Genomic DNA, 57228 nt, shown 5'->3' with positions numbered 1-57228 from the left:
TCCCGTAGGCATTCGGCTCGCGCTGCATCCCGCGGATGCTGCGTTGGAACTCCTTGCCGTAGCTACGGCTACGGCGCGTCGTTCCGCCTTGCCCCGCGGCCGCATCACGCGCCTCGGTGCACACGGGACTTCCGCGCCGGCACACTAGCGGTCGGCGGCCTGGAGCTTGACGAAGGGGGTGGGCGGGGTGAGCTCGTGCTCGGCCCTCAACTGGCCGCACGCCGCAGCGATATCCAGGCCGCGCGGCTCGCGCACGGTCACGTTGGTCTCCCGCCTCCGCAGCGCCTCCGCGAATCCGTGGACACGACGCGTCGGCGTCGGCCGCCAGTCCGGGCCGGGGATGGGGTTGTAGGGGATCAGGTTCACGTGCGCCGACACCTGGGCCGCCAGAGCGGCGAGATCCGCCACCAACTCCAGCGCGTCGTTCACGCCATCGATCATGACGTACTCGAAGGTGATGCGACGCTTACCGGCGGCGTTGAAGCGCAACAGAGCATCCATCAACACGGGTAGAGGGTACTTCCGCTCCAGCGGGACGATGCGGCCCCGAAGCTCCGGCCGCGGCGCGTGCAGCGAGAGCGCCAGGCGGAACTGCTCGGGGCGCTCGGCGAGCGCGAGGATGCCGGGGACCACTCCCACCGTGGACACCGTTATGCGGCGCGCGCCGACGCCGTAGGGGCCGTTGAGCAGATCCAGCGCGGCGAACACGGCGCGCTGGTTCATGAGGGGCTCCCCCATGCCCATGAACACGATGTTGGAGATGCCACCCGCGCCGTGCTCCAAGGCCCAGCGCCGCGCCCCGCGAAACTGTCCCACGATCTCGCCCGCCGTGAGCTGGCGCCGATAGCCGGACCACCCGGTCGCGCAGAACACGCACGCCATCGCGCAGCCGGCCTGCGAAGACAAGCACAGCGTCAGGCGGCGGTCGGCGGGTATCAGCACCGATTCCACCAACTCGCCGTCGGCCATGCGCCAAAGGTGCTTGACGGTGCCATCGAGTGATCGTTCGGCGCGCTCGAGCGCCGGCGCGTCGAACGCGAACGCTTCGGCGAGCGCCGCGCGCTCGGCCGCGGGCAGATCCGTCATCTCGGCGAACGCCGCGGCGTCCCTCTCGTACAGCCAACCGTGTGCCTGACGCGCCCGGAAGTCCGGCGCCCCGCGGCCGCGGAAGTGATCCGCCAGCAGATCGCGGGCAGCCGCCTCGGGCTGAGAAAGAAGGTCGATCGGAGTGGCGGAGTCGGGCACGTACTCAGAGCTCCAGGTGTCTCGAACAAACGCTCCGCCACGGGCCTCGCGGAGCGCGTCGCTGCATACGCCCTTGGCCCGGGGAGGGTCCACGGGCGTATCGAATTCCTTGATGGCTTTCGACGGCGCCTCTAACTTGAGCGGTCCTTGCGTCGGCCGCGCAGCGCGTCGTCGGCGCTTCGATCACCTGCGCACCGCATCCGTGCTGCTTTCCGACCTGCTGACCCCGGACCGGATAAAGGTCCCCCTGGAGGCCTCCGACAAGGAAGGCCTCCTGCGCGAACTCGTCGATCTGGTCGCGGTCGACAGCGACGAGCATCGGCGCCAATCGGTCCTGCGCGCGGTGCGCGACCGCGAGGCCGTCCTATCGACCGGAATCGGCAACGGCGTGGCGATTCCGCACGGCAAGTGCGGCGCGCTCAAGGAGCTGCGGCTGGCCGCGGGTGTCACGGAGGACCCCGTCGACTTCGACGCGCTGGACGGTGCCCCGGTAAGCCTCTTCTTCCTTCTCGTCGGGCCCGAGCAGGTGGCGGGTACGCACGTCAAGGTGCTGAGCCGGATCTCGCGGTTGCTGCGCAAGGACGAGCTGCGCCGCCGGCTCGCATCGGCGCGCAGCGCGGATGAGTTTCTCGAGACCCTGCGCGACCTCGAGGGGGCGTGAGTCCGGACCCCGAGGCCTCTCGACAGCGCGCGGGCAACGGTGGCAGCGCCGCCGCCATAGCATCCGGAGCCACCTCCATGCGCAGCCAGCGCGCTGGGGATCTGCGCGCGAAGCACGTGAGCGCGCAGGTGCGACTCGCCGGCTGGGTACACCGGCGCCGCGACCTGGGTGGGTTGGTCTTCATAGACCTGAGAGACCGATCGGGGCTCGTTCAGCTCTCTTTCGGACCCGCCTGGACTCCGCCGTCGGTGCTGGAGCGCGCTTCGGCGCTGGGCCAGGAAGTGGTGATCGGCGTGGAAGGGGTGGTGGAGCCGCGGCCCGAGGGCTTGGCGAATCCTGATCTGGCCACGGGAGAGGTCGAGGTGCGCGTGCAGGCGCTGGATGTCCTCGCGCCCGCGGACACGCCTCCGGTTCCGGTTTCCATAGGACCCGAAGACGAGCCGCCTGGCGAGGATCTGCGGCTTCGACACCGCTTCCTCGACCTGCGCCGCGCCGAGATGCAGCGCGCCCTGCGCGTTCGCCACTACGCCCTGCAGTCGGTCCGCCGTTATCTGACCGAGGCCGGCTTCTGGGAGATCGAGACCCCTCTGCTGGGGCGACCCACCCCCGAAGGCGCGCGCGACTTCCTGGTCCCCAGCCGCGTCCACCCCGGGTCTTTCTACGCGCTCCCCCAGTCGCCCCAGCTCTACAAGCAGCTGCTCATGGTGGGGGGCTGCGATCGCTACTTCCAGATCGCGCGCTGCCTGCGCGATGAGGCTCTGCGCGCGGATCGCCAGTTGGAGTTCACGCAGATCGACGCCGAGATGTCGTTCGTGGACGAGGACGACGTGTTCGCCGTGGGTGAAGCGATGCTGGCGAAATTGTGGCTCGACGTGCTGGGTGAGCGCCTGGACACGCCGTTCCCACGCATCTCCTACGACGAGGCGCTGGACCGATACGGGACCGACAAGCCCGACCTGCGCATCCCGCTCGAGATCGTGGACGTGACCGACGCGCTGGCCTCGGCCGACTTCCGCATCTTCCAGGCGGCCTTGGCCGAGGGCGGCCGCATTCGCGGATTGCCGGTGCCGGGCGGCGCGGCTCTCTCCCGCAAGCACTTGGATGGCCTGACCGAGGTGGCGCAGGCGGCCGGCGGGGCCGGGGCGCTCTGGGTCAAACGCACCGCCAACGGATTCTCCGGCCAGTTCGCCAAGGCGCTCGACGAGGACATCGGGTCGGCGTTCGCGGCGGCGTCCGGGGTAAAGGATGGGGACCTGTTCGTGGCCGTGGTCGGGCAGCTTACCCGCGACGCGGGAGCGTCCGGCGAGGCGGGCATCGAGGGCGCGCTCGACGCGCTGCGTCGCCACTTGGCGGATCTCCTCGACCTGCGGGAGCCAGGTCACAGCTGGGTGTGGGTGACGGACTTCCCGCTGTTCTCGTGGAGCGACGACGGGTCCCGCCTGGACGCGGAGCACCATCCGTTCACCATGCCCGCTGCGTCCGGCCTGGCCGCTCTGGCTCGGTGCCTGCCCGACGAGGGCCAGCCGGACGCGGCGGCCCTCGAGGCCCTCATGGCGGCGGGCCCCAAGTCGCGAGCATACGACGCGGTGTACAACGGCCACGAGCTGGCGAGCGGGTCCATCCGCGTGCACGATCCGGCGGTGCAGGAGGCGATCCTGCGCGTGCTTGGCATCGCGCCGGCGGAGGCTCAGGAGCGCTTCGGCTTCCTGCTGGAGGCGCTGCGCTACGGGGCGCCGCCGCACGGCGGGTTCGCGTTCGGCTTCGACCGTCTCGTGATGCTCATGTGTGGGCTCACGAGCATTCGTGATGTCATCGCGTTCCCCAAGACGGCCGCGGCGCGCGCGCTGCTCGAGGGCTCCCCCGCCGTAGTGTCGGAAGACGACCTCGCCGAGTTGGGCATTGCGGTAACCGGCAACACGCCTTCTGGGGAGGGGTAACAAGCGGCTTGGCCCGAGCGGAACCCGTGCGCGGGCCAGGACCCGAGAGGGGATGGCCGTGGAAGCAACGACGGTACAGCATAGGATCCCGACGGAGGGAGCGGACTTCCTCCTCCTGTCTGGGGTCAACGACCAACACCTTCAGGAACTCGCGCGGCTGACCGGCTGCCGGGTCGTCCTGCGGGGCGAGTATCTCATCCTGTCCGGAGCGCTGCCCGAGGTCGAGGCGGCGGCTCCGGCGGCGCAGAAACTGGTCGACAAGGCCCGACTGGGAATCCCGTTCGACGTGGGGGATATCCACCGAGCCGTGGACGCCGCCCCTGCGCAGGACTTCGCGCTCGGCGAGCGCGTGTCGGAGCTCCGCATCCTGCTTCCGGGGTCGCGCAAGATCATCTCGCCGCGCACCCCCGGCCAGCGCACGTACGTGGAAGCCATCGAGGCCCACGACATCGTCGTCTCCATCGGCCCCGCCGGTACCGGCAAGACCTACTTGGCGGTGGCGATGGCCGTGGACGCGCTGCTCAAGAACCGGGTGCGGCGCATCGTGCTGGCGCGTCCCGCGGTGGAGGCCGGGGAAAGCCTCGGGTTCCTGCCGGGCGATCTGCAGGAAAAGGTCGATCCGTATCTCCGGCCCCTGTACGACGCGCTGCACGACATGCTGCCCGCCGATCGCGTGCGGCGGGCGATCGACGATCGCACGATAGAGATCGCGCCACTCGCGTACATGCGCGGGCGCACGCTGGCGGACGCGTTCGTCATCCTCGACGAGGCCCAGAACGCCACCCAGGCGCAGATGAAGATGTTTCTGACTCGCCTGGGCGTGAACTCGCGCACCGTCATCACGGGCGACACGACGCAGATCGACCTGCAGAGCCGGGAGGAATCGGGTCTCCTGGAGGTGGAGCGCATCCTTACCGGCATCGAGGGCATCGAGTTCGTATACCTGGACGCCGTCGATGTCGTGCGCCACCGCCTGGTGCGCGACATCATCGACGCGTACGCCGCGGCCGACGACGCGGAGGTCGAGGATGACTGAGGCCCGCGCCGGGTGGCGCCTGCTCAGGAGGGCCATGAGCGAGCCACAGGAGTCGATCTGGCCGTGGGGGCTGGTGCACCACGGAGGCCGGCTCGCCCTGCTGGCGCTTACGGCGCTTCTTTTCCAGAACCTCTTCCCGGTCGCCCCGGCTCCGGACTTCCCGGTCCTGGAGCGCGGCATGGTCGCCGACGAGGACGTCATCGCCGAGGTCGCGTTCGACGTCCCCAAGTCGGGCCAGGAGTTGGCCGCCGACCAGGCGGAGGCCGCTGCGTCGGCCACCCCGGTGTTCGACGTGGTCCCCTCGTCGGTGGACTCGCTCACCATGGGGGTAGACCGCTTCTTCTCCTCCGTGGACTCGATCGTCGATGCGGCGGTCGACCCCGCGGCCCGCGACCGTGCGCTGGCGGCGCTGCTGTCCTCGTACCAGTTCGCGGCGACGGACCAGGTGGTGGCGCTGCTGGTCGCGCGCAATCGCCGCGACGGCGTACGGAGCGCCATAGACACCGCCGCCCGTCAGGATTTGCCGCGCGGCTACGCGGCCGCGGCGGAACTCAGCAGCCGCGCCAACAGGCCGCGCGTCCTCCTGCGAGACGGAGCCGATGAGCGCCTGGTGCCGCCCGACTCCGTCCGCACCGGCTCGGACTTCTTCGACGCCATTCCGCGATACATGCGCGCCCGCGGCGACGGCACCGCGGTGGCGTTCGCCCGGGAGGTCACGGTTCGGTTCTTCCAGCCGAGCATCCGCTTCAACGCCATCGCCACGGAGAACCAGCAGCAGCGCCTGCGGGCGGCGGTCCCCACCACCAAGGACCAGGTCCTGGCCGGCGAGCGCATCGTGGCGGCCCACGAACAGGTCGACGCGGCCGTGGTCGACAAGCTCGCGGCCTACCGTGGTCGCCTGGACGAGCTGGACCGGCTGGAGGGAAGCGGGAGCTGGTCCCGCCAGACGGGTCGCTTCCTGTTCGACGTGCTGCTGCTGGGGATGTTCGGCGTGTTGCTGTACTTCTTCCGGACGGCGGTATACACGGACCTGCGTCACGTCCTGGTGATCGCGCTCCTGACGCTGATTCTGGGCTCCGCGGCGTCCATAGTCGCGTCGGCCGGCTGGTCCATGATTCTGGTGCCGATCGCGCTGCCGGTGCTGATCATCGCGGCGCTGTGGGATGGCCGGCTGGCCCTCAGCTTCGCGCTGATCATGGCGATTCTGCTGTCCACGCAGGCGCCCTTCGTGGGGGTGTCGCCGCTATTCACCATGGTGCTGGCGGGCGCCGCGGCGGCGATGACGGTTCGGGTGGTCCTGCGTCGCTCGCAGACCTGGGTGTTCTTCTCGGTGATCGCCGCGGCCTATGCGGTCGCCGGCATCGTGCTGACGATGCTGCGCGGATTGCCCCTCGCGTCGGTGCTGGATGCGGTGGGCTGGGGCGCCGCGAACGCCGCGGGCAGCGCCGTCCTGGCGATGGCCTTGCTGCCCCTTTTTGAAAGTTACACGCGCATCACGACAGATCAGACACTACTTGAACTGAGCGATCTCAATCGACCGCTACTAAAGCGTTTGGCCCTTGAAGCACCGGGAACGTATGCGCATTCGGTCAACGTGGCGCACCTGGCGGAGACCGCGGCGCGGGCGATCGACGCCAACCCACTGCTGGCGCGGGTCGGGGCCTACTACCACGACGTGGGCAAGGTGGTCAAGCCGCAGTACTTCATCGAGAACCAGCCGCCGGGACGCAACCCGCACGACAGGCTGAAGCCGGCCACCTCCGCGTCGATGGTGCGCAACCACGTGCTGGAGGGAATCCGACTGGGAGGCGAGGGCAAGCTGCCGGATTCCGTGAAGGCGTTCATCAAGGAGCACCACGGTACGCAACTGATCAGCTTCTTCTACGATCAGGCGAAGGCGTCCGAGCCCGGGCTCGAGCCCGACCCGCGCGTGTTCCGCTATCCGGGTCCCACGCCGCAATCGCGCGAGACCGCGATCCTCATGCTCGCCGACTCGGTGGAATCGGCCACGCGCGTGCTGTCGGACCCGACGCCCGAGCGCATCCGGGGCGTCGTGGATCAGATCGTGGACGCCAAGATGAGCCAGCATCAACTGGACGAGTCCCCGCTCACGCTGGGGGATCTGCGCGCCGTGCGCGAGGTGCTCGTGACCGCGCTCAGCAACATGCATCACCAGCGCATCGACTACCCGAACGGCGTCCGCGCCGACGGGGCGGCCGCCAGGGAGGAGGACGACGGCGAGGCCGCGTCCGGCCCGGACTCGGAGGCCGCGAGCGCGGCGGGCGCGAAGGGCGGCGCGTCCGCCCCCGTGAGCGGGTAGGCTCGGTTGGCGCTCGAGGTGTCGGTGCAGCTCGGGGGCGTCCCCGCGCCGAACCTCGACCCGCGGCCCCACTTCGAGCTCATGCGCAGGGCGGCCCTGCGGGCGCTGCGCTCCGCTGGCCACGAGGAGGGATTCCTCTCAGTAACGCTCCTCGGGGACGACGCCATCGCCGCACTGAATCTGACTCACCTGGGCCACTCCGACCCGACCGACAGCCTGTCGTTCCGCCTCGCGGGTCCCACCGGAGAGCTGGAGGCCGATGTCTACGTCGGCCACGAGTTCGCCGCGCGGGTGGCCGCCGAAGAGGGCATCGCTTGGGAAGAGGAGCTCGTGCGCCTCACCGTCCACGGCACCCTCCACGCGCTCGGCCGGGACCACCCGCCCGGGCCCGACCGCGTCTCCAGCCCCATGTGGAGCGAGCAGGAGTCCATCGTGCGGGAGGTCCTGACCTCGTGACGGCTCCCCGGACGACCGTAGGCGGCGAACGCCCGCCGGCACCCGACCAGCAGGAGCCGCGCGAGACGGCCCACGCCGAGCGCCTGGAGCACGTCCGGTCGTTGCTGGAGCGCGGGGACGACGCGACGCTGATCGCGGCCTTGCAGGAGCTCCACCCCAGCGACGTCGCGGACGTGGTCGAGGAGCTCACCGACGAGCAACGGCTGCACGTGATGGAGGTCGTGCCCGCGGATCTGGGCTCGGAGACCCTCGCCGAGATGCACCCGGAGGGCCGACCCGAGGATCTGCTGGTCGCGCTGGAGCCCGGGCGCAGCGTGGAGCTCCTGGGCGAGCTTCCCGACGACGACGCGGCGGACCTGCTGGGCGAGCTGGACCCGCAGGAGCGGGCGCGTCTGCTCGGCTTGCTGCCGCGGCGCGAGGCGGTGGAGCTGAGCCGTCTCCTCGAGCACGACGAGGAGTCGGCCGGCGGCATCATGACCACCGAGTTGGTCGCCGTGTCGGTGCACGCTACGGCCGCCGAAGCGCTCGTCGAGGTCCGCAGGCAGGCGCGCGGGCTCGAGGACGACTTCTTCACGGTTTTCGTGGTGGATCTCCTGCAGCGGCTGGTCGGCACGGCCCGCCTCCAGGATCTGGTGATCGCCGATCCCGACTCGCGCATCGAGGAGGTCCTGGACGAGCCGCGCGTCACGGTCCCTCCCGAGATGGATCAGGAGGAGGTCGCCCGCATCATCGCCCGCTACAACTTGCCGGCCGTGCCCGTCGTGGACCCCGCCGGGGCCCTGCTGGGACGTATCACGTTCGACGACGTGATCGACGTGATCGAAGCCGAGCAGACCGAGGACATCCTGCGACTCGCCGGCGCCAGCGAGGACGAGGAGGTGCGCGGCGGCTGGCTGGAAGCGGTGCGCAGCCGCTTGCCGTGGCTTACGCTGAACATCCTGACCATCGGACTCAGCTCGGTGGCGATCTGGCTGTTCGACAGCGTGGTGGTGGCGTTCACCGTGCTGGTCGCGCTCATGCCCATCGTGATGGCCCTTGGAGGCAACGCCGGAACGCAGGCGCTGGCGGTGACCATACGCCGCATCGCGCTGGGCGAGGAAACCGCGTCGCGGCGCTGGAAGGTGGCCGGCAAGGAGTTGATGGTGGGGCTCGTGAACGGCATGGTGCTCGGCGCCATCACGGCGGTGATCGTGTTTCTCTGGCAGGGCAGCCCGGCGCTCGCCGCGGTGATCCTGATCGCCCTGTGGGGCAACCTGATCGTAGCTTCCTTCGCGGGCGCGTTCGTGCCGATCGTGCTCGAGCGGTTGGGCGTCGACCCCGCGGTCGCTTCGTCCGTCTTCGTCACCGCGCTCACCGACCTGTGCGGCGTGGTGCTGCTGCTCGGCCTCGGCGCGCTGCTGCTCCTGTGAACGCGCCGCTGCCGGCTGAGCGGGAGACCGCGAGCCCCCCCGACCGTCCACCCACTCCGCCCAGGGCGAGCCGGATCGCGCGGGCGTGGACGATCATGAGGCGCCTCACGCCGTTCGTGTTCGCCTTTCTGCGCGACAAGCGGCGCTGGCTGCTCTTCGGCACCCCGGCTCGGCGCAGCCGCGACGCCCACGAGCGGCGCGCCACGCGTTTGATGAACGCCATCGCCGCCCTGGGCCCGACCTTCATCAAGCTGGCGCAGGTGTTCAGCGCGCGCGCCGACATCCTGCCCGAGCCGTACCTCTCGATCATAGGCCAGTTGCAGGACCGCGTCCCCGCCGTCGGCCCCGACGCCATCGAGGCCGTGGTCGCGGCCGAGCTCGGCCAGCCGGTGAGCGAGCTGTTCGACGCGTTCGAGCGCGAGCCGGTGGCGGCGGCGAGCCTGGGCCAGGTCCACAAGGCTCGCGTCGGGGAAGAGAACGTGGCGATCAAGGTGCTGCGGCCCGGCGTGGAAGACCTGGTCGCGCTGGACCTGGACATCTCGTTCCGCCTGCTCTTCCTGCTGAACATCATGTTTCCCAACCACCACGTGCGTGCCCTGACGACCGTGGTGAGGGAGTTCAGCGTGCGCGTGCGCGAGGAGATGGATTTCCGCGAGGAAGCCGCCCACATGGCCACCTTCCACAAGCATTTCGCGGACCTGCCCGGCGTGCGCGCGCCGGCCGTGCTGGACGCCTTCACGCGGCGCCGCGTGCTGGTGATGGAGTGGATCGACGGCGACAAGATCGACCGCCTGCACAAGCGCTTCGCCAGCCGCGAGCTGGATCACGGCGACCTGATGGAGACGCTGACCGAGGTGTACGTGCGCATGCTCCTGGTCGAGGGCTTCCTGCACGCGGATCCGCACCCCGGCAACATCATAGTCGAGGCGGACGGGACGCTGGTCTTCCTGGACTGGGGCATGGTGGTCAACCTCGGGGCGGCCACCCGCGAGCGCATACTGAAGCTGTCCCTCGCGGTCTCCCGCGAAGACATCGACGGGATGATCAGCGGCATGTACGAGCTGGGGATGATCGATCCGCAGATCGCCCGCGCCGAGATCCGCGACGCGGCGAGCGAGCTGCTCGGCATCATGAACCGGGCGCGGGAGCTCGGTCAGAAGCGCGTGCAGGAGGCCGTCCAGGAGATCCTCGACACCTTCTATACCTGGCCGCTGATCCTGCCCAGGGAGCTCGTCTACCTGTTCCGCGCGGCGGCGCTCCTGGAGGGGATCGGTATCGGCTACGACCCTGCGTTCAACGGGATCGAGCCGATCAAGCGCGTGATCCGTCGCATGAAGGGCGAGATTCTCAGGGAGACTGCGCGCGAACCGGCCCGCGTGCTGGGCAACATCGCTGGCGAGGCGCGCTCCGCGCTGGTGGCCGTGCAGGACCTGCTCAAACGCGCCGAGCGGGAGGAGTTTCGCGTGCGCATGCATCCCCGAGATCAGCGCTCGGGCGAGCGCTTCCTGCAGTTGCAGGTACGCCGCGTGTTGCTCAGCATCTTCGCCCTGACCATCTCGCTGATAACGTCCATCACGTTCATCGTGCTACGCAATCCGTGGGTCCTGGCCGCGGGCCTACTGCTGGCGCTGGTGTTCTTCGTGACCGTCCTCTTCATCCCCGTCCACCTGCTGGAGAACCCGCTGCGCCACGCGCGCTCCATCCAGCGCGACCGCTAGTCCAGCCTGGCCTCGACGGCCTTCCCCGCGCGGCGGCCGGGGTGAAGATTGTCGCCAATCCCCGCGTACAGTCAGCGAGGTCGGTAGCGGCCTCGTACGCCATGAATTCAAGGGAAAGGAGCGCGTAATGATGCGCGTGATCCGGACGCTGGTCGTAGCCTTCGTCGTCCTCGCCACGGGTGCGTGCACCATCGTCGACGAGACCGAAATCGCGGTGAAGAAGAGCTTCGGCGGCGACGTGAGTGAAGAGGCCGTCCGTCAGGGCATTCAGTCGTACATCGCGCCGTGGAACTGGGGCGCGAGCTTCACCAAGTATCCGCTGCGTGAGGTGCAGTTCCCGGCCGAGGGGCGTGCCGAGGTGATCGAGATCCTCACGAGCGATCAGCTCAAGGTGGCCATCGAGGGTGCGCTCCGATACCGGATCGAGCCGGAGGCCGCGGTGAGCTTGTACCTGACCGTGGGTGGGCCGCGGGACGTGCACTCCTACGTCTACAACGCCTACCGTAGCGCCGCGCGCGACGCGGTCGCCGGGTTCACCGCCACGGAGCTCCTCAGCCAGGGCCGCGACGCGGTCGGCGAGCGCATCCGCGAATTGGTCGGCGCGCGCATCGTCGACAAGGGGATCATCCTCACCGACTACTTCGTGCGCGATATCGACCCGCCGGAGAAGATCCGGGTGGCGATCGAGGAGAAGCTCGCGGCTGAGCAGGAGATCGAGCGAGAGCGCCACAGGATCCAGATCGAGCAGGCCAAGGCGGAGCAGCGCCGGGCCGAGGCCGAGGGCATCCGCGACGCGCAGCGCATCATCGCCGAGTCGTTGAGCCCCTCCTACCTGGCCTACGAACGCATCAAGGCGCTGCACGCGGCGGCGATCGGGGAGAACAACACGATCATCGACGTGGAGGGCAACGTCAGCCCGATCGTTGGCGGACTGCGCTAGGGACGGGAGCCCGGCGCTGCGATGCTGCGGCTGATTTCGAACCCCGGGGGGCGGCGACCTCCCGGGGTTCTTCTTTGCCAAACCCGGTGGTGTGGCGAGCGCCCGTTGTCCGACGCGCGGCCGGGCGTCACTGTGAGCCGTTCGTCGACAAGGAGCTCCGTCCGTCTTGGAGGCCCCGTGCGCCGCCGCCGCCTTACCCTTTGCATCGCCGCCACCTCTCTCCTCGCCTGTTCGGCGGCCCCGCCGCCGGCCCCGTTCGACGTCGTGGAGACCACTATCGCGGAAATCCAGCGCGCGGTGAGGGCCGGAGGGACTACCTGCGTGGAGGTCGCGCAGGCGTACCTGGACCGCATCGAGGCGTACGACGTCGCGCGCGGGATCCACGCCATCACCGACGTGAACCCGGCGGCCCTGGAGCGCGCCGCGGAGTTGGACGCGGGCCTGGCGTCGGGTGAGGAGGCGGGGCCGCTCTTCTGCGCCCCGGTGCTGGTCAAGGACAACTTCGACACGCACGATCTGCCCACCACAGGCGGCTCGATCGCGCTGCGCGGCAGCGTCCCCCCGGACGACGCGTTCATGGTCCGACGCCTGCGCGAGGCCGACGCCATCGTGATCGCCAAGACCAACATGGCGGAGTGGGCGTTCAGCCCGCGCGAGACCGTGAGCTCCTCCTACGGGACGACGGCCAACGCGTACGCGCCCGACCGGGTGCCGGCGGGGTCCAGCGGCGGCACGGCGTCGGGGGTAGCGGCGAGCTTCGGGGTGGTGGGAATGGGCAGCGACACGGGCAACTCCATCCGCGGCCCGGCCTCGCACCTGGCGCTCTTCGGCATCCGCTCCACCATCGGCCTGACCAGCCGGGACGGCGTGATTCCGTTGGCCTTCGATCGGGACATCGCGGGCCCCCTGGCGCGCACCGTCGAGGACGCCGCGCGCGTGTTCAACGTGGTCGCCGGCTACGATCCGGCGGATCCCTACACCGAGCTGGGCCGCGGCCGCCGCGAGGACGACTACACCGCGTTCCTGGACGCCGACGGCCTGCGCGGCGCCCGCATCGGGGTGCTGCGCGCGCTGGTCGATACCGAGGACGCGGACAGCGCCGTGCTGCGGGTCTTCGCTCAGGCGCTCGTGGACCTGGAACGGCTGGGCGCGGCATTGGTGGACCCGTTCGAGGTGCCCACCCTGGACCAGCACCTCGGCGCCCAGGGGCTCTTCTGCCGCGCGTTCCGCTACGACGTCGGCCGGTACTTCGCTTCGCTCGGAGACGACGCCCCGATCCGCGACGTGCTGGAGGTGATGGAGGACGACCGCTACCACGAGCGCTCGCTGCGCGCGCTCGAGTTCTTCGCCGGGGGCCCGCTGGACGTCGCGCCGCCCGACGAGGATCCGCCTTGTCCCGCGTACGCGGACCACCCGGGCCGCCAGGCCTTCCTCGCGGACCTCGTCGCGGCGATGGACGAGGCCCGCGTGGACGCCATCGCCTACCCGACCTGGACCAACCCGCCGGCGCACCTGGACCGCGCCACCGAGGAGTACCGCGGCGACAACAGCCAGCTCATCGCGCCCGCCACGGGCACGCCGGCGGTGTCCGTGCCCATGGGCTACACGTACGGGAGCTTGCCCGCCGGCCTGCAGTTGCTGGCGCGCCCGTACGACGAGGGGCTGCTCTTCCGGCTGTCCTACGCGTACGAGCGGGGCACCGCGCACCGCGTACCTCCCGCGGGGTTCCCGGCGCTCCGGCAGCCGGCCGCGCCGTGACGTGTGCCGCGAGGCGCCGTCGCCTTTGACAGCCCTCGTAGAGGCCGGGCATCTTCGGTTATGCCGTCTGCCCCCGCGGATCCGGCCCCGCGGGGCCGGCCGGACAAGCTCATCGAGGCGTTTCGCGCCGGCCGGCGCGCGGCGCTGGCCCGGGCCATCTCCATCGTCGAGGACGAACGCGAGGGCGCCGACGGGCTGCTGGACGCCATTCACGCCGATCTGGGGCGTGCGCACCGGCTGGGCGTCACGGGCCCCCCCGGCGGCGGCAAGTCCACGCTCACGGCCGCGCTGATCGAGCGCCTGCTGGCCCGCGACGAGTCCGTGGGGGTCGTCGCCGTGGATCCCACCTCGCCCTTCACCGGGGGAGCGCTGCTGGGCGACAGGATCCGCATGAACGACGTCGCCCAGGGCCCGGGCGTGTTCATCCGCTCGATGGCCACACGCGGCTCGCTGGGCGGACTCGCGCTGGCGTCCAAGGAGGTCGCCGACGTGATGGACGCCTTCGGCTTCGACCGTGTGATCGTGGAGACCGTAGGGGTCGGCCAGTCCGAGCTCGACATAGCCGCCGCCGCCGACACCACGGTGGTCGTCCTGGTGCCCGAGTCGGGCGACTCGGTCCAGGCGATGAAGGCGGGCCTCATGGAGATCGCGGACTTGTTCGTGATCAACAAGGCGGATCGCCCGGGCGCCGAGAAGCTCACCAGGGAAGTCGAGCTGATGCTGCACCTCAGGGCGGGCCAGGCCCTGCGCCAGGTGCCGGCGCACCACGGCGTGGACCTCGGCAAGGTGCGCAGGCGTTGGTCCGATCGCGCGCGCGCACGTGCCGCGGCGGACGCGACGGGCGCCCGCGAGGCGGGCGTGATCGACGCCCCCGAGGCCCCGGCCGCCGAAGAGGAGTGGACCCCTCCGGTCCTGCAGACCGTCGCGCGCGACGGCACAGGGGTAGACGAGGTGCTCGCGACCATCGAGAAGCACCGCGAGTGGCTCGCCGCCTCGGGTGAGCTGGAGCGCAGGCGGCGCGAGCGAATCAAGGAGCGCGTGCGCCAGACGGTGGACCGGAAGCTCCGCTTCATGGCCTGGCGGGACGGGCAAGGGGAGCGCCTGCTGGAGGAATCGATGCCCGCTCTGGTGGCGGGGAACGAGACCCCGTCCGCGGTCGCGGCCCGGATCGCGGCGGCCGTGCGGGGGTAGGGGCCAGGTTGAGCGGACGCTGAGCGAGGAGTAGGAATGGGAGTCATGGAGCGCGACGTGCCGGCGGGGACCGAGGCGGTCACGGCGGAGGAGGCCGAGCGGCTGACCCGTCGGATCGAGGCGCAGGCCGCGGAGCTACGGCGTCTCGAGACCGAGCTGGCCGAGTGGCGTAGCGCGTTCGAGGCCACGCCGGCGCGCGACGAGCCGTTCACCACCATCTCCGGGGCGGCGGTCGCCCCGCTGTACACGCCGGCCGACCAGGCGGACTCGGACTACTCCGCGGACCTGGGGCTGCCGGGCGTCTTCCCGTTCACCCGCGGGCCGTACGCGACCATGTACCGGACGCGGCTCTGGACGATGCGGCAGTTCGCGGGTTTCGGCACCAGCGAGGAGACCAACGAGCGCTATCACTATCTGCTGGATCATGGGCAGACGGGGCTTTCCGTGGCGTTCGATTTCCCGACCCTCATGGGCTACGACTCGGATCACCCGCGGTCGCTGGGTGAGGTGGGGAAGTGCGGCGTGGCGATATCCAGCGTCGCGGACATGGAGACGCTGTTCGACGGGATCCCGCTGGACCAGGTGTCGGTGTCCATGACGATCAACGGCCCCGCGATCATCCTGTTCTGCTTCTACGTGGTCGCCGCCGAGCGCCAAGGCGTCTCCGCGGACGAGCTGCGCGGCACGGTCCAGAACGACATCCTGAAGGAGTATCAGGCGCAGCACGCGTGGGTGTATCCGCCCGAGCCCGCGCTGAAGCTCATCGTGGACATGTTCGAGTGGTGCGCCCAGAACGCGCCCAAGTACAACCCGATCAGCATCAGCGGCTACCACATCCGCGAGGCGGGCGCCACCGCCGCGCAGGAGTTGGCCTACACCCTGCGCAACGGCTTCGAGTACGTGGAGCGTGGGGTCGAGCGCGGCCTGGACGTCGATTCCTTCGCGCCTCGCCTCAGCTTCTTCTTCGACGTCCACAACGACTTCTTCGAGGAGGTCGCGAAGTTCCGGGCGGCCCGGCGGATCTGGGCGCGCCGGCTGCGCGATCAGTACGGGGCGAAGAATCCGGAGTCCTGGAGACTGCGCACGCACGCGCAGACGGCGGGCGTGTCCCTCGTCGCGCAGCAGCCGGAGAACAACGTCGTACGGGTGGCCTACCAGGCCCTCGCGGCGGTGCTGGGCGGCACCCAGTCGCTACACACCAACTCGCTGGATGAGACGCTGGCGCTGCCTACCGAAAAGTCGGCGCGCATCGCGCTGCGCACCCAGCAGATCCTGGCCTACGAGACCGGCGTCCCGAACACGATCGATCCGCTGGCGGGCTCGTACTACGTGGAGGCGACCACCGACAGGCTGGAGCGCGAGGCGGAAACGATCTTCGATGAGATCGACGGTACTGGGGGTGTGGTCGCGGGCATCGAGCGTGGCTACTTCCAGAGCGCAATCGCGCGCAGCGCCCGGCGCCAGCAGCGCGAGATCGAGGAAGGGGAGCGGCTGGTCGTGGGCGTGAACGAGTTCATGGGCGGAAACGAGGAACTGCACATCGACACCCTGCGCATCGGCGAGGAGGCCGCGCTCAGCCAGGCCGAGCGGCTGGGGGCCCTGCGCGAGGGGCGTGACCAGGCCGCTCTGGACGCCCAGTTGGAGCGGCTGCAGGATACGGCTCGCGCGGGCGGCAACGTCCTCGAGCCGATGCTGGACTGCGTGCGCGCCCACGGCACCCTGTACGAGATCAGGCACGCCCTGGAGCAGGTATACGGAGCCTTCAAGGAGCCCGTATTCTTTTGAGCGATGTTCCAGCGGGGACGGAGGAGCCTCCCTCCGGACGTTCCCATTCCCCCCTCGCGCCGTTCGCGCGAAGGCGTACGAAGAACTCGCTGACCGGCCGCCGTGCAAGGCGCTGAGACCGCCCTGGAAGCGCTGACCGTCGGTCAGGTGGCCTGGCGCATCGCGCTCGCGCTCCTGCTGGTCGCCGCCAACGGCTTCTTCGTAGCTGCCGAGTTCGGCCTGGTGGGCGCCCGGCGCACCAAGATCGAGTCGCTGGCGCGAGACGGGCACCGCCTGGCGATCGTCGCGCGCCGCGCGCTCAGGCGGCTGGACCACTACCTCTCGGCGACCCAACTGGGCATCACGCTGGCCTCCATCGGCCTCGGCTTCGTGGCCGAGTCCACGGTGGCGGCGGTGCTGATCCAAGCGTTCGGCGGCCTGGCCGGGCCCTGGGACGTGCTCGCCTCGCACACCGTCGCGGGAGCCATCGCGTTCGCCGTGATCACGGTCCTGCACATCGTTCTCGGCGAGCTGGCGCCCAAGTCGCTGGCGATCGCCAAGCCGGAAACGGTGAGCATGTGGACCGTCGTTCCGTTGATGGCCTTCGCGTGGATCCTCGCCCCCTTCATCTACGTTCTGAACGGGCTGGCCAACCGACTGCTGCACATGGTGGGGCAGCGGCCCGTCTCCGAGATGCACCACGTCCACGAGCCGGACGAGATAGAGATCCTGGCCATTCAAAGCGCCGCCGCCGGTCGGCTGGGGGAGGAGCCCGTCGACATGATCCGCGGCGTGTTCGACCTGTCGGAGACGACGGCGGAAGAGGTCATGACGCCGCGCACGGAGGTGGTCGCCGTGCCGCGCGAGGGGGGAGTGGCGGAAGCCGCGCGGCTGATCATCGAGGAGGGCCACTCGCGCCTGCCCGTGTACGAGGAGTCGCTGGATCACGTGGTGGGCGTCGTCGTCGCACGCGACGTCTGGCGCGCCGAGCGCGAGGGCGCGCACGACCTCGATGCCATCATGAGGCCGCCCAACTTCGTGCCCGACTCGAAGTCGGTGGAGGATCTGCTGCGCGAGATGCAACTCGAGCGGGTGCACCTGGCGATCGTCGTCGACGAGTTCGGCGGCACCGCGGGCGTCGTGACGATGGAGGACCTGGTCGAGGAAATCGTCGGCGAGATCCAGGACGAGTTCGACAGCGAGCGCCCCGACATCGTCCACGGCCGCGACGGGCAGGTCTTCCTGGAGGCGTCGCTGTCGCTGGCGGACGTGAACGATCGCCTGGAGTTGGACCTGCCCGAGGACGAGTACACTACGCTGGGCGGATACGTCATGGGGCTCCTGGGCCGCATCGCCCGCCAGGGCGACGTGATAGAGTCTCCGGTGGGCCGCCTGTCGGTCCTGGCGATGGACGGCCGGCGCATCGAACGGGTACGCCTGGAGCTGCCTCCCGCCCAGTCCGACCCGACGCCCGAGTGAGCGGCTGGTGGCGTCGCCACTTCGACGAGACGTGGTTCAGGCTGCACCGCGACCTCTTCGGAGAGGAGCGCTCCCGCCAGGAGGTGTCCGCCCTGCGCGAGCTGCTGGGCCTTCCCGCCGGTGCCAGCGTGCTGGACGCGCCCTGCGGCTGGGGCCGCCACGCTGCGCTCCTCGAAGCCGGCGGCTACCGGACCTTCGGCGCCGACCTGTCCCGCCCGCTTCTGGGCCACGCCGTCGCCGCGAACCGCAGGCTGGGCGTGCCCGCCCGCTACTCGTGCGCCGACCTGCGCGCGTTGCCCTTCGGCTCGGCGAGCTTCGACGCGGTGGTTGACGTCTTCACGAGCGTGGGGCTGTTCGATGACGACGCGCAGGAACTCGCCGCGCTGGAGGAACTCGCCAGGGTCACCCGCCCCGGGGGCGTGCTGATCCTGGAGACGACGCACAGAGACGACATCGCGCGGCACTTCGCCCCCCGCGACCGCTGGCGCGCGTCGGACGGCACCGAAGTGCAGGTCCGCAGAAGGTTCGACCCCGTCTCTGGAGTGGCGCGTGAGCGGTGGCGGTGGCGCGGGCCGGAGGGCGACGAAGGTCGCTCCGAGCACAGGCTCCGCATCTACACCGCGGGGGAGGCGGTGGGGTTGATCGAGGCGGCGGGCTTCGCCCAGCTCGACCTGTTCGGCGACTGGGACGGCCGCGCCTTCGCCCACGACTCACCTAGACTCATCGTCCGGGCCCGGCGGATCTAGTGTGCCGGCGCCGAATGCCTACGGGACTTCTGCAACGGTACACTAGCCCTCGGTTTGGCGCCCAGCGACCACGGGGTGCCGGTTGGCTGCCGCGTAGCGACTGCGCCAGGTGCGCAGCGACTCCTCGGACAGCCCGTCGACCAGCAGGGTGAGGTTGTCCACGGCCCCGAGCACTTCGCTCTGTAGCCGACTCTGCTCGGTGGTCGCGTCGTCGCCGGCGGTGGCCGCCATGGTGATGCGCGACAACTGGCCCTTCACCTGGTCCTGGAGCATCCTCCTTACCTCCTGCACGCCGGCCGCGCGGTCCTTGCGTCTGCGCGCGCGCGCCGCCGCGAGCAGGAGGCCTTGCAGCAGGGCTACGATTATCGCCGTCAATACGATCGTCTCCGAACCCATCCTGACTTCCGACAGCAGGGGGATCAGGGAGACGGCGAGCACGGTCATGCTGGCGAGGAGGAGTTCGAAGTTGTTCGACGTCATGGGCAACGGGGGGTGCCGAGCCAGGCGCTGGGACGAAGCGGGTCGGGCGACCGTCGGCGGGCCACGGCCGGGACCTCGGGTGCCTTTCTATCTTGCTCCTGCGGCCCGCGTTGCGCTAGAGTGCCGCTCGCATCCACTTGCTGCGAGCCCGACATGAGCGATCGCAAAATTCGAGTTTTGGTGGCCAAGCCCGGTCTGGATGGCCACGACAGGGGCGCCAAGGTCATCGCCAGCGCGTTTCGCGACGCGGGCTTCGAGGTGATCTACACGGGGCTCCATCAGACGCCCGAGATGGTGGTGAACGCGGCGGTTCAGGAAGACGTGGATGTGGTGGCCCTGTCGATCCTCTCGGGCGCTCACATGACGCTCTTTCCACGCGTCAAGGAGCTGCTCGACGAGGAGGGCGTCGACCACGTGCTGCTCACCGGCGGGGGGATCATCCCCGAGGAGGACGCCGAGGAGTTGCACCGCCTGGGGGTCGGGCGCGTGTTCGGCCCGGGGACGCCGACGGCCGAGCCGATCGCCTACATCCGCGACTGGTTCGACGAGCACGCGCGCGATGCCCCCTAGCGCACCCGTCGCCGAGCCGGCCGAGGAGGGGTCGGGGCGCCTGCGCGGGCTCGTGGCGGAGCTGCGCGAGCTGGAGGACCGACTCCGCCAGGGCGGCGGCCCCGCCCGCATCGAGCGGCAGCACGAGCAGGGCAAGCTGACCGCGCGCGAGCGCATCGCGCTGCTGCTGGACCCGGACACCGCCTTCCTGGAGATAGGCCTCCTGGTGGCGCATGACCTCTACGAGGGCGGCGCCCCCGGAGCCGGGGTCGTGACGGGCGTCGGCGTGGTGGAGGGCAGGCCGGTGGTGGTCGTCGCGAACGACGCGACGGTCAAGGCCGGGTCGTGGTGGCCCGAGACCATCACCAAGATGCTGCGCGCTCAGGAGATCGCCATGCGATCCCGGGTGCCCATCGTGTACCTGGTCGATTCAGCCGGCGTCAACCTGCCCTACCAGGGAGGGGTGTTCCCCGGCCAGTACGGCGCCAGCCGCCTGTTCTACTACAACTCCATCATGCGCCACTATCTGCGCGTGCCGCAGATCGCAGCCGTCATGGGACCGTGCATAGCCGGCGGCGCGTACCTGCCCGCGCTGTCCGACGTCATCCTGATGGTGGAAGGCACGAGCTTCATGGGTCTGGGTGGACCCAACCTGGTGAAGGGGGCCACCGGGCAGTCGGTGGGGAGCGAAGAGCTGGGCGGCGCGTGGACGCACACCGCGCTCAGCGGCGTCGCGCACTACCGCGTAGCCGACGACGAGAGGTGCCTGGAGAAAATCCGCGGAATCATCGCGGACCTCCCGGGCGAGGGCGGGCCCGCGCCTCCCGACCCGAGCGCGGCCCCCGGGCGCGCGGCCGCCGACCTCTACCAGCTCCTGCCCGACGATCACCGGCAGCCCTACGACGTCCGGGAGGTGCTGGCGTGCCTGCTGGACGGGGGGGAGTTCGACGAGTTCCAGGCGGACTTCGCCCCGGAGATGATCTGCGGCACGGCGCGCCTGGCCGGCACGCCGGTCGGCGTGATAGCGAACGCGCGCGGCATGCTCAAGGATCCGCACGGCGGCCCGCCCAAGTTCGGCGGCATCGTGTACGCGGATTCGGCCGAGAAGGTGGCCTACTTCATCGACACCGCCAGCCGGCACCGGCACCCGCTGCTGTTCGTGCAGGACGTGAGCGGGTTCATGGTCGGTCCGGACGCGGAGCACGCGGGCATCATCCGGGCCGGCGCCCGCTTCGTGGAAGCCATGGCCACCGCCACCGTCCCCAAGATCGTGCTGACCATCAACCACGCCTCGGGGGCGGGTTATTACGCGATGGCAGGACAGGGGTTCGACCCCGACTTCATCCTGACCTGGCCCACGGGCCGGATGGGCGTGATGGAAGGGGAGAGCGCGGTCATGGCTCTGTTCGGCGCCAGGCTGGAGGAGCTGCGCGCCGCCGGCGCCGAGCCCGACGAGGAGTTGCGGTCCAGGATGGACGCCGTGCGCGCCGACTACGACCGCCAGTTGGACGCGCGGTACGCGGGCGCACGGGGCTTCGTGGATGCGGTCTTGGCGCCCGAGGAAACCCGCTCCGCGCTGGCGCTCGCGCTGTGGGCGGCCGGCCACAACAGCGGACCACACCTGGGGCCCTGGGGCGAGCTGACGGCAGAACGCGCGAGGCTTCCCGACTCGCCGCCGGCCCCGCGGGAGGATTAGTGGACTGTTACAGTCCACTAGCCGGCGCCCCAGCCGGCGTTACGCCGAGGCTTCGCGCGGGTGCGTCAGCGCCCGCACCCGCTCGCGGATTTCCTCCGCCGTTCCGTCCAGCCGGTAGGCCTGCACGATCGGTCGATCCTCGTCCTCGTGGTCTTCGACCCGGAAGAGCAGGATGGAGTGATCGTTCGGCGAGCGATGCACCTCCAGGTAGGCGTAGTCCCGCCCTGGGTGCGCGCCCGCTCCGACGCCGTAGTCGGCGTCCGAGCGGACCAGCGCCGCAAAGTCCTCGAGCCAGCCCTTGATCGTCTCGGCACCGTGCGCGTCAGCCATGGAGCTCTCTCCGTGCCGGGGAAGTCGCGTCGCGCGCCGTCGCGCTCCAGCCATGAGCATGGGCGCCGGTGCTGGTCGATGCAAACACCCGCGGGCCCCGACTGGATGGTTTGTCGAGCGCCGGGGCGCCGCATATCTTCGGGGCGCCGCGTTCGCTCCGGGCATGCAGGGAGCGGAGCCCCCATCAACAGATCGGCCAGATGCCGCCAGCGTCCATCCGCATCGCCTCGGGGCAGGGGTTCTGGGGTGACAGGCTCGATGCGCCCGTAGAGCAGGTGCGCAGGGGCCCCATCGACTACCTCGTCCTGGATTACCTGGCCGAGGTGACCATGTCCATCCTGGAGAAGCAGCGCAGCCGGGACCCCAGCCAGGGCTACGCGCGGGACTTCGTGCCGCTCACCGGAAAGATCTTCCCGGACCTGGTCGAGCGCGGCATTCGCGTGGTGGCCAACGCGGGTGGGGTCAACATCGAAGGGTGCCGCGACGCGGTGCTCGAGCAGGCCCGCGCCGCGGGCCTCGGCGGGCGCGCTCGCGTGGGCGCGGTGAGGGGCGACGACATCCTGGAGCGGCTGCCGGACCTGATCGAGCAGGGACACGAGCTCGCCAACATGGAGACAGGCGAGCCGCTGGCGTCGGTGCTGGACCGGGTCGAGGCGGCGAACGCCTACATCGGCGCCGCGCCCATCGTCGAAGCGTTGCGCCGGGACGCGCACGTTGTCGTCACGGGCCGCTCCACGGACACCGCGCTCACCTACGGGCCCATGATGCACGCGTTCGGCTGGAGCCCGGACGAGTACGACAAGATCGCGTCCGGCATCGTAGCCGGGCACATCAACGAATGCGGCGCGCAGGCTTCGGGGGGCAACTGCCTGGTGCGCTGGCGGGAGGTGCCGGATCTGGTCGACGTGGGCTATCCCATCATCGAGGCGGCCGCCGACGGCTCGTTCGTCGTGACCAAGCACGCCGGCACGGGAGGGATCATCTCGCCGGCGGTGATCAAGGAGCAGCTCCTCTACGAGATGGGCGACCCGCGCTCCTACATCACGCCGGACGCGGTGGCCGACTTCACGACCATCGAGCTCGCCGCCGCCGGCCCCGACCGGGTGCGCGTCAGCGGCGTGCGCGGCGCGCCGCCGACGCCCACCTTGAAGGTGTCGATATCCTATCACGCGGGCTGGAAGGCGGCGGGCACGCTCGTGTATGCATGGCCCGACGCGGTGGACAAGGCGCGCGCGGCGGACCGCTTGCTGCGGGAGCGACTCGACCGGCTGGGCATCGCGCTGGACGCGGTGCGAACCGAGTTCGTGGGTTGGAATTCGGCGCACGGCCATCTCGCCGGCCCGCCCCCCGAAGACCTTCCCGAGGTCCAGTTGAGGGTGGCCGTGCGTAGCAGCCAGCGTCGTCCGGTGGAGGAATTCGGCCGGGAGATCGCGCCGCTCATTCTGAGCGGACCCCCGACCGTGACGGGATTCGCCGGGGGGCGGCCGCGGCCGCAGCAGATCGTCGCCTACTGGCCGGCGCTGATCGACCGCGACGCGATCGAGTCGCAGTTGCGCGTAGACGTGACGGAGGCCTGATGACGACCATGCAGTTGCGACGATTGGCCCACGCCCGATCGGGGGACAAGGGAGACACCGTCAACGTAGGGGTGATCGCCTATGACGAGACTCATTATTCCCTTTTGCAAGAGCTACTTACCACCTCTCGTGTGAAGCAACACTTTGGTGACATGGTGGGCCAGGTCGAGCGCTTCGAGTTGCCGAACCTGGGGGCGCTCAACTTCCTGCTTCACGGCGCCCTAGATGGCGGGGGCACGGTGTCCTTGATGACGGACGCGCAGGGCAAGACGTTCTCTACGGCGATGCTGCGCATGGAGATCGAGGTCCCCGACGCTGTGGTGGAGGCGGGACTACCGGAGGAAGGCGCGTCATGAGGAACCTGACCCGGCTCAAGTACGACGAGCACGAGGGCGTGGCGCTGATCTCGCTGGATCGCCCGCGCAAGCGCAACGCCCTGGACGCGGCCACCGTGCACGAGTTGGGCGGCGCGATCGGCGCCGCGGAGGGGTCGGACCGGATCCGCGTGATCCTGCTGCGGGGAGAGGGGCCGGACTTCTGTGCCGGCGCGGACCTGTCGGAGATGGAAAAGCTCGTGTCCGCGGCGGGGCCCCTGGAGAACCTGCAGGACGCAGCGCAGCTCGGCGCGCTGCTGGTGCGCATGCGGCGCCTGCGCAAGCCGATCATCGCGGCGGTGCACGGCCACGCGCTGGCGGGCGGAGCGGGCCTCGCCACGGCGTGCGATCTGGTCGTGGCGGCGGACGACGCGGTCTTCGGCTATCCGGAGGTGAGGCTCGGCTTCGTGCCGGCCATGGTGATGGCCCTTCTGCGGCGGTCAGTGGGCGAGAAAAGGGCCTTCGAGCTGGTGGCCACGGGGGAGCCCATCTCCTCCGAGCGGGCCGTGGCGATAGGCCTCGCCAACCGCGTCTTCGCCGCCGACGGCTTCCAGGACTCGGCGCTGGAGTTCGCGGTCGAGCTCGCCAGACGGCCGGCTTCCGCGCTCGAGTTGAACAAGCGGCTGCTGTACGGCATGGACGGCGCCTCCTTCGAGGAATCGATCGCGCGCGGCGCGGAGATCAACGCGCTCGCCCGTCTCTCCGAGGAGACCCGCGCGGGAGTGCGGCGCTTCCTGGAAAGGCAGCCGCGGCCGTGAAGAGGGGGACCGGCGAGGTGGATCCGCACCTGGATCTGAAGATCGGGCTGTTCTTCGTGGCGGCGGCGCTCGGCGTGGGGGGCATGTTTTTCGGTAAGACGATCCTGGTCTACCTGGCCATCCTGGCCATCGGCATCGGCCTGCTGCTGCGTTTCCTCCCGGCGCGCGGCTCCCGCGCCTCGGATGATCCCGGGCAACCCCCCGGCGAGGCCGGGCCGGACTGAGTCCCCGCCGCCATGGCGGTGCCCCGCGGTAGGACCCAGCTCGGGAGGCATGACGGCTGGGACACCGACCCTCGCGCTCGCGCGCCGCGTGCTGAGCGAGCGCTACGGGCACGACGACTTTCGCGGCGTGCAGGGCGACGTCGTGCGCGCAGCGCTGGCGGGGCGGGACGTGCTCGCGCTCATGCCGACCGGCGCCGGCAAGAGCGTGTGCTTCCAGATCCCGGCCCTGCTCGCCCCCGGCACGACGCTCGTCGTGAGTCCCCTGATCTCGCTGATGACCGACCAGGTGGACCGCCTGCGCGCCCTCGGGGTGGAGGCCGCGGCGCTGCACGGAGCGCTGGAGCACGGGCAGCGAGAGCGAACCCTCGCGGCGCTCGCGGCGGGCGCGCTGAAGCTCCTCTACGTGGCGCCCGAGCGCTTCGGGTCGCGTCCCTTCGCGCGGGCGCTCGCGGCGGCGCGGGTGGCACGCCTGGCCGTGGACGAGGCGCACTGCATCGTCTCCTGGGGCCGCAGCTTCAGGCCGGCCTACCGCGGGCTGGGGGCGGTGCGGGCGCGCCTGGGCTGTCCCTGCACCGCGCTCACCGCGACCGCGACGCCGGCGGTGCGCACAGAGATCGTCGCCGAGCTGGGCCTCATCGACCCCGCTACCTTCGCCACCGGCGTGGACCGGCCGAACCTGCGCTGGGAGGTGGAGCGGCTGCGCGGAAGGCGCGCCAAGGACCTGCGCTTGCTGAACCTGGTGCGAGGCGAGCGCGCCGGCCGGGTGCTGGTGTACGCGGCCACCCGCCGGACCACCGACGCGCTCGCCGATCTGCTGCGCGGACGCGGCGTCGACGCGGTGGCCTACCACGCCGGCGTGAGCGACGCCGAGCGCGCCCGCCTGCAACGCCGCTTCCTGGGCGGGGACGCGCGCGTGGTCGTGGCCACGTCGGCGTTCGGCATGGGCATCGATCGGCCCGACGTGCGCGCGGTGGTGCACTACGACATGCCCGGGGCGCTGGAGGACTACGTGCAGGAGGCGGGCAGGGCGGGGCGCGACGGGCTGCCGTCCCGGTGCGTGCTGCTGTACGCCAAAGGCGACGAGCGCGTGCACGTGCAGCTCGGCCGCCAGTCCCATCCGCCGCCCGCCTTGGTGAGAGCGGTGCTCTCTTTCCTGCGCGCGCGCGCAGTCACGGGCGCGCCGCCCCACGGCGCCTCGTCGCTGCGGCTGCGGCCGGTAGAGGTCATGGGCGCGGTTCGGGGTCTGTCGGGACCGCAACAGCTCGAGGCGGCCATCCGCGTCCTGCGAGAGGAGGGACTCGTGGCGGCGGGGCGTCCCGATGCGCGGGGCGGCGTCTCGCTGGTCGTCGAGGGGGCGGGCGGACTGTCTCGCCGGGGCCGGGCGCGACGGCGCGAGGCGCTGGCGCGGGAGCGGGAGAGCCTCGCCGCCATGCGGGCGTACGCGCGAGCGCGGACGTGCAGGAGGGCGCTCATCCTGGCGCACTTCGCCGAGCCGGCGGGTCGCGGACCGTGCTCCGACTGCGACGTCTGCGCGCCCGCCGGGCCGCGTCCCGACCCTCCCGCGCGCACCCGCCGCGGACGCCCTCTTTGCGTGGGCGGTGTTCGTTCATAGGTTTTCAGGCTTGATCGGCCTCGCGGCCGACTACGAACCGAGCACCGACTCCAGCCAACGGCGGGCCGCGCGGGCGCCCTGCCGCGTGGTATAGACCATGGAGCTGTACCTAGACGAGAAGCACCAGCGGTTGCGCGCCGACGTGCGTGAATTCGCGGACAGCGAGATCGTGCCGATCGCCGCCGAGTACGACGTGCACTGTCGGTTTCCGTGGGACAACATCCGCAAGATGGCGGATCGGGGTTACTTCGGCGTGAACGTGCCGGAGGAGTACGGCGGCATCGGGCTGGACTATCTGAGCTACATTCTTGTCATCGAAGAGATCTCGCGCGCCGACGCCAGCCACGGCATCACCATCAGCGCGCACTCCACCCTGGGCATGTCGCCCATCGTCAACTTCGGCACCGAGGAGCAGAAGCGACGCTTCGTGCCGCTCCTGGCGAGCGGCAGGGTGCTGGCCGGCTTCGGCCTGACCGAGCCCGGATCCGGGTCGGACTCGGGCGGTTCTCGAACGGTGGGCGTGCGCGAGAACGGCGGCTGGCGCCTGTCCGGCAGCAAGATCTTCATCACGCACGCCGGCGTCGGCGAGGTTTTCGTGGTCACCGCGGTGACCGATCGGGACTCGGGGACAAGCGGAATCTCCAGCTTCATCGTCACCAAGCCGACGACCGACCTGGAGGAGGCCGAGCGCGTGGGTGTCGGCCACGCCGAGGAGCTGGCGCCCTTCACCGCGGGCGTCCGGGCGGGCAAGAAAGAGGACAAGATGGGGTGGCGCGCGTCGGACACGCGCGAGCTGTTGCTGGACGACGTCGACGTTCCCGCCGAGAACCTCCTCGGTGGAGAGGGCGAGGGATTCGTCAACTTCATGAAGACCCTGGACTCGGGCCGCATCGGCATCGGCGCGCTGGCCCTCGGGCTGGCCCAGGGGGCGTTCGACGAGGCGCTTCGCTTCAGCGGGAAGCGGCACCAGTTCGAGCGGCCGATCAGGGACTTTCAGGGCGTGCAGTTCTCCCTGGCCGACATGGCGACTGAAATAGAGGCGGGTCGACACCTGATCTACCACGCCGCCTGGCTCAAGGAGCGCGGGCGGCCGTACGGCAAGCAGGCGTCGATGGCGAAGCTGTACACCAGCGAGCTGGCCATGCGCACGACGACGCGCGCGGTTCAGCTCATGGGTGCATACGGATACACGAACGAGTACCCGGTCGAGCGGATGATGCGAGACGCGAAAGTCTGCGAGATCGGAGAGGGAACTAGCGAGATCCAGCGCATGCTGATCGCCCGGTCCCTGTTCCAGGAGGAGCAGGAGTAGCTCCGAGGGGGTCGTTCGGCCGCGGAGGCCGACGCCCCGAGCGCTACGGACGTGGGGCCAGGCGGACCACCGCGCCCACGTCTCCGGAGATCGCCGCGCGGACGCGCGACGCACTCTGGCCTGGTGTACACGGCCGGGTCCCCTCGTCGGAACGAGGCCGAGCTTTGCCGTACCATCGGTCCACGTCTACCGACGGGCGCGTGTCGTTCTCGCCCTTTCCCTCCGAGTCACCTTGGATTCGGACGGGCATGAAACGCGAAATCTTCATTTCGGCGACACCACAGGAGACGCGTGTCGCCATCCTCGAGGACGACGTTCTGGTCGAGGTGCGCGTGGAGCGCGCTGACGCCGAGCGCATCGTCGGCGACATCTATCTGGGTCACGTGCAGGCGGTACTGCCGGGGATCCAGGCCGCCTTCGTCGAAATCGGCACCGAAAAAGCCGGCTTCCTCCACGTGTCCGACGTCCTGCTGGACGACGACGATGAGGATGAGAACGGCAACGGCAACGACAACGGCGATGGAGACGGCGGCGGCGGTCGACGACGCTCCCGGCGCTATCCCCCCATCCAGGATCTGATCGCCAAGGGCGACAGCACGCTCGTTCAGGTCACCAAAGAACCCATCAGCACCAAGGGCCCGCGGGTCACGCGCCAGGTGTCCCTGCCGGGGCGGTTCGTGGTGTACATGCCGTATTCCACGCACGTGGGGGTCAGCCGCAAGATCGAGGGCAGGGAGGAGAGGTCGCGCCTGCGCGCGCTGGCCAAGGAGATCCTCCCCAAGGACTCGGGCGGGGTGATCATCCGGACCGTAGGGGAGGAGCTCACGCGGGACGCCTTCGAGCGCGAGCTGAACACCTTGATATCGGCCTGGAAGAAGATCGAGAAGCGGGCGACCTCCTCCAAGGCGCCGGCCGTCGTGCACCGGGAAGCGAAGCTCGTGCGCGGCGTGATCCGCGACGTGTTCAGCGACAAGGTGGACCGCATCGTCGTGGACCAGGCCGACCTCTACTCGGAGATCAGGCAGTACCTCCACGGCATGGACCCGGGCCTGCTGGATCGGGTCCAGTACGACGCCGAGCCCGAGCCGCTGTTCGACCGGCACGGCATAGAGGACGCGATCCAGGTCGCTTTCGAACGCCGCGTCGACCTCAAGTCCGGCGGGTACCTGGTCATCGAGCCCACCGAGGCGCTCGTGTCGATCGACGTCAACACGGGCCGCTTCACGGGCAAACGCGATCCCGACAAGACCATCCTGCGGACCAACCTGGACGCGGCGCGCGAGGTGGCCCGACAGCTTCGGCTGCGCGACATGGGCGGCATCATCGTCGTGGACTTCATCGACATGGAGGTCAAGGGTCACCAGGACCAGGTGATGCAGGAGCTCCGCACCTGGCTGGGCCGCGACCGAGCCCGCACCAAGGCGTTCCACATCTCCGAGCTGGGCCTCGTGCAGATGACGCGGCAGCGGGTACGCCCGTCGCTGTACCAGGCCATGACCGAGAGGTGCACGCACTGCGGCGGCGCCGGGCGCGTGTTCACGCCGGAGACCGTACTGCGACGTGTGGAGCGCGCGCTGAAAAGGGTCGCGCTGGGTGGCGCGGAGAAGAGCATGACCGTGCGCGTGCACCCGGAGGTGGCGCTGTACGCGCTGGAAGAGGAGCACGACTTCGTGCGCCGGCTGCAGGGCGCTCATCGCCTGGAGTTCATGCTGCGCGATGATCCCCTCCTGCGGCAGGACGAGTACCGCCTGCTCGCGGGCTCGGCGGGCACCGACGTGACCAAGCGGTACGCCGAGCGGTGAGCCGGAGGGCGCCGCGGCGCGCCCGGCGCACCGGTCCGAAGCAGGCCTCCGCTGCGCTTGACACGTCGAAGGCTCGCGGCGATCTTTTCCGGTCTTTAACCGATCCGAACGGCACACGAATGTACGCGATTATCCGGACCGGCGGTAAACAGTTTCGAGTGGAGCCCGGAGACACCCTCCGCGTGCCCTCCATCCAGGCCGAAGTGGGCGCTACCATCTCGATAGACGAGGTGCTGCTCGGCGGCGGTGAGGAGGACATCGTGGTGGGCACTCCCCTGCTCGACGGAGCGTCTGTCCAGGCGGAGATCGTCGCCCACGGCAGGGGCGAGAAGATCATCGTCTTCAAGTGGAAGCGGCGCAAGAACTACCGCCGCAAGCAGGGGCACCGGCAGGGCTTCACCGAGATACGCGTCGACACGATCGATCTGGGCTGAGCGCCGCGCGCCGGCCGCGAGCGGTCGGAGCAGCGCGGCCCGAGGAGATGGGACATGGCACACAAGAAGGGTGTCGGCTCGACCCGCAACGGGAGGGACTCCAACCCGCAGTACCTGGGTGTCAAACGGTACGGCGGGGAAAGCGTGCGCGCGGGCAACATTCTCGTGCGTCAGCGGGGCACCAAGCTCCACCCCGGGCGCAACGTCGGCCGCGGCCGTGACGACACGCTGTTCGCGCTGATCGACGGAGTGGTGACCTTCGAGCGGAAGGATCGGTCCCGCAAACAGGTCTCGGTCTACCCGCGGGAGGCCTAGCCGGCCAGCCGGCGCGGCGCCGGCCGTGTGGCCCGCGAAGATGCCGTGTGCGGCCCGGAATCGTCCATCGATCCGGGCCGTTCTTCATATCCCCAGCGGGGAGCGTTGGCGGCCATGAGCGACGACAGCAGCGCGCGCGACGAGCACCCGGTCGGCGGACCCGGTCCGCAGCACGGGACCACGGCTCTGGATTCGATCCGTGAAGCGGACATAGAGCCCTACACGGGGCTCGCCTGGGTGGGGACGGTGTCCAAGGCGGCCGCGATCTTCCTCTTGGTCGCCCTGCTGGGGCAGTTCGTCGCCGGGCTCAGGGAGAACGGAGTCGCCGAGTTGCCGTTTCTGCTGGGCGAGACGGCGCGGACCTTCGTGCTGATGGTGGTTCTGTGGGGGGCCGGAGACCTGGTCCGCCTGCTGGTCGACGCGGGTCACGACCTGCGGGCCCAGCGCGTCCTGCTCACACGCCTCGAATGGCGCACGCGGAACCTGATCGACCGGGAAGGGGACTCAGAGCCCGGAGGTTGACGCCGCCGGCCCTTCTTCCGTCGCCTCCACGAACGCACCGGCGTGCGCCTCCCGCTGCGGCGCGGTAGCCAGGCTGACCGCTATCAAAAGCGCCACGTTCACCGCCAGCCCCAGCAAGCCCTCGTGGATGTCCCAGGGGCGCAAATGGCCGTTGAAGAAGAAGAACAACGTCGTGGCGGTGCCTCCGGCCAGGCCCGCGAGCACGCCGGGGGTCGTGGCGCGGCGCCACAGCAGCGCCGCGTAGACCGGCGGCGCGAGCTGATCCACCACGCCGTACGCCCCCAGCAGCAGCTGCACCAGGTTGACGCGCAGCACCACCGCCAGCAGGTACGCGATCGCCCCGATCACGACCACCAGCGCCTGCATGGACAGGCGGGCGCGCCGCTCCTCCATGCGCGCGAAGGGCTGGATTCCGTCCTCTACGGCGATCGACGCGGCGCCGTGCAGCAGCGCGTCGCCGGTGGACATGGACGCCGACAGCGCGCCGGCGCAGAACAGCCCTACCACGAGCGCGGGCAGCCCGGTCTCCAGGATCATGTGCGGCAGGATGAAGTCCGACGACGGCGGCGCGGTGGGGAAGAGGACCCCCGCGAAGCCGATCAGAAAGATCGGAATCAGGAACAGCTGGAACGTGGGGAAGAGCACGACCGTGCGCCGGATGGTCTCATCGCTGCGGGCCGTGAAGGACTTCATGAACAGGTGCGGCCACATCAGGAAGCCGATCGCGGACGCCAGGATGGCCGAGCTGAACCCGCCCCACGTCCACGGATCGCCGCTGCCGGTGAGGCCCGGCAGCGTGAGCAGCTCCGGGCGCGCCTCCGCGATGCGCTCGAACATCGGCCCGATCCCGCCGTACAGCGTCGCGGGAATGTACACGCCGAGGGTCCAGGCGATGGTCAGCATGAACACGCCCTGGAAGACGTTCGTCCAGCCGATCGCGGCAACGCCGCTGCGCAGGACGTAGAGGAGCACGACGCCGTATGCCACCGCGGCGCCGGCCCAGAAGGGTACGTGACCGTCGGTGACCGCCTCGAAGACGATGCCCGCGCCCGACATCTGCAGCATGAGGTACGGGATGAAGGCCAGCACGGACACCACCGCCAGCCCGGCGGACAGCCCGCGGCTGGGAAACCGGCCCACGACCAGCTGCGCCTGCGTGACGAAGCCGAAGCGCCGGCCGAGCCGCGCCGCGCGCGGGCCGATCCAGTACCAGGGGACGATGCCCAGCACGCCGTACGCCAGGATGTAGAAGGCGGCCGCTCCCCTGGAGTACGCCCAGCCCGGGCCGCCCAAGAAGGCGAAGGCGCTGAAGATCGTCGCGCCCGTGACGAAATACATGGCCAGCAGGCCGAAACCGCGGTCCGCCGCGACGTAGCCCGCCACGCTCTTGGAGACGCCGCGACCGGCCAGGAGCCCGATCCCCAGGGTGACCGCCAGGTATCCGGCCACCACCAGGGTGACGGTCTGCCACTGCTCCATCAGCGCGTCCCCCTCCGGCGCGCAGCATCCCGTACGCTCACTCGCGCCCGGGGAGCACGTGGTAGAGCAGCAGCACGACGCCCGACAGCGCCACCAGGCCGGCGTACCACGCCAGCACGAAGGGCAGCCCTCCGACCAGCGGGAGAGCGCGGTTGAAGGGAATGACTCCCGGGAAAGTCACGCCGACCGCGTACGCCAGGAAGAAGGCGCCGATCAGCGCGTGCCTCACGCCTGGGGCCCCGCTTCCTCGAGGCGCTCCAGGCCCTGCGCCATCGCGTCGAAGGAGACCGACAGCTCGTCCAGGAGCGCGCGCAGCGCCGGGGCCGGCAGGCCGTCGGCGCCGACCTGGGACTTGAGATGCCGGGTCTTGCGCGCGGCCGCCCTGAGCCGGGCTGCCGGGTCGAGCGCCTGGTCGCCGTCGTCGTCCCCGAACGGGTTCACGCGCCTGGGGCCGTCGTCGCCGCCACCGAAGAGATTGCCGTCGCCCAAGGAAGCGCCTCCAGGAAGAGGGTGGGAACCGGGGCCCCAAACTGGTCCGCCCGCCCACGCGAGGCCAGGGCGCCGCGGAGTCGCCCTAGGTCGCGGGCCAGTCCGGCTCGCGCTTGTCCAGGAACGCGGCGACGCCCTCTTTGCGGTCATCGCTCGAGAACGCGGTGAGAAACAGCTCGCGCTCGAACTCGAGCCCGGCGGTCAGAGGCGTTTCCAGGGACGCCCGGATCGCCTCCCGCGCCAAGCGCACCGCGACCGGGGAGCGGGCCGCGATCTCCGCCGCGAGCGCGCGGGTGGTGGTCTCCAGGTCGTCGTCGTCGCACACCTGGTCGACCAGACCCACGCGGAGCGCTTCCTCGGCGTCGATGACGGCGCCGCTGAGGATCAGCCGCATCGCCGTGCCGGCGCCCACCAGCCGCGGCAGCCTCTGCGTGCCGCCGCCGCCCGGGATGATGCCCAGCCGCACCTCCGGCTGGCCGAGCTTGGCGGAGCGGGCGGCCACGCGGATGTCGCAGGCCAGCGCCAGCTCGCAGCCGCCGCCCAGCGCGTATCCGTTGATCATGGCGATGGTGGGCACACCGCACCGGGCCACGACGTCGAAGAGCCGCGGCGCGTCCATGGCGGCCCGCTGCTCGAGCGGCGTGCGCCGCGCGAATTCCGCGATGTCGGCGCCCGCCACGAAGGCCTTCTCTCCCGCGCCGGTGAGGATCGCCACGCGGACGCCGGGCTCTTCGGCGACGCGCGAGAACGCGGCCTTGAGGTCGGCGCGCACCTGGGCGCTCAGCGCGTTGCGCTTGTCGGGGCGGTTGACCGTGATCGTCGCGACGGCGCCGTCGACGTCCACCAGCAGTGTCTCGTAGCTCACGCCTCGCTCCAGTCGTAGAACCCCTGTCCGGATTTCTTGCCCAGGCGCCCGTCAGCCACCATGCGCTCGAGGATGGCGGGCGGACGAAACGCCTCGGAGCCGAGTCTCTCGTGCAGGTAGCGGGCGATGTCCAGGCGCACGTCCAGCCCGACCAGGTCCGTCAGCCTGAGCGGCCCCATGGGGTGCCGGTACCCCAGCTCCATGGCCTTGTCGATGTCGGCCGCGCTGGCCACCCCCTGCTCGAGCATGCGCATCGCCTCCAGACCCAGCACTATGCCCAGCCGCGAGGACGCAAAGCCGGGCGCGTCGACCACCACGATGGGCTCCTTGCCCAGGGCGCGCGCCCACGTGGCCGCCGCGTCCACGACGGACTCGTCGGTGTCCGCCCCGCGCACCACCTCCACGAGCGCCATGATGTGCACGGGGTTGAAGAAGTGCAGCCCCACGACGCGGCCGGGTGCGCCGGTCCGCCTCTGCAGGTCGGTGACGCTGAGGCTGGACGTGTTGGTGGCGATGATCGCGGTCGGCGGAGCCGCGGCGGCGAGCCGTTCGAGCAGACCGCTCTTCAAGTCGAAGCGCTCCGGCACGGCCTCCACAACCACGTCCGCTGCGGCCGCCGCGGCGTCGGCGTCGGTGGAGCCGGACAGGTTCGCGAGCGCGGCGGTGCGCGCCGCCGCGTCCACCTTCCCGCGCGCGACGCCCTTGTCCAGGTTCGCGCGTATCCGCGCGAGGCCGTCGTCGACCAGCTCTTCGGAGACGTCCACCAGTGTGGTGTCGAAGCCGGCCAGCGCCGACACCTGGGCGATGCCGTGCCCCATGGTGCCGGCGCCCACGACCGCCACGCTCCGGATCACGGCTGGCCTTCCCGGTTGAAGCTCGGCGCACGCTTTTCCAGAAAGGCGGCCATGCCCTCGCGCGCGTCGGGCGACGCGAACGCCCTGGCCTGGGCGGCGCGCTCCACCTCCAGCGCTTCCTCGAGCGAACGCGCGAGGCTGGCGCGCAGGGAGGCGCGGGCGGACGCGATCACGTCCGCCGGCCGGGCGGCGATCTCCCCCGCGAGCGCGCGCGCAGCGGCCTCGAGGTCCTCGGCCGCGACCACCCTGTTCACGAGCCCCAGGCGCTCGGCGCGCTCCGCGCTCACCATCGCCCCCGTGTAGACCAGCTCCGCGGCGAGCGCCGGCCCCACCAGGCGCGGCAGGAAGTAGGTGCCGCCCCAGTCCGGGTGCAGCCCCACGCGCGCGAAGCCGAAGCCGATGGCGGCGCTCTCGGCGGCCAAGCGCATGTCGCACGCCAGCGCGAGGCACGCGCCCGCGCCGGCCGCGACGCCGTTCAGCGCCGCTATGACCGGGGTGCGCATGGCGTCCAGTCGCTCGATGACGCGCGCCCCCGCGCGCACGAGCCGGTCGAACCCGTCGCGGTCGTCGGCCTCGAGCAGGCGCGCCATGGTGTGGACGTCGCCGCCGGTGGAGAACGCGCGCCCGGTGCCCGTGATCACCACGCAGCGGACGCGGGCGTCGGCGTCCAGCCCGGCGAGCGCCTCCTCCAGGCGATCGCGCATGTCGTCCGCGAAAGCGTTCAGCCGCTCCGGGCGGGCGATGCGGATCCAGCCGACGTTGTCTTCGACGGTCGTGACGATCGCCGCGGACGGCGCGGGGGGCTCCCCGCTCAAGCGACGCCCTCCACGACGGTGGCGATGCCCTGGCCGACGCCGATGCACATGGTCGCCAGGCCGTGTCCGCCGCCTCGCCGGCGCAGCTCGTGAACCAGCGTGGTCAGGATCTTTGCGCCCGAGCACCCCAGCGGATGACCCAGCGCGATGGCTCCGCCGTTGGGGTTGACCCGCTCGGGGTCCAGCCCGAGGCCCTCGATGCAGGGCAGCGACTGCGCCGCGAACGCCTCGTTCAGCTCCACCGCCGCCAGGTCCGCCGCCGCCACCCCCGCGCGCTCCAGGGCCCCGCGGCCCGCGGGGATCGGCCCGATGCCCATGCAGTCCGGCTCCACACCTGCGACGGCACTGGAGATGATGTGGGCCAACGGCCTCATGCCATGGGATTTAGCAAATCCGTCAGAGACCACCAGGAGCGCCGCGGCGCCGTCGTTCAGGCCGGAGGAATTGCCGGCCGTCACGGTTCCGCCCGCGCGGAACACAGGGGGCAGTTGGGCCAGCCTCTCGAGGGTGACCTCGGGCCTGGGGTGCTCGTCGACGTCGACGATGACGGGCGCGCCTCTGCGCTGGGGCACGTGAACCGGGATCAACTCGGCGGCGAAAGAGCCCGCCGCCTGGGCCGCCGCGGCTCGTCGCTGGCTTTCCAGCGCGAACGCGTCCTGGGCTTCACGCGAGACGCCGTACTTTTCGGCCACGTTCTCGGCGGTCACGCCGAGGCCGACGGTCCAGCGCTCGGGCATCGCCGGGTTCACGAAGCGCCAGCCGAGCACGCTGTCCTCCACGGGCGGCGCCCCGCGCGGCCAGCCCCCCGCGGGCTTCATCATCACCCACGGGGCGCGGCTCATGGACTCCACGCCGCCCGCCACGAATGCGTCGCCCTCGCCGGCGCGGATGGCGTGGAAGGCGTCGTTGATCGCCTGTAGCCCAGATCCGCACAGCCGGTTGACGGTTCGCCCGGGCACGCCCACGGGCAGCCCCGCGAGTAGGCCCGCCATGCGCGCGACGTTGCGGTTGTCCTCGCCGGCCTGGTTGGTACAGCCGAGGATGACGTCGTCCACGGCCTCGGGGTCGACGCCCGTCCGCTCCACCAGGGCGCTCACCGCGCGCGCCGCCAGGTCGTCCGGGCGCACCGCCGCCAGCGCGCCGCCGTGCCGGCCCACCGGCGTGCGCACCGCGTCCACGATCCAGGCCTCTCTCACGACGCACCTCGCTCGCCGGCGCCCGCCTCGCGCGCTCCGCTCAATGGAGGTCCACCCACACGCTCTTGACGCGCGTGTAAAGGTCGAGCGCGTACTGCCCCAGCTCGCGGCCGTAGCCCGACTGCTTGAAGCCGCCAAACGGCGAGGCGGCGTCCAGCGGGTGGTAGGTGTTGACCCAGATGGTGCCCGCCTCGAGCGCCGCGGCGACGCGGTGCGCGCGCTTCACGTCGGTCGTCCACACCGCGCCCGCCAGGCCGTAGTCGGAGTCGTTGGCGAGCGCGATCGCCTCCTCGTCGTCCTCGAACGTCTGCACCGCCAGGACGGGCCCGAAGATCTCCTCGCGGGCGATCGCGTGGTCGGCGCGCACGCCGTCGAAGACTGTCGGTCGCATCCAGAAGCCGCCGCCGGCGGCCTCCTCGTCGAATCTGCCTCCACCGATCACCACGTTGGCGCCCTCGGCGCGGCCCCGCTCGACGTAGCCCTCCACGCGCTCGAGCTGCTCGGCGGATATGACGGGTCCGTAGCGGCGCTCGGGGTCGAAGGTGGGGCCCGGGACCAACCCGCCCACGCGCTCCCGCAGGAACTCCAGGAGCTGGTCCTTCGCCGACGCGTGGACTATCAGGCGGGAGCCCGCGGTGCAGCACTGTCCGGCGTTGTAGAAGATGCCGTTGAAGGCGCCGCGCGAGGCGGCCTTCAGGTCCGCGTCGGCGAAGACGATGTTGGGCGACTTGCCGCCCAACTCCAGCGACACCTGGGTGAGCGACTCGGCGGCCGAGCGCATGATGATCCGGCCCACCTCGGTAGATCCCGTGAAGGCGATCTTGTCCACGCCGGGGTGCGCGACGAGCGCGGCTCCCGTGCTTTCGCCCGGGCCGTTGACGACGTTCAGCGCGCCCGCCGGCAGTCCGGCCTCGGCGGCGATGGCGGCCAGCTCCAGCGCCGTGAGCGGCGTCTGCTCGGCCGGCTTTAGCACCACCGCGTTTCCGCACGCGAGCGCCGGGGCGACCTTCCACGTGGCGATCGACAGCGGGAAGTTCCAGGGCACGATCGCCGCCACCACTCCCACCGGCTCCAGGGTCGTGTAGTTCAGCGCCTTGCCGCGCACCGGGATGGTCTGGCCGCTCAGCTTGCCGGCCCAGCCGGCGAAGTAGCGAAACACGTCCACGACCAGGCGGATGTCGATGGCCGCCTCGCGCAGCGGCTTGCCGTTGTCCAGCGTCTCCAGCGCCGCCAGGTCGTCCGCGCGCGCCTCGATGGCGTCCGCGATGCGCCACAGCAGGGTGCCGCGGTCGAGCGCGTCCATGGCAGCCCACGGCCCCGCCAGCGCCTCGCGCGCGGCCGAGACCGCGGCGTCCACGTCCCCCGCCGACGCCGCGGCGATGCGGTCGACGTTGTCCCCCGTCGCGGGGTTCAGAACGTCGAACGAGGGCCCGGAGGCGTCGCCCCACTCACCCCCTATGTACTGCCCGCCGCCGGCCGAGCGGGGCGGGGCGGCAATCACGTCAGCCATGTGTTTCCTTGCGGTTCGTGGCGAAGCGGGCGCGGCCCGGACCCCTCGGGGACCCGGGCCGCGCGGCCTGCCCGTCGGGCATGGCGCCCAGGCTAGCGGCCCGAGAACTCGGGCTTGCGCTTCTCGCTGTAGGCGGCCAACCCCTCGCGGGCGTCGTCGCTCTGGAAGAGCAGTTGCTGCAATTCGCGCTCGATCGCCAATCCGGACTCGAACGGCACCTCGGCGCCGCTCTGCACGGCGCGCTTGATGTGGCCGACGGCCTTGGCGGCCATGTTGGGCGGCGCGAACCTGGCGGCGTACTCGAGCACCTTGCCCATGAACTCCTCGCCGGACTCGGCTTCCCAGATCTGGTTCACGAGCCCGTAGCTCTCGGCCTTCTCGAAGTCGAAGAGCTCGCCCGTGGCCATCACCTCGATCGCGCGCGACTTGCCGATGATGCGCGCCAGCCGCTGGGTTCCACCGGTGCCCGGCAGCACGCCCAGGTTCACCTCGGGCAGTCCCATCTTGCCCCCGTCCTTACGGGCGATCCGGAGGTCGGCTGCCATGGCGATTTCCAGGCCCCCGCCCACGGTGTGCCCGTTCAGAGCCGCGATCACCAGCTTGGGGGTGTGCTCGAGCCGGTTGAGCGTCTCGTTGGCGTGCAGGCAGAAGCAGTACTTGAAGCCCGAGGTGACCTCCTGCAGCATGCCGATGTTGGCGCCGGCGGAGAAGAACTTCTCGCCGGCTCCGGTCAACACCAACACCCACACGTCGTCGTCGAAGCGCGCCTTGACGATGGCCTCGTCCAGCTGGCGCATCATCTCGTGCGTGTACGTGTTTGCGGGCGGATCATCCAGGGTGATCAACGCCACGCCGTCGCGAACCTCGTAGCCGACGAGGATTTTCTGTTCCTGCGCCAAAGTGGCCTCCGCCATGAAGGGGTCTCCCTATTCTCTCCAGATCGATGGGTGGGGCACGCCGGCCGCGGTGGCGTCCTGCGCCTGCGCGACGTCGCCGGGGTACCCCGCGACGAACAGCCCGTATACGCGCGCCGCCAACTCGTCGGCCGGCGGGTCCCGATCGGGCCGATACCAGTTGTATATCCAGTTCATCATACCGAACAGCACGAACGTGGCAAGACGTGGATCTTCGTCCAGGTCGGGGCGCAGCGCGCGCACCAGGCCCGCCGTGCGCTCCACGTACCGGCGCTTGAGCCCGTTCACGCTCCGCCGGTACTCTCCGCCGAGCGCCTCGGCCTCGTGGGAGAGCACCTTCATCTCCTTCATGTTCCCCAGGAAGAAGCCCAGGTGATTGCCGATCAGGATGCGCAGCCGCCGGCCGGGATCGGCTTCGTCCGCGAGCCTCCCGTCCAGGCTCTCAAGGATCGACGTGAAGCACCGCTCCTGGATCCGAAAGAGCAGCTCCTCCTTGCTCTCCACGTAATAGTACAGCCCGGACAGGCTGACGCCGCTCGCGCGACTGATGTCGCGCATGCTCGCCCGGTGGTAGCCCTTGTCGGCGAATACCGCCGCGGCTGTCTCGAGGATGCGGGCGAGCTTGCCGTCGCCCGCTGCGGGGCTGTCGTCCATGCCCTGGGGATCGGTCCGTTGAACGAGCGTTCGAGTTTCGGGCAGAGCGTACCCTGGGCGGCCACGGCCGGTCCCGCGCGTTGTCGCCGACGGTCCGCGCGGATAACTTTCAAACAAGTGTTCCGACCTCCCCGAACCCGCAAAACGGTCGGTCCGCAATGTCGGTCCAACGCGTCATCCTGCTCACGGCCGGCGCCGCCCTGATGGCGGCGTGCGACAGTCCGGCCGAGCCATCCGAGCTGCTGGTGGCGGCCGAAACCCAGGCCGCGCTTGCGTTATCCGAGGCTCTCCCCACGCTGGACCGCATGGCGGTGCGGCGCGTGCCGCTCGCCGAGCGAGAGACCGGGGCCGAGGGGGAGGAGGTTCCCACCGAGGTCGCGCCTCGTGCGCACGCGCGGGCGACCGTTTGGAGCGGAACCGTCGAGGAACAGGAGACTCGCCTCGCGAGGGCGTCGGCGCTGTGGCTGGACGCCGACTCTATGCCGGAGGACCTGGCCCGATCCGCCCGGGAGCGCGCGTACGGCCTGGCCGCGCCGGTCCTCGCCGTGGACATGGATCCGGCGTTCCTGGAGGAAGCGTTCGCCGACCTTCAGGCGTGGATCGACATGGCCAGCCCGGCGGTGGATCTGGGGGCCGTGCCGGACCTGAAGCGGACCCTGCAGGAGGGCTCCGAGGGTCTCGAGCTGGCGCGCGGGGCGGCCGCGGCGGGAGACACCGTGATGGCCGTGCGCGCCACCCTGCGGTCCGCGGACGCGTTGCGGGAGACGACCCCACCTGTCGTCGCTGTGCGACTGATCCGCGAAACGGCTGCGCGACTCGCCGCCCAGACGGCGGACAGGATAGAGCTCAATCCGGATCCCAGGGATCGGCGGGCGGTGGCGCTGGCGCGCGCGCGGCGGCTCCTCGCCGGGGCGCGCGAGGCGATGGGGGAGGGAGACCCGGTGCTCGCCATCCGGCACGCCTACTACGCCGATCGGTTGCTCGATGGCATCGGACAATGACCGGGCGGGGCCGGGCGGGGTAGGGTTGAGGAGGGCGGTGAAGCGGGTCACCCCCTGGGTCGTAGATTGACAGAGCGCGGACGACGCGGCGGAGGCCGCGCGGCTCCGCGCGTCCGAGAACGGACTGGACCATGAATTCGCCTGCATATAGCCGGATCGCCCGCCGCGTGCTCGCGGCGCTCGCCCTCGTGGCGCTCGGCCCGCTGGCCCTCGCGGCGCAGCGGAGCGGGGAAGCCGTGTACCGCATCCCCATCAACGGCGTGATAGAGTTGGGGCTCGCGCCGTTCGTCGAGCGCAGCCTGGAGGAGGCCGCCGAACAGGGCGCCGTGGCGGCGGTGCTGGACATCGAGACGCCGGGCGGCCGCATCGACGCGGCTCAGCGGATCGCCAACGCCGTTTCTGACTCCGAGATCCCGGTGTACGCCTTCGTGAACCACCGCGCGTTCTCGGCCGGGGCGCTGATCTCGCTGGCCGCGGACAGGATCTACATGCGGCCCGGATCGGTGATCGGCGCCGCAACGCCCGTCGAAGGCACCGGACAGAAGGCCCCCGAGAAGATCGTCAGCGCCATGCGCAGCGAGATGCGCGCGCTGGCCGAGGCGCGCGGCCTGGACCCGGCGGTCGCCGAGGCGATGGTCGACGAGGACATCGGCATCGAAGGCGTGGTGGAGGAAGGGAAGCTGCTGACGCTGACCACCGAGGAGGCGGTCGACCTGGGGTTCGCCGAGCAGGTGGAGGACTACGACGCGCTGCTCGCCGACATCGGGGCCGCGCAGGCGCGCACCGTCCAGACCGAGGTCAACTGGGCGGAGGGCCTGGTGCGCTTCTTCACGCACCCGGTGGTCGCTCCGTTCCTGCTGTCGCTCGGCTTCCTGGGCCTGCTCGTTGAGATCAAGACGCCCACCTTCGGGCTGGCCGGCATGGCCGGCATCGGCTCGCTGGCGCTGTTCTTCGGGAGCCACTACCTGGTGGGGCTCGCGGGCATGGAGGAAGTGCTGCTCCTGGGAGGTGGGCTGATCCTGCTCGGAGTTGAGGCCTTCGTGGTGCCCGGCTTCGGCGTGTTCGGGGTCGCGGGGATCCTGGCGCTGCTCGCCTCCATCTACCTGAGCCTGGTGGGCCAGTTCTCCACCGCGGCCGATTACAGCGAGGCCGGGTTGGTGCTGTCCGCGGCCATGGTGCTGATGCTGGTCACCACCTGGGCGCTGATCCGGTCGCTGCCGAACAACCGCCGGCTGATACGCTCGGGCGTCATACTCGGCGGCGAGCTCTCGCGGGAAGCCGGCTACGTATCTGCCGAGGTGCGCTCAGACCTGGTCGGGGTCGAGGGCGTCGCGCTGACCGCGCTGCGGCCGTCCGGCTCGGCGAGGGTCAACGGCGAGCGCGTGGACGTGGTGGCGGAGAGCGGCTGGATAGAGGAAGGGACGGCCGTCCGGGTCGTGCGCGCCGAGGGCTACCGGACGCTGGTGGAGGCGGTGCGGGAACTGCCGACGCCCTGACGAGGATGCTTACAGAGGGCGTCGACTGACGACCGCCCCACGAACACCACTATCACACGGACGGGACCGGGCAAATGGATCCGATTTTCGTAGCGCCGGCGCTGTTTCTCCTCATCTTCGTGGGGGTGCTGGTCCTTGGTTGGGCCGTACCCGTGCGCCTCTGGATCGAGGCCATTTCCGCCAGGGCTCGAGTATCTCTGGGCAACCTGATCGGCATGAGGCTCCGGAAGGTGAGCCCGGCCGCCATCGTCCGGCCTCTGATCATGGCGACCAAGGCGCAGCTCCCGCTGGACGTCAACGAGCTCGAGTCGCACTACCTGGCAGGCGGACACGTGGACCGCGTCGTGCGGGCGCTCATCAGCGCCGACAAGGCCAACATCGAGATGCCGTTCCAGCAGGCCGCCGCGATCGATCTCGCCGGCCGCGACGTCCTCGAGGCGGTGCAGGTCAGCGTCAACCCCAAGGTCATTCAGACCCCGAAGGTAGCCGCGATGGCCCAGGACGGAATTCAGCTCATCGCACTCGCGCGCGTGACCGTCCGCGCCAACATCAACCGCCTCGTCGGCGGCGCGGGCGAGGAAACCATCCTCGCGCGCGTGGGCGAGGGCATCGTCAGCACGATCGGCTCCAGCGCCACCCACAAGGCGGTGCTCGAGAATCCGGACGGGATCTCCAAGACGGTGCTCGCCAAGGGCCTCGACGCCGGCACCGCCTACGAGATTCTGTCCATCGACATCGCCGACGTGGACGTGGGCAAGAACATCGGCGCGGAGCTCCAGACCGATCAGGCCGAAGCCGACAAGCGCATCGCGCAGGCCAAGGCCGAGGAGCGGCGCGCCATGGCGGTGGCGGAGGAGCAGGAGATGAAGGCGCGCGTGGTCGAGATGCGCGCGCGCGTGGTCGAGGCGGAGGCGCAGGTGCCGCTGGCGATGTCTGAGGCGTTCCGCGAGGGCAACCTCGGCGTCATGGACTACATGCGCTATCGCAACGTGGGCGCGGACACCGACATGCGGGAGGCCATCGCGGGCGGAGACAGCTCCGCGGAGCGGAACGAAGAGTTGTAGGGGTCGCGCATGTTCGACGATCCGTTCGTAGTCGTTATCCTCGTCTTGATCGCCTGGCAGTTTCTGAGCGGGCTGTTCGGCAAGAAGAAGGGGCCCACGGGCCAGCGCCTGCCTCCTGGCGAGCGCAAGCCGACCCCGGTCCGCCGGACGCAGCGGCCGACGCCTCCCAGGCAGACGCCCGCTGAGCGACCCGGGCAGGCGGCCCCGGCGGGCGGTAAGACCCCGTGGTGGGAGGCGACCGACCCCGTGGCGGCCGGGCCCACGGCCGAAGAGCGGCCGTGGTGGGAGGCTGAGGAGGAGTCCCCGCGGGCCGCGGACGCCGATCCGGGGCGTGACGAGCGGGAGGCCTCGCCTGCTGCGCCGGCCCCGGCGCAGCCGCAAACGCCCCAGGAGTTGTGGCAGATCCTGACCGGCCAGCGTCTGCCGGTTCCCGTGCCCAGGCGATCGCCGCCGCCGAGCCCGGCCCGGCAGGGGACTCGCATGCGGATTCCGGAGCCGACGCGTCCGCGCGAAGGATTCGGCCGGGAGCGGGAGGAGCCGGCCGGCGACGAGCTGGTGCTTTCGCTCGAAGGAGAGTCCCTCGAGACCATCGAGATGGACGCGGAGGCCAGGCACGCCGAGTTCCATCGCAAGATCGCCAAGAAGCCGCCCAAGAAGGTCACCGTGCAGGCGCTTACCCGCCTCGGTCTGGGCGACGTGGGCGACGTGCGGCGCGCCATCGTACTGTCTGAGATTCTCGGTCCACCCGCCTCCGAGCAGGGCTGGTAGGCTCGGACCGATCCGATTAGCTTGGTCGGCCCCCTTTTTGGCCCGGGTGGCGGAACTGGCAGACGCGGCGGACTCAAAATCCGCTGGGCTTCGGCTCTTGTGGGTTCGAGTCCCACCCCGGGCATAGTGTTACAGAGTAAGTAGATACGAGAACGGCGGCGAGTCCCAAAAGGACCGCCGCCGTCTCCATTTTGTGCCGTAATTGTGCCGTTTGAGTGTGATTCGACCTGTCGCAGTTAGGCCAGCAGGATGATCGCGACCCACAGCAGCACCAGTATGAACGTCACCACAACGTTCAATTCCGGGTCTGTCTCCGTGCTTCGGAGCGGAGCGGGTGTCGCGATCAGAGTTGATCGCTGGGCCATCCAAGAGACAGCAAAAACCACCAGGGGGATTCCGGGCGCTAGGCCAGCCGTGAACCAAGCGAAAGGAGCGTCTCGGATTCCCCTCAGTAGGAGACCCACCCAGAAAGCCCCTTCGGTGAGCGTGATGATTCCGGCAACGAACCACCACCTGACCGGCGGGAAGCGAAACCAGACCATGACGCCCGAGCACACCGCCGCCGTGGGCAGGGACACAGCGTACGCCTTCAGGGCCTGCTGGATGTTGGGAGGCCCGTAATCGAAGATCGTGTCCACGGCGTTGTGATGTCCGGGAAACGCGATCGCCAGTGCGACCCCGATAACAAAGGCAGTTATCATCCAAGTGATCCACGCCCAAAAGACGTAGCGCAGCAAGACGTAGGTTGGATCTTCCTTCATCGTTTGCGCTTGAGCCCCTCTACGAGCTGCTCCACTTGCCGTCGACGGTGAACGCGTCAACCGGTCCTCATCGGCACGACCTTCGCTCCATCGCCCTGGCCGGCGTGCATCGCGGCCAGCTTCGCCACGCCTTCCTCCATCGCCCCGGCGTCCACGATCGCGTAGCGCGTGTAGACCGACTCGGTCTTGTGGCCTGTCAGCTTCATCGCGACCGAGCGCGGCACGCCGGCGCGCTCCAAGTTGCGGACCGCGGTCCGGCGCAGATCGTGGAACAGCCAGCCCTCAAGGCCCGCCCGTTCGCACGCGCCGTTCCAGCCGCCGTACATGTCCCTGATCGGCTTCCCGCCCCGGTGGAACACCCAGGGGATCAACTCGCCCGTCTCCCGCTCCAGGGCGCGCGTCTGCGCCCGCTGCGCCTCGAGCAGCGCCTGGAGGGGGGGCAGGGCAGAAGAAGGGGAACTCGCGGCCTTCCTCGTTCTTCGTCGTACCCGGCGCGAGCCGGACCACGCCCGCCTCGAAGTCGACCGACGACCACTCCAGCGACAGGACCTCGGCCTTCCGCCAGCCCGTCAACGCAGCGAAGCGCACCGGGGCCCTGAGCGGCTCCGGCAACTCGGCGATCAGGCGCTCCAGCTCCTTCGGGTTGAAGAAGCCCTTGCGGGTGTTCCGCACCCGGATGCTCGGGAGCTCCGGGCGCGCACTCAGCACGCCCTCGAGGACCGCGAGCTTGAAAGCCCGCTTGAGCGCGGCAAGCTCCTTCTGGATCGAGGACGCCGAGGCGCCCTCCTCCTGGCGGTTCGCGATGTAGGCTTTCACGCGGTCCGGCGTGATCGTCAGCGCCTTGTCCTCGCCGAAGAAGCGGCCGAGGTGGCCCAGCGCGATCCGCAGCCGGTCCAGCGAGCGGTTCCCTTGGACCTTGTAGTCCGTCTCGACAATGGCGGCCAGGTCGTCGAACGTAACCCGCTTCTCGCTCGGGCCGACCAGCTTGCCCTTGCCGGCTTCGCCCATGCGGCGCTTGAGCAGGTCGGTCGCGTCCGACTTGCGCGTCGAGCCGGACGACTCGCGGTAGCGCTTTCCGTTGTGGCCGTAATCGATCCACCAGACGCCGCCGCGCTGGTAGATCCGGCCCGTGCCTGTCTTGGCCATGCTCAACTCCCTCCTGCGACTACTGTGGTCTGCGGCTTCGATTCCCGCCACCACCAATCGCAGACCTGCCGCCCGTTCCAGAGACCTCCGTCGAGGAGGGCATAGTTCGGGGTGCCCGTCCATATCTGACCCCAGTGCGCCCACAGGGCGACCGAGGCGGTGGCTGCGCGCACACGCCAGGACGTCCGGAAAAGGATGTCCTCGCCTTCGATCGCGACCCCTTCGGCGATCTTGTAGAGTTGGTCTATTGATACACGGGCACCATAACGAGGCTGGATCGGAGAGACGGTCGCTCGGGCGGTGACTCAGCGGCAGATGTCGGCCGCGGAGGCCAACGCGTGTACGCGCAGCATCGAGGCGTGGCTCAAGGTCTGGGCCGACGCGATGACCGCGGAAGTCGTCGAAGACCTGCGCCGCGAGGTCAAGCGGCTCAAGGATCAGATTGGCGCGAGGCCCTCCGTCCGTGTGGTCTAGTGAGTCTCCGCGTTCTCGACCGCTACGTCCGGGCTCTCCGCGACGACCTGGCGGCGCTGGAGGTCCCGCAGGACCTGGGCGACCGTTTCGGCGGCTACCGGGACCGGCCGGCCGACTTCGTCCGCGAGCAGCTTGGGGCGTCGCCGGAGACATACCAAGTCGAGATGCTCGAGGCGTGCGCGGAAAACTCGCGGGTCGCGCTCCGGTCCGGTCACGGTGTGGGGAAGACGGCAATCCTTGCCTGGGTACTGCTCTGGTGGCTCCTGACGCGGCCGTTCTCCCGGGCGCTGATGCTGGCGCCTTCTTTCGAGAGACAAGTCGGCGCGTACCTGTTGCCCGAGGTCAAGAAATGGGTGCGGAGGGCACCGGACCCGCTTCCGCTGACGGTGCGCGCCTTGAGCGTAGAGGTGACGGGCTACGGGCGGGAGTGGTTCGCGCTGGGCGTCCAGGCGTCAGACCCGGCGCTGGTCGAGGGGGCGCACGCCGAGAGCCTCTGCATCCTGGCCGACGAAGCCAAGGCGCTGTCGGCCGACGTGATCGCAGCGCTGCATGGAACACAGACGGACCGCGAGGGCGATCGCCTGTATGTGATGGCGTCCACGCCGGGCGGCCCCTCCGGTCCGTTTTACGATGCCTTCAGGAAGGGTTCCGGGATCTGGAGGACGTTTCACGTCTCGGCCGAGGACTCGGCGCTGGTTTCACCGGAGTGGGTGGCCGAGCGGGCCGAGGAATGGGGCAGGGCGTCGCCGCTCTACGAGGCGCGCGTGCTCGGCGAATTCCCCGACGAAGCCGAGGGTACGCTGATCCGCCTCGCCGACCTCGAGGCCGCAGTCGGTCGGCGCCTGGAGCAGGAGGACCCGAAGACGTTTCTGGGCGTCGACTGCGCTCGCTTCGGCGAGGACAAGAGCGCGCTGGCCGTTTGGTGCGGCCAGCAACTCTTGGGCGTCACGACCATCGGCAAGCTCGACACGATGGAGGTCGCCTCCTGGGTAGCCTCGGAGATCAACCGCAGGCAGCCGGCACAGGTCGGGATCGACGAAATCGGGTTGGGCTCTGGCGTGGTCGACCGGCTTCGCCAGCTCGGTCACCACGTGGCGAAGGGCATCAACGTCGGGCGACGGGCGGAGGACCGGCCCGACGTCCACGCGAACGTGCGGGCCGAAATCTTTTGGAAGCTGCGCGAAGGTCTAGAGCGTGGCGAGGTCAGCCTGCCCGACGACCCGCAGCTCATCGCCGAACTGAGCGCGATCAGGTACGGCTACACCCCATCGGGCCAGATCCGGCTCGAGGAGAAGGCGGAGACCAAGAAGCGAGTCGGCCATTCGCCGGACAGAGCGGACGCGGCTGCGCTCGGTTACTACTTCACGATCGGCGGCGTGGACCGGCGGCTGCGGTTCTTCCGGCACAGGGTGTGATCTGTGGCTGAGACGTTCGTAACGCTCGCAGCCGAGCTCGGGCTGGACCGGCAGCGCTTCGATGCGGGCATCCGCGCCGTCACGAGCTCCGTCTCCCGCCTTCAGCGCAATTTCCGCGAGCTGCGCGACGGCGCGCGCGATTTCGGTCGGCAGGCTGGCCGCGTGTTCACCGAGTTCGCCGGCGAGGTCGACCTGGTGGCGGACGCGGTTGGCCGCACCGGCCGCAAGCTAACCCTCGGCGTCACTGCGCCCATCACCGTCGCGGCCGCAGCGTCCGTGAAGGCCGCTGTCGACATGGACACGCTGCGCCGCTCGCTCGACGCCGTGGACACGTCGGCCGGCGGCACGGCCCGGCGACTTGCAGAACTGAAGGACATCGCCGAGCTGCCCGACCTCAGCTTCCGGGACGCCATCGAAGGCGACATTCGCCTCCAGGCAATCGGCTTTTCGGCTGCGGAATCGGCGCGTACGCTCCGCGCCTTCGGCAACGCGATCGCGACCACCGGCGGCGACTCGGGTGCGCTGGATAGGGTCGTCGCCCAGATCCGCGACATTACCATCGAAGGCAGAGTCCTCGGCAACGACCTTGGCGCCATCATCGACACCGCGCCCATCGTCGGCCGGGCGCTTCAGGCCGCATTCGGTACCGTCAGTCCGCAGGAAATCCAGGCCCTTGAACTGTCGACCGACGAGTTCTTCGACCGGCTCCTGACGGCGCTCGAAGACCTGCCGCAGGCCGTGCGCCGCGCAGAAACCAGCTTCGAGGACTTCACCGACGCGCTGTTCCGGGCGCGTGTGCGCGTCGGTGACAACCTGCTGCCGGGCGTCACCGCCGGCCTGGACCGTGTCACGGCGGCGCTCGACAGCGTAGACGACGCCAGCCCGGCGATGGTCAAACTCGGCATCGCCGGTGCGGGCGCTGCTGCTGGCGCGGGGCCGCTGTTCACGATCGCCGGGAAGGCCCTCGAAACTGGCGTGTTTCTCGGGCTCGCCAAGCAACTGACCAGCACCTCGAAGGCGTTCGGTGCGCTCGGGACGGCCGTCGCGGTCGGTGGGCCCCTGGCGCTCGGGCTTGCTGCGGTTGGGGTGCTCGGCCTGACTGTCGCCAGTGCCCTGAAGCGTGCCAGCACCGAAACGAACAAGTTCAACCTCGCGGTCGCCCGGTTCAAGGAGGCCGGCGACGACCTGGCCGGCGCCGACAAGGAGGCGCTGGAGGCGGGCCTCGCGAACCTCGAATCCAAGCTCCAGGTCGCCACGTTCACGGGCGTCGACTTCTCGGGCGGTGAGCAGCGGGTCGCCGACCTTGACGCGCTGCGGGCCCAGATAGCCGCGGTCAAGGCCGCGCTCGCGCTGCTCGACGAGCCCGCCGGAGGCGGTGGTGGTGGCGGCGTCCCGCTCCCGTTCAAGGCCGGCGACCTCGACCCGACCATCGAGAACATCACGCGCGTCGTCGAGCGGATGGGCGAGCTGCGCGGCGAGCTGTCCGGCCTTGAGTTCGAGGCGGCGTTCGCCACCGGCGATACGCTCACGAAGGCGCAGGAGGAAATCGCGCTCGTCCGCGCCGAGCTGGCCGCGCTGATAGCGACGTTCAACAGCTTCGGCGCGCTCGGCGATTTCGAGGCGCCGGCCATCAACCTCGCGACCGGCCCCACCGACAGCCAGCAGTTCCTGCGCCGTCAGCGCATAGCGTTCGCGCCAGCCGCGCAGGGCGGCGGCATACGCGACCGCAGCGGCCGCGAACCGGCACGCGAATCGTTCGGCGATTTCGACAAGCTGCTCGGCCTGGACAAGCTCACGACGCCGATCAAGCTGACCGCCAAGCAGGTCAAGGCGATGGGCGAGGAGGCTGCGGCGACGGCCGAGAGCGTCGGCGGCCCGTTCCAGCAGTTCATCGACCGGATCGCGAACTCCAGCGTCGGCGGCGGCGTGCTCGACACGTTGGGCGCCACGTTCAGCCCCGAGAACCTGGCGTCCGGGTTCGCGACGGCGCTGGCCTCGACGGCGTTGAACGCGATCACCGGCGCCATCGGTGGGCTGTTCGGCGGCGAAAGCCCAGAGGAGCGCGCCGAGCGCATGGCGCGCGAGCAGGCCGCCGACTCGCTCGCACGGCTGAAGCGCAACCTCGATGAGGTCTCGGGCGCACTGCGCGGGTTGTCCGGCGGCACGATCGATCAGATCGGCCAGGCGATCGAGGCTGGCCTCGAGGGGCCGTTCGATGCGCTTTTCGCCTTCGGGCGATTCGAGACCGCGCTCGACCGTTTCGGGATCTCGATGGGCGAGGTCGAGGCGCTGGCCGACTCGCTGGACATCGAGTTCCGCACGAGCGCCGAGTTCCTGCGCGAGCTGGACCGCGCGCTCGCCGAGATCGACCTGGCCGACTTCTTCCGCTCGCCTGATGGTCAGGGCCGCTTGCGTGACGCGCGCGCCCAGCTATTCGACCTGGAACCGCTGGAGATATTGGAGGCCGAGCTGGCCGGCTTCCTGGGCAACGTCGACCTCGACGACACGGGCCCGCTGACCGAGGCGATCCAGCAGGCGCTCGAGAAGTTCGGGATCGACAACCCGAGCGTCGAGGCCGCGATCGCCGGGCTCGACCTGTCGAGCGCGGCGGGGCTGGAGGGCTTCGAGGACGCGCTGCGCGAGCTGTTCGCGCAATTCGAGGCGGGCGCGCTGGACCTGGACCAGCTCGGCGACCTCAGTGCGGACGAGTTCCTGAACGCGATCCTCGAACTCGACCGGCTGGCCGAGTCGGCGGCCGACGCGAGCGAGGCCGTCAGCAAGGTCGGCGAGGAGCTGCTGAACCTGCCGAGTGGGTTCAAGGTCAGCCTCGCGCGGTTCCGCGCGACCGACGTTGGCGACGGCGCGGGCACGTTCCGGGACGCGGTCGCCTCCGGCGGCACGATCATCACCGAAGGCGACACCTTCATCGACCAGATCACGGTCATCCAGCAGCCAGGCGAGGACGGCGAGGAACTAGCCGACCGGGTGGTTGAGAAGCTGCGCCGACTGAAGACGCGCGGCGGCACGAAGTCGCTCACGCTGGGGGCCTGAAGCGTCGGCCCCTTATTGGGACGGCTCTGCGTCCTCGACGGGTATGCCGATCACGGCCGCCCCGATGTGCCCGACATAGACCTGTAGGTAACCGGCTTTGGCCACGGACCGACCCTGGGCGCGCACCCTGGCATTCCTAAGGCTCACGTAGCGCACACTAACGTAGGCTGCGTCCGCGTCCCCCTCTTCGGCCCGCTCCCTCCATTCGCGTCTCGCTCGCTCAGCGTCAGCCTTGGATGGTCCCGGGGACGGACGCCGCGAGGTCTGCTTGCTCCCCATGCGCGAATCGACCGAAAGACTTCCATCGCCCAGCGGCGACACCGCTCATTGGGACATAGGATGGCGCGCGGGGGAGCCCCACCCCGCCGGCCAGCGTTCACGCCTCGGCTATTCTATGCGAGGTTTCGATAACCCGGCGCGCCTTTCGAGAGAATACGCACACAGACTGACGAGCTGCTCCAGGTGGCCCGCTATCAGGTACGGCCGCCACCGCAGAGACCGCGCCTAGTCTTACAAAGGTGGCCCATGGTTCGGCGGCGGTGTTCGTGATGAAGGTCGTGCCTCCACGGAGCGCCCTCCTGACTTCTCGGGCGTGAACTGGGTTCAGCACATCAACTGTATGGCGTATCATCTCGCTGCGCTTCCGATTCCGCCTCCACGCCCGCCCCCCGCGGACGAGTCTGTGCCTTGCTGCCAGTGTTGCATCGACAACTAGAGAGCCGAGCGCCAACGAAACGACCGCCACCCCGCCCCAAGCTCCGACGTAGAGCGTTTCCGGGCTTAGCCCACTCAATTCGGCGGCAGCGTCTGAACGAACAAAAGCGCCCAGGATGCCGGCCCCTATCACGACCTTGCTCGAGACCTTCGGCCCCAACAGAATCCTAAGGGCGCTCGTCAGCTTTTCCACTCGCTTAACCATGGCTGCAAGTCCGGTATAACGACTTCGGCAGGAGAGGACTAGTATCGGCGGCCCGCGCTTTGTGTGCTACGTCACGGCAAGGGGAACCGGGGCGGAAGACCCCCCCGACTGTGCCGCGATTGTGCCGTAACCCAGAGAAACTGAGCGGTATGGGCGTCACATCGGCCGGGAAGAGAAGGGCCAGTTTGTCGCTCAACCGTGCGGAATAGTGTACATCCGTACCCACCGCGAAGTGCCCGGTGCTAGGACTCAAAATCCGCTGGGCTTCGGCTCTTGTGGGTTCGAGTCCCACCCCGGGCATACAGCAGAGCCCGCCGGCCTTTCGGCCGAAGTCCGGGACCTTCGCCCGTGACCGGACGCCGCATCGGCCAACCTCGGCCGCCCCATCCGCGTCCTAGCCGTAGAAAGGGCCGCCCGCGGGCCCACTCAACCCTGATCCGACCCACCGAGGCCACGCATGACTCGTCGATTTTCCGGATTCCTGGCCCTGCAAATCGTTTCGCTGGCTACGGCCGCGCTCGCGCTCGCGGGCTGTGCGGACGCCGCGGGAGACGGCTCCGTCGCCGAGGGCGCGGCGCTATCGGTCGATTACGAGAAATACGAGCTCGACAACGGCCTCGACGTGGTGCTCCACGTGGATCGGTCTGATCCGGTCGCGGCCGTGGCGATGACGTTCCACGTCGGATCGGCCCGTGAGGTGCCGGGCCGGACCGGCTTCGCCCACATGTTCGAGCACCTGTTCTTCCTGGATTCGGAGAACCTCGGTCCCGGTGGGCTCGACCGGCTCATGAACCGGGTGGGGAGCTCGGCGAACGGGTCGACCAGTCGCGATCGCACGAACTACTTCGAGGTGGTGCCGAGCGACGCGCTGGAGAAGGCGCTGTGGGCCGAGGCGGACAAGCTGGGGTTCTTCATCAACACCGTGAGCGAGTCCGTGGTGGACAAGGAGCGGCAGGTGGTGAAGAACGAGAAGCGCCAGCGCGTGGACAATCGGCCGTACGGCCACACCAACTTCGTCCTCGACGAGGCGCTCTACCCCGAAGGGCACCCGTATCGCTGGCAGGTGATCGGCTCGCTGGCGGATCTGGACGCCGCGATCCTCGAGGACGTGAAGGACTTCCACCGCCGCTGGTACGGTGCGAACAACGCCACGCTCGTCGTCGCCGGCGACATCGATGTCGAGCAGACCAAGGCGTGGGTGGAGAAGTACTTCGGCGAGATCGCCGCCGGTCCGCAGAATCCGCCCTTCGAAGCGCCGGACGTGGCGCTCGACGGGGAGAAGCGCCTCTTCCACGAGGACAACTTCGCCAACCTGCCGGAGCTGACCCTGGCCTGGCCTACGGTGGAGCAGTACCACCCGGACTCCTACGCGCTCGATGTGCTCGCCGAGCTGCTCACGGGCTCGCGCAAGTCGCCGCTCTACAAGGTGGTCGTAGAGGGCGAGGGGCTGGAGGGACAGGGCGTCGCGCCGGACGTGTCCGCGTTCTCCGGCAACTCGGAGCAGGCCGGCCGGTTCGCCATGCGGGTGCGGTCCTTCCAGGGGACCGACCTGGACGAAGTGCACGAGGCCGTGCGACGGGGATTCGCGCGCTTCGAGGCGCTGGGCGTCGACGCGGCCGACCTGCGGCGCGTCAAGGCGCGCTCGGAGACCGCGTTCTACAACGGCCTGTCCAGCACGCTGGGGAAGGCCTTCCAACTCGCGCAGTACAACATCTTCGCGGACTCGCCGGGCTACTTGACCGAAGACCTGGAGCGCACGCTGGCGGTCACCGCGGTGGACGTGCAGCGGGTCTACGAGACCTACCTGAAGGACCGGCCGTTCGTGGCGACGAGCTTCGTGCCTCGCGGCGGAGTCGACCTCGCGCTGGAGGGCTCCGATCGCGCCAGCGTGGTCGAGGAGCCGATCGTCCCCGGCGCGGGCGAGGTGGGCGCGGTCACCCGGGGCGAGGCGCGCACGCCCTCGTCGTTCGATCGCTCCGAGGAGCCTCCGTTCGGTCCCACGCCGAGCCTCACGGCCCCCGAGGTGTGGCGCACGACGCTCGCCAACGGGCTGCCCGTGCTCGGCATCGTCGACCGCGAGCTCCCGACCGTGCAATTCACGCTGCGCATCAAGGGCGGATTGCTGGCCGACGACCCGGAGCAGGTGGGCGCGGCCAACCTGCTGGCGGAAATCATGACGGAGGGCACCGCGCGCAGGACCTCGGAGGAACTCGAGCAGGCGATCGAGGAGCTGGGTGCGTCGATCACCGTAACCGCCGGCCGGCAGTCCTTCCGTCTGAGCGGAAGCACCCTGGCCCGCAACTTCGACGAAACCATCTCCCTCCTGGAGGAGATCCTGCTCGAGCCGCGCTGGGACGAGGACGAGCTGGAGCTGGCCCGCCGGCGCACGCTGAACCGCATCCGCCAGGCCGAGGCGCAGCCCACCGCCATCGCCGCCAACGCGTTCAACCGGCTCCTGTACGGCGATCACATCCTGGGCGAGAGCGCGCTGGGCAGCGCCGAGATCGTCGAGGCGCTGAGCATGGACGACCTGCGCGCCTACTACGCACGGGCCTTGTCTCCCTCGGTCGCGGCGCTGCACGTCGCCGGGGCGGTCGAGCAAGCGGCGGTAGCGCAGGCGTTCGCGGGGATCGGCGAGCGCTGGGCAGCCGTGGACGTCGCGCTGCCCGCCGAGCCCGCGCAGACGGCGGCACCCGGCGTGTACTTCGTCGATGTGCCGGGATCCAGCCAGTCGGTCGTCAACATCGGTTACCTCGGTCCTCCGGAGACCGACCCTGAATACTACGCGGCGACGGTGATGAACTTCCGCTTCGGCGGGGGTGGTTTCGCCTCCGACCTGACGCAGGTCCTGCGCGAGCAGCGCGGCTACACGTACGGCATCGGCTCGGGGTTCGGGGGCACCGATCTGCCCGGCCCCTTCGGCGTGTTCAGCTCCATCCGCTCGAACGCCACGCACGAGGCACTGGAGCTGGTTCGAGACATGATGGAATCCTACGGGCCGACGTTCGACGGCGAGGACCTGGAGGCCACGAAGAGCTTTCTGTTGCGCTCCAACGCGATGGCGTTCGAGACCCTCGGGGACAAGCTCGGCATTCTCGAGGACATGAGCCTGTACGGCTTCGAGGCCGACTACGTCCTGGACCGCGAGGACATCGTGCGGGAGATCGACGCGGCCCGGATCCGGGCGCTGGCCGACCGGTACGTGGACCCCGAGCGGATGATGTGGCTGGTCGTCGGGGACCGCGCCACGCAGATGGACCGGCTTGCCGGCTTGGATCTTGGGGCGCCGACGCTGCTGGACAGGGATGGCAGGCGAGCCGACGAGGAGGGTGCGGGGCCGTAGGGCCTCGGGACCTTAGCGTTTCGTGTCGCTGGACGGCCCACTCGGCTTTTTGACACCCTCGTCCAGACCGCCTCATCTTCACGATCACTCCGAGCCCGGGCGGACGCCACTCAGGGGGCCTGCCCGGCTCGATTCCCAAGAACTTCAGCGTGGTTGCCGTCGACGGCCCGCAAGCTCGCGCCTCGCGCGGGGTGCCGCCGATGCCGCTATCTGGAGTGGAGGCGCGACGGATGGCTCTTTCTGCGATCACCCCGCGGGCTCTCTCTCAACACCCCCGGCCGCGACTCGATGCGAAACTCGTCCTGACCGCGCTGCTGGGGACCCTCACCGCGTGCGCGGAGATCGCCCCCGAGCGGGTCATCGACGACGCCGCGCTGGCCGCCACCGAGCAGGGCGGCGACTGGCTCGCGTTCGGACGGGCCTTCGACGAACAGCGCTTCAGCCCGCTCACGCAGATCAGCGACGCCAACGTGGGCGACCTGGGAGTCGCGTGGTACGTGGACCTGCCGGAGGACCGTACGCTCTACGGCACGCCGCTGGTGGTGGACGGCGTGATGTACTTCGAGGGCAGCTACAACGTGCTGCGCGCGGTGGAAGCCGCTACCGGTAAGCTGCTGTGGGAGTACGACCCTGAGGTGATCGAGCACGCGGGCGACCGCCTGCGCGTCATGTGGGACGCCAGCCGCGGGGTCGCGTTCTACGAGGGGAAGGTCTACGTGGCGACGGTCGACGGCCGCCTGATCGCCGTCGACGCCGAGACCGGCGAGGTGATCTGGGCGACGCAGACCTTCGACCCGGAGCTGCCCCTCTTCGTCACCGGCGCCCCCAAGGCCTTCCGCGGGCTCGTTTTGATCGGCAACGGCGGCACCGAGATGGGTGCCATCCGCGGCTACCTGGACGCCTACGACGCCGACACGGGCGAGCGCGTCTGGCGCTGGTACACGGTGCCCGGCGATCCCGCCGACGGCTTCGAGAACGACGCCATGGCCATGGCCGCCGAGACCTGGACCGGCGAGTGGTGGAAGTTCGGCGGCGGCGGCACCGTCTGGCACGCGATCACCTACGACCCGGAGTTCGACCAGGTGATCTTCGGCACCGGCAACGGCGCCCCCTGGAACCAGCGCGTTCGCAGTCCGGGCGGCGGCGACAACCTGTTTCTCTGCGCGGTCGTTGCGCTGGACGCCACCACGGGCGAGTACCGCTGGCACTACCAGACCACCCCCGGCGAGACCTGGGACTACAACTCCAACATGGACATCGTCCTCGCCGATCTCACGATCGACGGTGAAGAGGTCAAGGCCGCGCTGCACGCGCCCAAGAACGGCTTCTTCTACGTGCTCGAGCGGGAGACCGGGCGGCTGATCTCGGCTGATCCGTTCTCGACGGTCACGTGGGCCACCGGGATCGACCCGGAGAGCGGGAGGCCGATCGAGGCCGAGGGAGTCCGCTACGAGGACGGCCCCGTCGGGATCCAGCCGAGCGCCCTGGGCGCCCACAGCTGGCACGCGATGTCCTACAACCCCGGCACCGGGCTGGTCTACATCCCCGCGATCGATCTCGTCGGCGGCTTCGGCGAGGAGACCATCGACGTGGACACCTGGGAGAGCCCCGACTGGAAGTTCGACGCGGCGGTGGATCCGCTGGTCGCCGACGTTCCGGCCGGGGCGGGCACCAGCACGCTCAAAGCCTGGGATCCGGTGGCGCAGCGGCTCGTCTGGGAGGCCCCGACGCCGGGCTTCTGGAACGCCGGGACGCTGACCACGGCGGGGAACCTGGTGTTCCAGGGTCAGCAGGACGGTCACCTGCTGGCGCGCCGGGCCGACGACGGGGAGGTCGTGTGGAGCCACGACCTGGGGCTGGGGATCTCGGCGCCGCCGATCACCTACGCGGTCGAAGGGCGCCAGTACGTGGCGCTGCTGATCGGCTGGGGCGGCTCGGGCGCCGCGATGCTCGGATCGCTGTCGGCCGAGCACGGCTGGGCCTACCGGGCGCAGCGGCGCAGGCTGGTCGCGTTCGCGCTGGACGGCGACGTGGAACTGCCGGCCCAACCCGCGCCCGGCATGCCGGAGCCGCTGGCGAGCGCCGACTTCGTTGTCGACACGGACCTGGCCGCCGGGGGAGAGGAGCTCTACTTCCGGACCTGCTGGCTATGCCACGGCCCCGCGGCGGTCTCGGGCGGCGTGGCGCCGGACCTCAGGGCGTCCGCCACGGTGTTGTCGGCCGAAACGTTTCGCGATGTTGTGCAACGCGGCGCCAGATTGAGCCGCGGCATGCCCCGCTTCTCCGGCTTGACGGAGCGCGAGGTCCAATCGCTACAGCACTACATCCGCGCTCAGGTGCCGCCGATCCCGGAGTACGTCGAGCCGTAG

General features: G+C 70.0%; 50 protein-coding genes and 1 tRNA gene. 35 read left to right on the top strand and 16 right to left on the bottom strand.

Going from position 1 to position 57228, the window contains the following annotated elements; translation table 11 throughout:
* Positions 1–144: 144 nt before the first annotated feature.
* Entirely contained in the window at positions 145–1338 is a 1194-nt protein-coding gene (rlmN, locus tag ABFS34_03610; protein MEN8374513.1) for a 23S rRNA (adenine(2503)-C(2))-methyltransferase RlmN, read from the bottom strand.
* Positions 1339–1381: 43 nt separating this feature from the next.
* Between rlmN and ABFS34_03605 the strand changes: the two genes are divergently transcribed.
* The 13 genes from ABFS34_03605 to ABFS34_03545 all read left to right on the top strand — a co-directional run bounded on the left by ABFS34_03605 (position 1382) and on the right by ABFS34_03545 (position 18660).
* Complete coding sequence (locus ABFS34_03605; GenBank protein ID MEN8374512.1) at positions 1382–1906, top strand: PTS sugar transporter subunit IIA; 525 nt, start codon at positions 1382–1384, stop codon at positions 1904–1906.
* A complete protein-coding gene (aspS, locus tag ABFS34_03600) occupies positions 1903–3843 on the top strand; it encodes an aspartate--tRNA ligase (protein MEN8374511.1) in 1941 nt (646 codons plus the stop codon). The genes ABFS34_03605 and aspS overlap by 4 nt, the downstream gene beginning before the upstream one ends.
* A 52-nt stretch (positions 3844–3895) precedes the next feature.
* Entirely contained in the window at positions 3896–4879 is a 984-nt protein-coding gene (locus ABFS34_03595) for a PhoH family protein (protein MEN8374510.1), read from the top strand.
* 34 nt (positions 4880–4913) lie between these two features.
* Positions 4914–7199, top strand: a complete 2286-nt coding sequence (locus ABFS34_03590) for an HDIG domain-containing metalloprotein (GenBank protein MEN8374509.1) — start codon at positions 4914–4916, stop codon at positions 7197–7199.
* 6 nt (positions 7200–7205) lie between these two features.
* Positions 7206–7655 carry an rRNA maturation RNase YbeY gene (gene ybeY, locus ABFS34_03585; GenBank protein MEN8374508.1) on the top strand — a complete coding sequence of 150 codons (450 nt, stop codon included), beginning with the start codon at positions 7206–7208 and terminating at the stop codon, positions 7653–7655.
* Positions 7652–9064 carry a magnesium transporter gene (mgtE, locus tag ABFS34_03580; GenBank protein MEN8374507.1) on the top strand — a complete coding sequence of 471 codons (1413 nt, stop codon included), beginning with the start codon at positions 7652–7654 and terminating at the stop codon, positions 9062–9064. Before ybeY ends, mgtE begins: the two co-directional genes overlap by 4 nt.
* Positions 9065–9159: 95 nt before the next feature.
* Positions 9160–10782, top strand: a complete 1623-nt coding sequence (locus ABFS34_03575; protein MEN8374506.1) for an AarF/UbiB family protein — start codon at positions 9160–9162, stop codon at positions 10780–10782.
* 127 nt (positions 10783–10909) lie between these two features.
* Positions 10910–11722 (top strand): prohibitin family protein, encoded by an 813-nt coding sequence (locus tag ABFS34_03570; GenBank protein MEN8374505.1) that lies wholly within the window; start codon positions 10910–10912, stop codon positions 11720–11722.
* 177 nt (positions 11723–11899) lie between these two features.
* On the top strand, positions 11900–13480 hold the full coding sequence (locus tag ABFS34_03565; GenBank protein ID MEN8374504.1) for an amidase: 1581 nt from the start codon (positions 11900–11902) through the stop codon (positions 13478–13480).
* 60 nt (positions 13481–13540) lie between these two features.
* Positions 13541–14671, top strand: a complete 1131-nt coding sequence (gene meaB / locus ABFS34_03560; GenBank protein MEN8374503.1) for a methylmalonyl Co-A mutase-associated GTPase MeaB — start codon at positions 13541–13543, stop codon at positions 14669–14671.
* Between the two features lie 36 nt (positions 14672–14707).
* The gene (locus ABFS34_03555; protein MEN8374502.1) at positions 14708–16456 is read left to right on the top strand and encodes a methylmalonyl-CoA mutase family protein; all 1749 of its coding nucleotides are present in this window, start codon (positions 14708–14710) and stop codon (positions 16454–16456) included.
* 102 nt (positions 16457–16558) lie between these two features.
* Entirely contained in the window at positions 16559–17914 is a 1356-nt protein-coding gene (locus ABFS34_03550) for a hemolysin family protein (GenBank protein MEN8374501.1), read from the top strand.
* Entirely contained in the window at positions 17911–18660 is a 750-nt protein-coding gene (locus ABFS34_03545; protein ID MEN8374500.1) for a methyltransferase domain-containing protein, read from the top strand. The genes ABFS34_03550 and ABFS34_03545 overlap by 4 nt, the downstream gene beginning before the upstream one ends.
* A gap of 42 nt (positions 18661–18702) precedes the next feature.
* On the opposite strand, the gene ABFS34_03540 is transcribed toward ABFS34_03545, so the two are convergent.
* Entirely contained in the window at positions 18703–19140 is a 438-nt protein-coding gene (locus tag ABFS34_03540) for a hypothetical protein (GenBank protein ID MEN8374499.1), read from the bottom strand.
* A 153-nt stretch (positions 19141–19293) separates the two neighbouring features.
* Here ABFS34_03540 and ABFS34_03535 point away from each other — a divergent pair, with 153 nt between their 5' ends.
* Complete coding sequence (locus tag ABFS34_03535; protein MEN8374498.1) at positions 19294–19710, top strand: cobalamin B12-binding domain-containing protein; 417 nt, start codon at positions 19294–19296, stop codon at positions 19708–19710.
* A complete protein-coding gene (locus ABFS34_03530; GenBank protein MEN8374497.1) occupies positions 19700–21385 on the top strand; it encodes a carboxyl transferase domain-containing protein in 1686 nt (561 codons plus the stop codon). The genes ABFS34_03535 and ABFS34_03530 overlap by 11 nt, the downstream gene beginning before the upstream one ends.
* Before the next feature lie 39 nt (positions 21386–21424).
* Here ABFS34_03530 and ABFS34_03525 read toward each other — a convergent pair whose 3' ends face one another.
* Positions 21425–21715: a hypothetical protein gene (locus tag ABFS34_03525; protein MEN8374496.1), complete on the bottom strand. Its 291-nt coding sequence runs from the start codon at positions 21713–21715 to the stop codon at positions 21425–21427.
* A gap of 200 nt (positions 21716–21915) precedes the next feature.
* Here ABFS34_03525 and ABFS34_03520 point away from each other — a divergent pair, with 200 nt between their 5' ends.
* From ABFS34_03520 to ABFS34_03475, 10 genes are all read left to right on the top strand, one after another.
* Positions 21916–23292, top strand: a complete 1377-nt coding sequence (locus ABFS34_03520; GenBank protein MEN8374495.1) for an acyclic terpene utilization AtuA family protein — start codon at positions 21916–21918, stop codon at positions 23290–23292.
* Positions 23292–23648, top strand: a complete 357-nt coding sequence (locus ABFS34_03515; GenBank protein MEN8374494.1) for a hypothetical protein — start codon at positions 23292–23294, stop codon at positions 23646–23648. Before ABFS34_03520 ends, ABFS34_03515 begins: the two co-directional genes overlap by 1 nt.
* On the top strand, positions 23645–24424 hold the full coding sequence (locus tag ABFS34_03510; protein MEN8374493.1) for an enoyl-CoA hydratase/isomerase family protein: 780 nt from the start codon (positions 23645–23647) through the stop codon (positions 24422–24424). The genes ABFS34_03515 and ABFS34_03510 overlap by 4 nt, the downstream gene beginning before the upstream one ends.
* Entirely contained in the window at positions 24421–24648 is a 228-nt protein-coding gene (locus ABFS34_03505; GenBank protein MEN8374492.1) for a hypothetical protein, read from the top strand. Before ABFS34_03510 ends, ABFS34_03505 begins: the two co-directional genes overlap by 4 nt.
* Positions 24649–24697: 49 nt before the next feature.
* On the top strand, positions 24698–26260 hold the full coding sequence (locus ABFS34_03500) for a RecQ family ATP-dependent DNA helicase (protein ID MEN8374491.1): 1563 nt from the start codon (positions 24698–24700) through the stop codon (positions 26258–26260).
* A 97-nt stretch (positions 26261–26357) separates the two neighbouring features.
* Complete coding sequence (locus tag ABFS34_03495; GenBank protein MEN8374490.1) at positions 26358–27572, top strand: acyl-CoA dehydrogenase family protein; 1215 nt, start codon at positions 26358–26360, stop codon at positions 27570–27572.
* 248 nt (positions 27573–27820) lie between these two features.
* Positions 27821–29374, top strand: a complete 1554-nt coding sequence (locus tag ABFS34_03490) for an Rne/Rng family ribonuclease (GenBank protein MEN8374489.1) — start codon at positions 27821–27823, stop codon at positions 29372–29374.
* A gap of 119 nt (positions 29375–29493) precedes the next feature.
* Positions 29494–29808: a 50S ribosomal protein L21 gene (rplU, locus tag ABFS34_03485; protein ID MEN8374488.1), complete on the top strand. Its 315-nt coding sequence runs from the start codon at positions 29494–29496 to the stop codon at positions 29806–29808.
* A 54-nt stretch (positions 29809–29862) separates the two neighbouring features.
* Complete coding sequence (rpmA, locus tag ABFS34_03480) at positions 29863–30123, top strand: 50S ribosomal protein L27 (GenBank protein ID MEN8374487.1); 261 nt, start codon at positions 29863–29865, stop codon at positions 30121–30123.
* A gap of 114 nt (positions 30124–30237) precedes the next feature.
* Positions 30238–30645, top strand: coding sequence for a hypothetical protein (locus ABFS34_03475; GenBank protein ID MEN8374486.1), 408 nt, complete (start codon positions 30238–30240; stop codon positions 30643–30645).
* On the opposite strand, the gene ABFS34_03470 is transcribed toward ABFS34_03475, so the two are convergent.
* From ABFS34_03470 to ABFS34_03425, 10 genes are all read right to left on the bottom strand, one after another.
* Positions 30628–32124, bottom strand: a complete 1497-nt coding sequence (locus tag ABFS34_03470) for a sodium:solute symporter family protein (GenBank protein ID MEN8374485.1) — start codon at positions 32122–32124, stop codon at positions 30628–30630. The genes ABFS34_03475 and ABFS34_03470 overlap by 18 nt on opposite strands.
* Before the next feature lie 37 nt (positions 32125–32161).
* Positions 32162–32353, bottom strand: a complete 192-nt coding sequence (locus tag ABFS34_03465) for a hypothetical protein (protein MEN8374484.1) — start codon at positions 32351–32353, stop codon at positions 32162–32164.
* Positions 32350–32613, bottom strand: coding sequence for a hypothetical protein (locus tag ABFS34_03460; protein ID MEN8374483.1), 264 nt, complete (start codon positions 32611–32613; stop codon positions 32350–32352). The genes ABFS34_03465 and ABFS34_03460 overlap by 4 nt, the downstream gene beginning before the upstream one ends.
* 85 nt (positions 32614–32698) lie before the next feature.
* On the bottom strand, positions 32699–33478 hold the full coding sequence (locus ABFS34_03455; GenBank protein MEN8374482.1) for an enoyl-CoA hydratase-related protein: 780 nt from the start codon (positions 33476–33478) through the stop codon (positions 32699–32701).
* Complete coding sequence (locus tag ABFS34_03450) at positions 33475–34329, bottom strand: 3-hydroxyacyl-CoA dehydrogenase family protein (protein MEN8374481.1); 855 nt, start codon at positions 34327–34329, stop codon at positions 33475–33477. Before ABFS34_03450 ends, ABFS34_03455 begins: the two co-directional genes overlap by 4 nt.
* The gene (locus tag ABFS34_03445; GenBank protein ID MEN8374480.1) at positions 34329–35147 is read right to left on the bottom strand and encodes an enoyl-CoA hydratase-related protein; all 819 of its coding nucleotides are present in this window, start codon (positions 35145–35147) and stop codon (positions 34329–34331) included. Before ABFS34_03445 ends, ABFS34_03450 begins: the two co-directional genes overlap by 1 nt.
* Positions 35144–36343: an acetyl-CoA C-acyltransferase gene (locus ABFS34_03440; protein ID MEN8374479.1), complete on the bottom strand. Its 1200-nt coding sequence runs from the start codon at positions 36341–36343 to the stop codon at positions 35144–35146. The genes ABFS34_03445 and ABFS34_03440 overlap by 4 nt, the downstream gene beginning before the upstream one ends.
* Before the next feature lie 40 nt (positions 36344–36383).
* On the bottom strand, positions 36384–37853 hold the full coding sequence (locus ABFS34_03435) for an aldehyde dehydrogenase family protein (protein MEN8374478.1): 1470 nt from the start codon (positions 37851–37853) through the stop codon (positions 36384–36386).
* Between the two features lie 92 nt (positions 37854–37945).
* A complete protein-coding gene (locus ABFS34_03430; GenBank protein ID MEN8374477.1) occupies positions 37946–38767 on the bottom strand; it encodes an enoyl-CoA hydratase/isomerase family protein in 822 nt (273 codons plus the stop codon).
* Positions 38768–38779: 12 nt separating this feature from the next.
* Positions 38780–39421 carry a TetR/AcrR family transcriptional regulator gene (locus ABFS34_03425; protein ID MEN8374476.1) on the bottom strand — a complete coding sequence of 214 codons (642 nt, stop codon included), beginning with the start codon at positions 39419–39421 and terminating at the stop codon, positions 38780–38782.
* A gap of 158 nt (positions 39422–39579) precedes the next feature.
* Here ABFS34_03425 and ABFS34_03420 point away from each other — a divergent pair, with 158 nt between their 5' ends.
* The 5 genes from ABFS34_03420 to ABFS34_03400 all read left to right on the top strand — a co-directional run bounded on the left by ABFS34_03420 (position 39580) and on the right by ABFS34_03400 (position 43874).
* Entirely contained in the window at positions 39580–40422 is an 843-nt protein-coding gene (locus ABFS34_03420; GenBank protein ID MEN8374475.1) for a hypothetical protein, read from the top strand.
* A gap of 131 nt (positions 40423–40553) precedes the next feature.
* Positions 40554–41918, top strand: a complete 1365-nt coding sequence (locus tag ABFS34_03415; GenBank protein MEN8374474.1) for an NfeD family protein — start codon at positions 40554–40556, stop codon at positions 41916–41918.
* 74 nt (positions 41919–41992) lie between these two features.
* Positions 41993–42982 carry a flotillin-like protein FloA gene (floA, locus tag ABFS34_03410; GenBank protein ID MEN8374473.1) on the top strand — a complete coding sequence of 330 codons (990 nt, stop codon included), beginning with the start codon at positions 41993–41995 and terminating at the stop codon, positions 42980–42982.
* Between the two features lie 9 nt (positions 42983–42991).
* Entirely contained in the window at positions 42992–43750 is a 759-nt protein-coding gene (locus ABFS34_03405; GenBank protein MEN8374472.1) for a hypothetical protein, read from the top strand.
* Between the two features lie 40 nt (positions 43751–43790).
* Positions 43791–43874, top strand: a tRNA-Leu gene (locus ABFS34_03400).
* Positions 43875–43986: 112 nt separating this feature from the next.
* On the opposite strand, the gene ABFS34_03395 is transcribed toward ABFS34_03400, so the two are convergent.
* The 3 genes from ABFS34_03395 to ABFS34_03385 all read right to left on the bottom strand — a co-directional run bounded on the left by ABFS34_03395 (position 43987) and on the right by ABFS34_03385 (position 45657).
* Positions 43987–44451 (bottom strand): hypothetical protein, encoded by a 465-nt coding sequence (locus ABFS34_03395; GenBank protein MEN8374471.1) that lies wholly within the window; start codon positions 44449–44451, stop codon positions 43987–43989.
* A gap of 116 nt (positions 44452–44567) precedes the next feature.
* A complete protein-coding gene (locus ABFS34_03390; protein MEN8374470.1) occupies positions 44568–44837 on the bottom strand; it encodes a tyrosine-type recombinase/integrase in 270 nt (89 codons plus the stop codon).
* A complete protein-coding gene (locus ABFS34_03385; protein ID MEN8374469.1) occupies positions 44794–45657 on the bottom strand; it encodes a site-specific integrase in 864 nt (287 codons plus the stop codon). Before ABFS34_03385 ends, ABFS34_03390 begins: the two co-directional genes overlap by 44 nt.
* 315 nt (positions 45658–45972) lie before the next feature.
* On the opposite strand from ABFS34_03385, the gene ABFS34_03380 reads away from it, so the two are divergent.
* The 5 genes from ABFS34_03380 to ABFS34_03360 all read left to right on the top strand — a co-directional run bounded on the left by ABFS34_03380 (position 45973) and on the right by ABFS34_03360 (position 57228).
* Positions 45973–46131, top strand: a complete 159-nt coding sequence (locus tag ABFS34_03380) for a hypothetical protein (protein ID MEN8374468.1) — start codon at positions 45973–45975, stop codon at positions 46129–46131.
* A complete protein-coding gene (locus tag ABFS34_03375; GenBank protein MEN8374467.1) occupies positions 46131–47546 on the top strand; it encodes a hypothetical protein in 1416 nt (471 codons plus the stop codon). The genes ABFS34_03380 and ABFS34_03375 overlap by 1 nt, the downstream gene beginning before the upstream one ends.
* 162 nt (positions 47547–47708) lie before the next feature.
* On the top strand, positions 47709–50597 hold the full coding sequence (locus ABFS34_03370) for a tape measure protein (protein ID MEN8374466.1): 2889 nt from the start codon (positions 47709–47711) through the stop codon (positions 50595–50597).
* Between the two features lie 1376 nt (positions 50598–51973).
* Positions 51974–54859, top strand: coding sequence for a pitrilysin family protein (locus ABFS34_03365; protein MEN8374465.1), 2886 nt, complete (start codon positions 51974–51976; stop codon positions 54857–54859).
* 230 nt (positions 54860–55089) lie between these two features.
* On the top strand, positions 55090–57228 hold the full coding sequence (locus tag ABFS34_03360) for a PQQ-dependent dehydrogenase, methanol/ethanol family (GenBank protein ID MEN8374464.1): 2139 nt from the start codon (positions 55090–55092) through the stop codon (positions 57226–57228).

The sequence above is a fragment of the Gemmatimonadota bacterium genome (assembly GCA_039715185.1).
Lineage (GTDB): Bacteria > Gemmatimonadota > Gemmatimonadetes > Longimicrobiales > RSA9 > DATHRK01.
This window is presented reverse-complemented; position numbering and strand designations above follow the sequence as displayed.

Excerpts from the sequence above, each read along its gene's own strand:
- ABFS34_03595 (MEN8374510.1), top strand. The coding sequence starts at position 3,896 with ATGGCCGTGGAAGCAACGACGGTACAGCATAGGATCCCGACGGAGGGA.
- ABFS34_03590 (MEN8374509.1), top strand. The coding sequence starts at position 4,914 with ATGAGCGAGCCACAGGAGTCGATCTGGCCGTGGGGGCTGGTGCACCAC.
- ABFS34_03575 (MEN8374506.1), top strand. The coding sequence starts at position 9,160 with ATGAGGCGCCTCACGCCGTTCGTGTTCGCCTTTCTGCGCGACAAGCGG.
- ABFS34_03570 (MEN8374505.1), top strand. The coding sequence starts at position 10,910 with ATGATGCGCGTGATCCGGACGCTGGTCGTAGCCTTCGTCGTCCTCGCC.
- meaB (MEN8374503.1), top strand. The coding sequence starts at position 13,541 with ATGCCGTCTGCCCCCGCGGATCCGGCCCCGCGGGGCCGGCCGGACAAG.
- ABFS34_03555 (MEN8374502.1), top strand. The coding sequence starts at position 14,708 with ATGGGAGTCATGGAGCGCGACGTGCCGGCGGGGACCGAGGCGGTCACG.
- ABFS34_03540 (MEN8374499.1), bottom strand. The coding sequence starts at position 19,140 with ATGACGTCGAACAACTTCGAACTCCTCCTCGCCAGCATGACCGTGCTC.
- ABFS34_03535 (MEN8374498.1), top strand. The coding sequence starts at position 19,294 with ATGAGCGATCGCAAAATTCGAGTTTTGGTGGCCAAGCCCGGTCTGGAT.
- ABFS34_03530 (MEN8374497.1), top strand. The coding sequence starts at position 19,700 with ATGCCCCCTAGCGCACCCGTCGCCGAGCCGGCCGAGGAGGGGTCGGGG.
- ABFS34_03525 (MEN8374496.1), bottom strand. The coding sequence starts at position 21,715 with ATGGCTGACGCGCACGGTGCCGAGACGATCAAGGGCTGGCTCGAGGAC.
- ABFS34_03520 (MEN8374495.1), top strand. The coding sequence starts at position 21,916 with ATGCCGCCAGCGTCCATCCGCATCGCCTCGGGGCAGGGGTTCTGGGGT.
- ABFS34_03515 (MEN8374494.1), top strand. The coding sequence starts at position 23,292 with ATGACGACCATGCAGTTGCGACGATTGGCCCACGCCCGATCGGGGGAC.
- ABFS34_03510 (MEN8374493.1), top strand. The coding sequence starts at position 23,645 with ATGAGGAACCTGACCCGGCTCAAGTACGACGAGCACGAGGGCGTGGCG.
- ABFS34_03500 (MEN8374491.1), top strand. The coding sequence starts at position 24,698 with ATGACGGCTGGGACACCGACCCTCGCGCTCGCGCGCCGCGTGCTGAGC.
- ABFS34_03495 (MEN8374490.1), top strand. The coding sequence starts at position 26,358 with ATGGAGCTGTACCTAGACGAGAAGCACCAGCGGTTGCGCGCCGACGTG.
- ABFS34_03490 (MEN8374489.1), top strand. The coding sequence starts at position 27,821 with ATGAAACGCGAAATCTTCATTTCGGCGACACCACAGGAGACGCGTGTC.
- rplU (MEN8374488.1), top strand. The coding sequence starts at position 29,494 with ATGTACGCGATTATCCGGACCGGCGGTAAACAGTTTCGAGTGGAGCCC.
- rpmA (MEN8374487.1), top strand. The coding sequence starts at position 29,863 with ATGGCACACAAGAAGGGTGTCGGCTCGACCCGCAACGGGAGGGACTCC.
- ABFS34_03475 (MEN8374486.1), top strand. The coding sequence starts at position 30,238 with ATGAGCGACGACAGCAGCGCGCGCGACGAGCACCCGGTCGGCGGACCC.
- ABFS34_03470 (MEN8374485.1), bottom strand. The coding sequence starts at position 32,124 with ATGGAGCAGTGGCAGACCGTCACCCTGGTGGTGGCCGGATACCTGGCG.
- ABFS34_03435 (MEN8374478.1), bottom strand. The coding sequence starts at position 37,853 with ATGGCTGACGTGATTGCCGCCCCGCCCCGCTCGGCCGGCGGCGGGCAG.
- ABFS34_03430 (MEN8374477.1), bottom strand. The coding sequence starts at position 38,767 with ATGGCGGAGGCCACTTTGGCGCAGGAACAGAAAATCCTCGTCGGCTAC.
- ABFS34_03425 (MEN8374476.1), bottom strand. The coding sequence starts at position 39,421 with ATGGACGACAGCCCCGCAGCGGGCGACGGCAAGCTCGCCCGCATCCTC.
- ABFS34_03420 (MEN8374475.1), top strand. The coding sequence starts at position 39,580 with ATGTCGGTCCAACGCGTCATCCTGCTCACGGCCGGCGCCGCCCTGATG.
- ABFS34_03415 (MEN8374474.1), top strand. The coding sequence starts at position 40,554 with ATGAATTCGCCTGCATATAGCCGGATCGCCCGCCGCGTGCTCGCGGCG.
- floA (MEN8374473.1), top strand. The coding sequence starts at position 41,993 with ATGGATCCGATTTTCGTAGCGCCGGCGCTGTTTCTCCTCATCTTCGTG.
- ABFS34_03405 (MEN8374472.1), top strand. The coding sequence starts at position 42,992 with ATGTTCGACGATCCGTTCGTAGTCGTTATCCTCGTCTTGATCGCCTGG.
- ABFS34_03395 (MEN8374471.1), bottom strand. The coding sequence starts at position 44,451 with ATGATAACTGCCTTTGTTATCGGGGTCGCACTGGCGATCGCGTTTCCC.
- ABFS34_03390 (MEN8374470.1), bottom strand. The coding sequence starts at position 44,837 with ATGTACGGCGGCTGGAACGGCGCGTGCGAACGGGCGGGCCTTGAGGGC.
- ABFS34_03385 (MEN8374469.1), bottom strand. The coding sequence starts at position 45,657 with ATGGCCAAGACAGGCACGGGCCGGATCTACCAGCGCGGCGGCGTCTGG.
- ABFS34_03380 (MEN8374468.1), top strand. The coding sequence starts at position 45,973 with ATGTCGGCCGCGGAGGCCAACGCGTGTACGCGCAGCATCGAGGCGTGG.
- ABFS34_03365 (MEN8374465.1), top strand. The coding sequence starts at position 51,974 with ATGACTCGTCGATTTTCCGGATTCCTGGCCCTGCAAATCGTTTCGCTG.
- ABFS34_03360 (MEN8374464.1), top strand. The coding sequence starts at position 55,090 with ATGGCTCTTTCTGCGATCACCCCGCGGGCTCTCTCTCAACACCCCCGG.